The organism is Streptomyces tateyamensis (assembly GCF_003205575.1).
Classification (GTDB): Bacteria; Actinomycetota; Actinomycetes; order Streptomycetales; family Streptomycetaceae; genus Kitasatospora; species Kitasatospora tateyamensis.
In genome coordinates, this window is sequence record NZ_PYBW01000036.1 from 1 (window position 1) to 56,262 (window position 56,262).

The window sequence follows — 56,262 nt, forward strand, 5'->3', positions numbered from 1 at the left end:
TGAGGCCCCCGGCCTTCTGTCTGCTTACTCTCTGGCGAGCGTCCCTCTGTCCGTGGCAATCCACTCTGTGGCGGCTGCCCGACCGCCCGAGGGCGGCCACTGGACGCGAACGCCTCCGGGGCGCACATCCAGGATGAGGCCGAGCAGATACCGGCCGGAGCTGTCCCGGGTGGTCGAGTTCCACTGCCGACCGACCCAGGTGGAGGGCGGCTGCTCGGCGTAGCGGTCATGGGTGAAGCTGTTCATGGTGATCTCCTGCGACTGCGGTGGCGGCATCGGGGCTGTGCTGTCGGGGCGAGCGGCATCCCGTCACGGAGGGCGAGGCGGCAACGGTCGTCCGCCGAGGCCCGTCGGCCGTCGAGCTGGGGGGCTGGTCTCCCGGTGTCGGGTCATAGCGCTTCCCCGTTCCATCCGCGGCTGTCGCGCACCAGGCCGGTCGAGGCCCAGAGCCGGACGTCGGACGGCCGGTAGCACCGCATCCCACGGAAGTCCTCGGTGTACCTAGGGCCGACGCCGGCGGCACCCAGTTCCCGCAGGTCCGAGGTCGTGATAGCGAGGTAGGAGGCCGCCTCGTCCACTGACCACCAGGGGCGGCGGGTCACGCTGCTCAGCCGCTTCATCGCCCGCTCCCCGCGTCGGAGGATCGGGTTTCCAGCCACTGCTGCACATCGCGCGGGTCGTACCGCCGGTGCCTGCCCACCTTGTAGGAGCGCGGGCCGGTCCCCTTCCAGTTCATCTGGTAGATCGACTGCGTCGGCACGCCCAGGAACTTCGCGAGCTCCTGCAAGGTCCACAACCTGTCCGTACTCATGAGTACTCACATTCATCGCGTTCGTCGTTTCGACAACTTATGCTGTCGTTTGAACAACCGAGATGAGCATCGGCCAGACCGGGCCAGCTTGTCAATATGACTTCATTACTTGTCATTTCGACAAGCATTGCGCCAGAGATGGCATTCCGCAGAGGCATGGCGGTCACTGCCTGTCGAATCGGCGCGTGAGCGGGAGCTTGCGGCTGTCGATTGCACAATCGAGAGACGATGGGTAGAGTCGCCGATACGACAAGCAAGGAGGGCAGATGTCCAGCGGCTCAGCTCCACTGACACTGTCGGTGAGCGATGCGGCAGCAGTCCGACTGCGGGAAGCCAGAACTCGACGCGGGTGGACCAGCAAGCAACTGGCCGATGCCTGTGGCGCGGCCGGCGCGGTCAAGCTGACAGCCGCCGTGCTGGCCAACATCGAAACCGGCAGGAGGGACTCGGACGGCGTTCGACGGCGTGAGTTGTCGATCGACGAACTCGTGGTTCTGGCAGTGGTATTGGATATTTCGCCGATCCACCTGCTGGGCCTGCCCGACAGCGCCGAGCCGGGGACGAAGCTTCAGCTGACTCCCGAATTGGCCTTCAGCGACAGTGAGTTGCTACTGGAGTGGTTCCGCGGGCAGACAGCTTTGCCCCAGAGCGACTCCCGGCAGTTCTACTCAGCGGCCCTCCAGCGGATGCCGGCCGACGAAGGCCAGCAGGCCATCGCCGACCTCACCCGCTCGGTGCTCCAGGACAGGGCCGCCGCCTTGTCGGAGTCCTTCAACTCGGAGATGGCAGCGACTCTGGAGAAGATCAACGCTGCGGTTCAATCGGGCGCGAGCCCGGAGGAACTTGCCGCCCTACTCAGGCCGGGCGAGACCGGCCCCAAGTAGGCCCTGCGTCACCCCGGCGTCCGGCACGGCCGCGACGCCAGTTCAGCGAACCCGATTGCGAGACCAAGCGGTCCCGCACCCGCACGGGCAGAGAAGAGGACACGAAATGGCATGCACGATTCAACGATTGGCAGAAGATCATGCTCCCCGCTCGAACCGAGGACCGCGCTAAGCACGCGGATTACCAGCTGGCCGTCACGCGCGCTCGTGCAGTTGGCCGCACACCGCCGGCCCGCTACCGCGTCCGCTGGCGCGACGAGACAGGCTCTCTCCGAAGCTTGAGCCTGCCCACCCGGCTCCTCGTGCAGGCCACGCAAGACGACATCACCCACAACTGGGTGCCGTTGTCGCTCAACCGCCTCATTGACCCCTGGTCCACAATCCCGGTGATGCCCCCCCGGCTCGGACCGCCGCAGCTCCCCAGCCGGTTGGCCGCTCGACCTACACGCTGCCGCATCTCGGAACCAGGCTTGCCATCACGATCACGCGAGCGAATGTCGAGGGTCCGGTGTCACTGCGCGCCCCTGCGGCCCGATGTGTGCTGCAACGGCAAAGGCCCCCCGTCGTATCGACAGGAGGGCATCTGGCCAGGCAGTTTGCCGTTCCCCCTGGCCTGAACCAGGTGATGGGAGCCGCCTTACAAAGCCAGGCCGACTACCTCTGGAGGTTGACCGGCCCAGCCCTCAGTACCGCTGTGCGCCCGGCAGGATTCGAACCTGCGACCCTTCGCTTAGGAGGCGAACGCTCTATCCCCTGAGCTACGGGCGCTTGCACCTTCGCCCTGCGAGACAGGCGCGAAGCATGGACGCGTCCGCATGCGGTCGCCCTCGGGCCATGCTACCGGTTGCGGCGGCAGCCTTGGACGAGAGTTACCGAGGTGGGCGCCAATCACCCCGGATGCCCGCTGGCGCAGCAGTGCCAAGCAGTACAGAGGTGCGGTGTCTGATGATGCATCCGCCGCACTGAGCACATAACCACCCCCCTTGCCAGGACGGGGCAGCACGCTGCTCCCCCGCCGCACCTGGCAAGAGGGTCATCCAATTCTCTGTCATGTACATATCAAAGCAAGGTGCAGCCCATGGCCCGCGTATGGATCGAAGACCGCAACGACCAGCCCGACTACAGAGAGGCGCTGGAGAAGGCCAAGAAGAACAAGCAGCAGGGTCCGGGGCGCTACCGCGTCCGCTGGTATGACCAAGGCAACAACGAACGCCAGAAGACCTTCCGCAAGAAGGGCATGGCCGACGACTACCGAGACGAGATCGCCAAGCGACTTGGCGATGGCAGCTACCGCGACCCCGCTGCCGGCCGCGCGACCGTCGCCGCAGTGGCAGAGGACTGGTACACCGCTCAGATCAACTGGGCGCGCTCCACCCGTGCGCGCTACCGGGGGGTCCTGGACAAGCACGTCCTCCCGCGATGGGGTACAACTCCTGTCTCCCGCATACAGTTTGACGACATCGCTCAGTGGATGTCTCAGCTGCTCAAGGAGTCCACGGAGGCGGAGAAGCCGCTCAGCCCGGCTGCCTTGAAGAAGATCCACCTCGTACTGAAGAGCGTCCTCGGGTACGCGGTCCGGTCGAACAGGATCGCCTTCAACCCTGCGATCGGCGTGCCGCTGCCGAAGCACCAGCCGAAAGAGCACGTGTACCTGGACAACCTTCAGGTGGAGGCTCTGGCCAATGCTGCTGGCGAATACCGGCTGCTGGTCCTCTTCCTCGCATACACGGGCGTGCGCTGGGGCGAAGCGACGGCGATCCGCATCAAGCGGGTTGACCTGGCCGCGAGACGAGTCCGAATCTCGGAAGCCTGGGCATACGACCATGAGCTCTACCTGAGCACAACCAAGACCCACGCAAGCCGTACGGTGCCCATTCCGGCATTCCTCGCCAAGGAGCTGACAGCCCTCGTGGAGGGGCGAGATGGCGAGGAGCTTCTGTTCACCGCTCCACGCGGCGGCACCGTGATGGTCAGGAACTTCGTCCGCCGCAACTTCAACAAGGCGATCACCACAGCCGGCCTGGACGGCATGGGGATCACTCCGCACAAGCTCCGGCACACCGCGGCTTCCCTCGCCATCGCCAGCGGCGCCAACCCGAAGATCGTGCAGACGATGCTCGGCCACAAGACCGCCACGATGACGTTGGACGTCTACGGGCACCTTTGGCCGGACAGCCTGGACGAGGTTGCCGACCGCATGGACGAGCAGAGGAGGACCCTTCTCGCCCAGGCGCGGAAGCGCGCCGAAGAGGCTGCCGCGGAGGCGGCAAGGCTGGCGGCCGAACTCGCCGAACTCGAACAGGCGGCCTGATCTCTCTCGTTGTCATCCGGGCGAAATCCGGGCGCTGAGCGCTCTGGTGGTGGTAACTGCGCGTTACGTGGCCTCTGACCTGCACGTTCTCTGGCCGGGGAGGCTCCTGGGGCCGCATGACACAGGCTTTAGGAGAGCTGTGCTCTATCCCCTGAGCTACTGGGGCCGACACGACGGGTGACAGCCTAGCCGATGCCGTCGCTGCGCTGCCTGCACCCGAAGCGCGCTGCCCCGAAGCGGTGCCGGGGCCGCGCTAGAGCTTCGCCACTGCCTTGGCCGCGGCCTGCTTCATGCGGTCCCAGGGGAGGTCGCCGGCGGTCTCGGCGCCCACGTAGAGGATGCAGACGGTGCTGCCCTTCGTCTGGACGGCGAACTCGCCCTCGGCGCGGGAGCCGGCCGGGAGTTTGCTGTTGCGGTCGGGGCCGGAGGCGTTGTTGGTGATGGACCACTGGCCCGGGCCGCGGGAGACGACGCTGGCGGCCGGCAGGACGTTGTCCTGGGCGCACTGGCCGATCCAGGTGTCGAGGCGGGCGGCGGCCTCGTTGGCGGCGGCGGGGGTGGCGAAGTCGGCGAGCAGCTCGGCGGCGTAGTAGAAGACGAACTTGCCGCCGGGGTGGGTGGCCTGGCGGTAGGTCCGGTAGGCCTGTGAGCGGGCGCCCAGGTCGTCCAGCGGCCGGCGCAGGCAGGGCAGGTCGGAGGCGAGCCCGTAGCCGCTGTAGCTGGCGTCCTCCTGCCAGCTGTCGGTGCCGTCGACCAGCAGCGGCAGGTCGCCCGCCGACAGCAGGCGCGGGTCCTGTTCGGACGGGGCGTCAGGAGCCACCGGGGCCGGCTGCAGCGGTGTGCGGCCCGCCCCGATCACCGCCGTGGCCGCGGCGCCGGACCGGGTCGGCCCGCGGCGTCCCAGGTCCGCGGTGCTCGCCACCGTCGCCACCACCGCGGCGCCGCCGAGCACCGCGCTGACGCCGCGACGTATCCACCTGTGCACCAGGACCCCTTCCACCCGCGTGCCTGGACGCCTGGACGGTATCCGGCCGCGCTCCGCGATGACCAGGCCAACGGCTGTCATCGGCTGGTCAGGCAGCGATCGTAATCGGGCAGGAGGGCACGGCGCACAGTCGCGGTCGGCGGCCGGTCGGGGGCCGGTGGGCAGCAGGTGGACACCTGGTGGACGTTCGGCGGCGGTGCGGTACCGGCCCGGTCGGGTCGAACCGGCCGGGCAGCGGGTTGACGGGGTGTTCGGATCCGGTGTCCGGCGAACGGAGGCCGGATCAGGTCGTTCCCGGGGAGCCTGCTCCCGGCCCTCCGAACGATCCGGTACCCTGCCCCGACGCCGGGCCGGGTTACCGGACAGCCGCTTCGGGTCGCTACCATCGGCAGAGTCACCGGACACCGCGATTCTGCAGTGGCCGCGGTTCGAAACCCCCGAAAGGCTCGTACGTGACTGCGCCCCAGGAGCACTCCTTCGCCGACCTCGGCAAGGTGCTGGTCATCATCCCGACCTACAACGAGGCCGAGAACGTCGAACGGATCGTCTCCCGGGTCCGGGCTGCCGTTCCCGAGGTGCACGTCCTGGTCGCGGACGACAACAGCCCGGACGGCACCGGCGAGATGGCCGACAAGATCGCCGAGCAGGACGGCAACGTCCACGTCATGCACCGCAAGGGCAAGGAAGGCCTCGGGGCCGCCTACCTGGCCGGTTTCCGCTGGGGCATCGACAACGGCTACGACGTGCTGGTCGAGATGGACGCCGACGGCTCGCACCAGCCGGAGGAGCTGCACCGCCTGCTGACCGCGCTGCGCGGCGCCGACCTGGTGCTGGGCTCGCGCTGGGTGCCGGGCGGCAAGGTGGTCAACTGGCCCAAGTCCCGCCTCTTCCTCTCCCGCGGCGGCTCGACCTACTCGCGCCTGATGCTGGGCGTGCCGATCCGGGACGTCACCGGCGGCTACCGGGCCTTCCGCAAGGAGACCCTGCTGGGCCTGGGCATGGACGAGGTGGCCTCGGCCGGCTACTGCTTCCAGGTCGACCTGGCGTTCCGCTCGGTCCGGGCCGGCTTCAAGGTCGCCGAGGTCCCGATCACCTTCGTGGAGCGCGAGCACGGCGCTTCCAAGATGAGCCGCAACATCGTCTTCGAGGCGCTCTGGCGGGTCACCGTCTGGGGCGTCCAGGCCCGCCTGGGCAAGAAGAAGTAGCAGCCAGGACAGCAGTGCGGCGGCCGGTCCCCGGGTGGGGGCCGGCCGCTTCGTCGTTGCCCGGGCCGGGGCCCGGTCGGCGGCGCCCCGGGTGCGCGGCTCCGCGGCCCGGGTGAGCATGTGAGCACCGGTGGGCGGCAGAGGGAGTCGGCGTGGGGCGGTGGTCCAGGGCCCGCGAGCGCGGCCAGGAGCTGCGCGAGCGGGCCGAGCAGCTGCCGGGTCAGGTGCCGCTGCTGGCCCGGGCGCTGGCCCAGCTGCTGCGGGTGAACGTGCTGGACAACGCGACCCGGCTGGCCGCCCAGGCGTTCCTGACCGCACTGCCCGCGCTGCTGGTGCTCTCGGTGGTGGCGCCCGCCGCGGTGCGCGAGGGCATGGTCCGCAGCCTGCACCACCAGCTGGGGCTGAGCGGCGAGGCGCAGCAGCAGGTGCAGCAGCTGCTGGCCAGTCACCAGGGCGAGGAGGCGAACTCCTTCGGGGTGGTCGGCGCGCTGGTCACGCTGCTCTCGGCGACCGCGCTGGCCAGGGCACTGCAACGGGTCTGCGAGCGGGCCTGGGAGCTGCCCAAGGGGAAGGCCACGGTGGCGGCCTGGCGCTGGCTGGTCTGGCTGGGGGTCTGGCTCGGCTACCTGGTGCTGGCCGGGACGATCCGCGGCGGCTTCGGCCTCGGCTGGTGGCTGGGAGTGCCGCTGACCTTCCTGGTGAGCACGCTGCTCTGGTGGTGGACCCAGCACCTGCTGCTCGGCGGCCGGCTGGCCTGGGCGCCGCTGCTGCCGGGCGCGCTGCTTGCGGGGGTGGCGATGACCGGACTCGGCACGGCCGGCCAGGTCTACCTGCCGCGGGCGGTGGCCCGCAGCATCGCCCAGTTCGGGCCGCTGGGCGTGGTCTTCACGCTGCTCTCCTGGCTGATCGCCGGTTTCGCGGTGCTCACCTTCGCGCTGGTGCTCGGCCGGGTGGTGGCCGAGGAGCCGACGGTGGCCCGACTGCTCGGGCCGCCGCCGGCCGGGCCCACGAAGCCGGGGCTCAGCCCAGACGGGTGAGCCTGGACAGGATGGACGGCGGGGCCAGGTCGCGCTGCACGGTGACCGGTACCTCCACCTGGTTCGGGCCGCTGCCCGCCACCAGGGTGCCGACCTGGGTGCCGGCCGCGGCGCTGTGCCCGATCGGGCCGGCCTGCTGCAGGCTCAGCTGCACCCTGGTGCCGGCGATGCCCGGGACCGTCAGGTCCTTCGCCGCCACCAGCGGGACCTGGCCGCCCAGGCCGTCGTCCAGGTGGCCGACCACCTCGCCCTGCTTGGCCAGGGTCTGGCCGGCCACCGCGCCCTGCGCGGCCGTGATGACCCGCAGGCTGACGCTCTGGGCGGCCCGCAGCAGGTCGTCCCCGCCACCGGGCTGCTGGCCCAGGGTGACGCCGAGCAGCAGTTGCTGGGCGCCGCCGACGTCCTTGACGGCGGCCCACATCAGGCAGCTGCCCGCCGGCGAGCTGGAGCCGGTCTTGGTGCCGATCACGCCGTGGTTGCCGGAGAGCAGGTAGTTGGTGTTGGAGATCTTCGTGCCGGCGATCAGCGCGGAGGGCTCGGCCACGATCTGCCGGAAGATCTCGTCCTGCATCACCTGCTCGGCCAGCTTGAGCTGGTCCTTGGCGGTGCTCTTGGTGCCGGCGTTGTAGCCGGCCGGGTCGGCGTAGCTGGTGTGGGTCATGCCGAAGGCGGCGGCCTGCTCGTTCATCCGCTTGACGAAGGCGTCCTCCGAGCCGGAGTCCCAGCGCGCCAGCAGCCGGGCGATGTTGTTGGCGCTGGGCAGCATCAGCATCTCCAGCGCCTCGTACTCGCTGATCTGCTGGCCCTCCACCACCTTGGCGGTGGACTGGTCGGCGTCGCCGGACTCCTGGGCGGCGGCCTTGTCCACCGTGAGGGTGGGGCCGGACTCGCCCTTGCGCAGCGGGTGGGCCTTGAGGATCAGGTAGGCGTTCATCACCTTGGTGACCGAGGCGATCGGCACCGGGGTCTCCGGACCGGAGCTGCCCATGCTGCCCAGGCCCACCGCCTCCACCGCGGCCTGGCCCTTGGCGGGCAGCGGCAGGACGGCCGGCTGGCCGCCGAAGGTGAAGGAGTCGGCGGCGGTCAGCCTGACCCGCGGCCCGGGCAGCGGGCGCAGCAGCTGGGCCGCGACCAGCACGCCGACCAGCAGGGCGAGCAGCAGGCTCCAGGTCAGCGCCCGCTTGGCGGCGCGGCGGACCTTGGACGGCGGCCGGGCGCTGAGCTGGGCCAGCGCCTCGATGGCCTCGTGGGTGTTCTCCGGGAACAGCACCGGGGGCGGCTCGGGGGCCGGCGGCGTGGCGGGCGGGCCGGCGGGGGCGGCCGGGGCGAGGGCGCCGACCAGCACCGGCTCGCGGGCGAACTCGGGCGTCCGGTCCAGCGAGGGCGTCCGGTCCAGCGAGGGCTCACGCTCGAGCGAGGGCCCGAGGTCGAACGAGGGCACGGGGGCCGCCGCCGGCGCCGGCTCGGATTCCGGTTCCGGTTCCGGCTCCGGCTCCGGCTCCGGCTCCGGGAGCGCGGCGGGCTCCGCCGCCACCGCGGACCGCGGCGCGACCGGGTCGACCGGCGCCCGCTCGGCTGACGCCGGCTCAACCTCCGCAGCCGCCGCAGCCGGTGACGCCGCCTCGGCCGGCGGCCCGTCACCCGTCTCGCTGTCCGACACCCTGTCGTCCCGGATCGCGAGACGCGGATCCACGACCGGCGACTCCTCCGCTCCCGCCGCCGACTCCGGCTCCCCCTCGGGATCCGGCATCCGCAGGAAGGTGGTCAGGTTGTCCGCACTCTGGACACGCAGCTGGACGGTGGACCCGCCCTTCGCCCCGTCGCCCGCCGCCGCCCCGGACTCCTCCGGACCCTGCTTCTGCTCCGGGGCCTCGCCCACGTCTCCCGACCTCCTCGTTCGTCTTCGCTCGTTCGTCATCGCTCGTACACCGCCGCCCGGTTGTCACGAGCGGGCCGGCGGCCCAGGGCCGCCGGTCGGGCACCCGTTACAGTCTCCGCCACGACGCCCGGATCCCGGTCCGCCACACCCCGTCCGACCGGCGGTTATTCCCCGCATCCGCCCCGTCGGGAGCACAGACGTACCGCCGCCGACGCACGGTTCCCCGCAATTGGCGGGACGGACAGGAGTTCCCGCCTCAAGGTCACGATTCGGAGGCGTACTCGACAAGTCCGTGTGAGAGGCGTCACGCTGTCTTTCATCCACGCGGGGAGGCTTGGATGGGCAAGAGCCGTAGAACAATTCCCGAGGAACTTTTGCTGCTCGCCTTGGACCCGACCACGGGTACCACCGCGCAGCCGCAGACCCTCGACCTCGGACTCGCCGGGGCACAGCTCGTCGAGCTGTCCCTGGCCGGACGGATCGTCCCGGACGGGGACCGGATCGCCGTGGTGCTGCCACGGCCGACCGGCGACCCCACCCTGGACCACGCGCTGGAACTGCTGCGCCGTCGCGGCAGCCCGGTGCGTGCGGCGCACTGGATCGGCGGGCCCCGACTGGGGCTGCGGCAGACCTACCTGGCGCACCTGGAACGGTGCGGCATGGTGGCGGCCGTCGCCGGTCAGGTGTGCGGGGTCCTGCCGACAACGCGGTACCAGGCGTCGGACGACTGTACGAACGCGGCCATCAAGCAGCGTCTCGACACGGCCATCCGCACCGGTGTGCCGCCGGACCCCAGAACGGCCGCACTGGCCGCACTGGCGCACGCCGTCGGCCTGGGCAAGCACTTGTACCCCGGAAACGAGGGCCGGTCCTCAAGGTCGCGACTGCGCGACCTGATCCGCTACGACCCGCTCGGCGGGATGGTCGCGCACGCCGTCATGGACGTGCAGAACGGCCTGCCGGCCCAGCAGAACCGCACCGCCGGGCGCGCCCCGGCCCCCCGGCACGGCGGCGAACCGGCACTGCGCGGTCGCCCCCAGGCCGAGGCACCCAGTCGGGTCGGCGTCCACTGACCCGGCGCCGGTCCGGCCCCGGCCGGACCGGCTGGTCCGCAGCACTGCCCACGGGGCGGTCGCTCCGCAGTACGGAGCGACCGCCCCGCCGCACTACCGGCGTGCACTACCACGTCCGCCCCCGTTCGCGCTGGAATATGCCGGAGTTGACCTGTCGTCGGCACATTCCCGGGCGGGCGGACCGGCCCAGCTGGCATGCTGCTGGGAGCCGGGAGCCTGGGGAGCCGGTCCTGCACGACCGACCCTGCCCGAGGTTCCCACCACCGAGGTACGCCGGAGGTCAGCCGTGTCCGCCAGCATCAATCCCACCGTCCGCCGCCGCCGGTTGGGCGCGGAGCTGCGCCACCTCCGCGAGCAGCGCGGCATGACCGCCGAGGACGTCGCGGAGCGCCTGATGGTCTCCCAGTCGAAGATCAGCCGACTGGAGAACGGCCGCCGCAGCATCAGCCCGCGGGACGTGCGCGACCTGTGCGACCTCTACGAGGTGACCGACCCGCGGATGCGCGAGAGCCTGATGGAGATGGCCCGCGAGTCCAAGCTGCGCGGCTGGTGGAACGAGTTCGGCGACATCCCGTACAGCGTCTACATCGGCCTGGAGGCGGCGGCCTTCTCGATCCGCAGCTACGAGTCCTCCTTCGTGCCGGGCCTGCTGCAGACCCGCGAGTACGCCGAGGCGGTGCTGAACGGCACCCAGCCGGACACCGGGCAGGACGCGATCCGCAACCGGGTCGAGGTCCGGATGAAGCGGCAGGGCCGGCTCACCGGCGAGGACCAGCTGTCCAGCTTCTGGTCCGTGATAGACGAGGCGGTGCTCTCCCGCGAGGTGGGCGGCCCGCAGGTGATGGGGGCTCAGCTGCGCCGGCTGCTCGAGGTGAGCGAGCAGGCCAACGTCAACATCCAGGTGATCCCGTTCCAGTACGGTGCCCACCCCGGCATGACCGGGACATTCTCCCTGCTGGAGTTCCCGGAGTCAGCCGATTCCACGGTCGTCTACTTCGAAGGAGTGACGAGCGACCTCTACCTGGAGAAGGAGAACGACGTCCGCCGCTATACCGGTCTCTACGACCACCTGCGTGCGGCGGCCTTCGGAGTCGCCGAGTCCCGGTCGCTGATCACCACTTATGCGGAGGCGTACGAGAATGCGAACCAAGGCCCTGAGCGCTGAAGCCGGTTGGCGCAAGAGCAGTCACAGTGGGCCGAACGGCAACTGTGTCGAGGTCGCCCGGCCCGGCTCCTCGGTCGTGGCCGTGCGGGACTCCAAGGACCCGGCGGGTCCGCGGCTGGCCTTCTCCCCCGCGGCCTGGCTGGCCTTCGCCGCCGCCGCGGGCGGCGGAGGTCTGGGCAGCACCGGCTGACCGGCCCCACCCGTCTGGTGCCCAGGGCCTACCCGACCGGGTAGCGCTCGCGCCAGGCGGGCCCGGCGGCCGGGCCGTGCAGCTCGGCGCCGTGGCTCAGCTCCAGCACCAGGTCGTCGGCCAGCTGCAGGATGGTGCCGCGCCCCTCCAGTTCGGCCAGCCACTCGGCGGGCAGCGCCGTCTCCCCGTGCAGCGCGCCCAGCAGACTGCCGCAGACCGTCCCGGTGGAGTCGCTGTCCCCGGAGTGGTTGACCGCCAGCAGCAGCCCCGCCCGGACGTCCTCGGCCACCAGCGCGCAGTAGACCCCGATCGCCAGCGCCTCCTCGGCCACCCAACCCTCGCCCAGGCCGGCCACCCGCTCCGGTGACGGCTCGCCGGCCCGCACCGCGGCCAGCGCCGCCCGCAATGCCGCCGCCGTCTCCTCGTGCCCGTCCCGGTCGGCCAGCAGCGCGAGCGCCAGCTCCACCCCCTCTTCGACGGTGCCGCCGCGCACCACGGTGTGCACGATCACCGCGAAGGCACCGGCCGCCAGGTAGCCGGTGGGGTGACCGTGGGTCAGCACCGAGCACTCGACCGCCAGCTGCAGCACCAGGGCGGGCTCCCAGCCGAGCAGCAGCCCGAACGGGGCGGCCCGCATCACCGTGCCGCAGCCCTTGGAGTGCGGGTTCTTCGGGGCCGCCAGGGTGCCCAGCCGGTCGGCGTCCGGCCCGGACAGTCCGGACAGGCAGGCCGAGCCGGGCGCCCGCTGGGCGTACAGCCACTCCTCGCGGCCCAGCCAGCCGAGGTCCTTGCGGCGCTCGTCCGGCCCCCAGTCGCGCTGGGTGGCGGCCCAGCGCAGGTAGGCGTGGTGCACGTCGGTGGGCGGGTGCCAGCCGCCGTCCGCCTGGCGGACGTGGGCGCGGATCAGGCCGTCCACGGTGAACAGGGTCAGCTGGGTGTCGTCGGTGACGGTGCCGCGCCGACCGTAGGCCGGGACGTAGCCGGTGACCCCGTCCGGGCCGTGGTCGGTGCGGATCTTCTCCAGCGGGTCGAACTCGATCCCCGCGCCCAGTGCGTCGCCGATCGCCCCGCCGAGCAGCGCGCCGCGCACCCGACTGCGGTAGTCCTGCTGCTGGGCACGCGACCAGAGGGGTATCACCGCAGGCGGCCTTTCGGAAGAACGACGGACGAGGTTCGGCGGCACTGTAGTTCGACCCGCTCGCGATGGCGACCGGTTCGGTCGAACACGGCCGAATCTTCAACAGACTGTTGCCTCCCGGCCCGGTCGGCCGGGCTTAATCGGGTGCCCCGGCCGCCGGGGTTCTCCTACCATCGCGGAAACTCCGTTCCCCTCGGAAGGACACCCCGTGACCTCGGTACCCGCTCTGCACAGCCTCGTGGAAGACGCGATCTCGGCCGCCGCCGCCCGCGTCCTGCCGCGAGGAGCTGCCGGGCGCGACCCCCTGGTCCGGCCCAGCGAGCACGCCGACTTCCAGTCCAACCTGGCGCTGGCGCTGGCCAAGCAGGCCGGCCTGGCGCCCCGCGAGCTGGCCGCCCGGCTGCTGGCCGAGCTGGCCGACGGCCCGCTGGAGGCCGAACTGTCCGGGCCCGGGTTCCTCAACCTGACCGTGGGCCGGCAGGCGCTCTGGCAGCAGTTGGCCGCCCGCCTGGCCGACGACCGGCTCGGCGTCGGCACCCCGCTGGCCGGCACCCGGACCGTGGTCGACTACTCCGGCCCCAACATCGCCAAGGAGATGCACGTCGGCCACCTGCGGTCCACCGTGATCGGCGACGCGCTGGCCCGGGTGCTCGGCCACCTGGGCTCCGAGGTGGCCCGGCAGAACCACCTCGGCGACTGGGGCACCCAGTTCGGCATGCTCATCCAGTACCTGGAGGAGCACCCGCAGCCGGCCGGCATCGGGCTGGCCGAGCTGGACGAGCTCTACCGGGCCGGCCGGCAGGCCTTCGACGCCGACCCCGCCTTCCGGGAGCGGGCCCAGCGGCGGCTGGTCGCCCTGCAGTCCGGCGACCCGGCCACCCTCGCGGTGTGGCGGGAGCTGGTCGCGGCCTCCACCGAGGGGTTCCAGCGGCTCTACGACCGGCTTGGCGTGCTGCTCACCCCCGCGGACGTGGACGCCGAGTCCCGGTTCAACGACCAGCTGGACGGCGTGGTCGAGGAGCTGCGGGCGGCCGGGCTCGCGGTGGAGAGCGAGGGCGCGGTCTGCGTCTTCGTCGACGGCGTCGAAGCGCCACTGATCGTGCGGAAGAAGGACGGCGGCTACGGTTACCCGGCCACCGACCTGGCCACCCTGCGGCACCGGGTCGAGGTGCTGGCAGCCGACCGGATCCTGTACGTGGTGGACGCCCGGCAGGCGCTGCACTTCCGGCAGGTCTTCGCGGTGGGCCGGCTGGCGGGCTGGCTGCCGGACTCGGTCCAGGCGGTGCACGTCCCCTTCGGGATGGTGCTGGGGACGGACGGCAAGCCGTTCAAGACCCGGTCCGGCGGCACGGTCCGGCTGGCCGACCTGCTGGACGCCGCGATCGAGGGCGCCCGCACCGCGGTGGCCGAGCGGGAGACGGTGGACGAGGCGGTGGTCCGGGCGGCCGGGATCGGGTCGGTGAAGTACGCGGACCTGTCGAACGCGCGGACCAAGAACTACGTCTTCGACATCGACCAGATGACCTCGCTGGCCGGGAACACCGCGGTCTACCTGCAGTACGCGCACGCCCGGGTGCGCTCGATCCTGGCCCGGGCCGGCGCGGCGGAGCCGACCGTCGACCCGGCCGCGCCGATGGCCCCCGCCGAGCGCGCCCTGCTGCTCCACCTGGACGGCTTCGGCGCGGTCCTGGACGAGGTGGCCGACACCCTGGAGCCGCACCGGCTGACGGGGTACCTGTTCGCACTCGCCAAGGCGCTGACCGAGTTCTACGCCCAGTGCCCGGTGCTGAAGGCCGGGACCCCGGCGGTGCGGGCCAACCGGCTCGCCCTGTGCACCCTCACCGCCCGCACCCTGGTCCGGGGCCTGGGCCTGCTGGGCATCGAGGCGCCGGAGCGGATGTAGCGCAGGCACCGGGCGTGGCCCTGGGCCGGCGGGTTCCGCCGGCCCAGGGCCACACCGCTGTCACGGCGTCAGGCGGTTCGGGCCGCGGAACAGGAAGACCGCCTCGCGGATCGAGCCCAGGCCCAGCAGCACCATCAGCATCCGGGCCAGGCCCATCCCGAAGCCGCCGTGCGGGGGGCACCCGTACTGGAACGAGCGCAGGTAGTCCGCCAGCGGCTCGAGGGCCAGGCCCTTCTCCGCCGCCTGTGCCGCCAGCACCTCGTGCCGGTGCTCGCGCTGGGCGCCCGTGGTGACCTCCAGGCCCTTCCACAGCAGGTCGAAACTGAGCGTCAGGTCCGGCTGTCCCGCCGGGCGCGCGTGGTAGAACGGCCGGATGCTCGACGGGTAGTGGGTGACGAAGACGAACTCGTGCCCCGTCCGCTCGGCCAGCAGGGCGCAGAGCAGCCGCTCGCCCTCCGGGTCCAGGTCCGCCTTCTCGCCGCCCCGGTCCCAGCCGTGCGCGCGCAGCAGCTCCTGCGCCTCGGCCATGGTGATCCGCGGGAACGGCAGCTGGGGCACCACCACCTCGACGCCGAACTCGGCCCGGATCGCCGCACCGTGACGCTCGGCCACCAGAGCCAGGGCGTGCGCGATCATCGCCTCCTCGAAGGCCTGCACCTCCTCGGCGTCCCTGGTCCAGGCGAGTTCGACGTCGACGCCGGTGAACTCGGTCGCGTGCCGGGCGGTGAAGGAGGGCTCGGCCCGGAAGACCGGCCCGATCTCGAAGACCCGGTCGATGCCGGCCGCGATCGCCATCTGCTTGTAGAACTGCGGTGACTGCGCCAGGTACGCCTCGCCGCCGAAGTAGCCGAGCTTGAACACCTCGGCGCCGGACTCGGAGGCCGTCCCCATCAGCTTGGGCGTGTGCATCTCGGTGGCGCCCTGCGCGTGGGCGTACTCGCGCATCCCCGCCTCCAGGGTGGTCTGGACGGCGAAGAGCAGCTGGGCGGCGGGGCGGCGCCGGATGTCCAGGAACCGCCAGTCCAGCCGGTGCTCGATCCCTGACTGCTCGTCGACCGGCAGCGGCCCGGCGGCCCGCGCCAGCACCTCCACCGACTGCGGCACCAGCTCCAGGCCGCCCAGCTTGACCACGGGGTTGGCCACCACCGTCCCGGTCACCCGGACCGCCGTCTCGGTGCTCAGCCCGTCCAGCACCGCCTCCAGCTCACCGCCGTCCCGCCGGTACGTCAGCTGCACGGTGCCCGTGTGGTCCCGGACCAGGACGAACTGCATGGTGCTCTGCAGGCGGGAAGTCTGCACCCAGCCGCAGACCGTGACGGCCTGTCCGACGGCGGGAGGCAGCTCGCCGACCAGGGTGCGCTCAGTAGGGTGGATCATCGCAGTCCTCCACGGACCTCGGAATGATCCCTTGGAAGTGCGGGCGAGAAGGGTGACTCGCGGTACCACCGCACCTTCGCCGGCGCCTCGCGGGCCGGCCTCTTTCCGTGCAGACGCTCGGGAGTGTCTTCACCCGGGGCGCGAGACCGCCTTCCCAGCTGCCGGCGGCTCTCTGGACTCGCGTGCTCCCACGGCTACTCGTCTCCGTCGTCGCGTCGAGCACCGAGGTTAGGCCGTACCCGTAGGACGTGCAACGCGATTACAGCACCTCGTCGAGCTCGCGCAGCAGCTTGGCCTTGGCCCGGGCACCCACCATCGACTTCACCGGCTCGCCGCCGCGGAAGACGATCAGGGTGGGCATCGACAGCACCCCGTACCTGGCCTGGACCTGCGGGTTGCGGTCCACGTCCAGGGTGACCACCTTGATCCGGTGCGCCTGCTCGGCCGCCACCGACTCCAGCACCGGCGCGATCATCCGGCAGGGCGGGCACCAGTCGGCGGTGAAGTCCACCAGCACCGGCAGGTCACTGCCCAGCACCTCGTCGGCGAAGGTGTCGTCGGTCACTGCGGCAAGGTTGTCAGCCATGGTCCTCGTCCTCCCAGTCGGTGGTCAGCTCGCAGCGCGGGGAGGCGGGTGCGGCGGCCAACAGCTCGGCCTGGGCCAACTGCTGGGTCAGCTGCTCGCGCACCTCGCCGAGCCGGGCCAGGCAGTCGTCCAGTTCGGCCAGCTTGCGCCGGTACACCTCCAGCGAGGCCGGGCAGGCGTCCCCGGCCGAGTGGCCGGCCTGCAGGCACTCGACGAACGGGCGGGTGTCCTCCAGCTCGAAGCCGAAGTCCTGCAGCAGCCGGATCTGCCGGACGAGCCGCAAGTCCCGCTCGTCGTAGGCGCGGTAGCCGTTGCCGGTGCGCCCGGCGGTCAGCAGGCCGCGCGACTCGTAGTACCTCAGGGTGCGGGTGGTGGTGCCCGCCCGCTCGGCCAGCTCGCCGATCCGCATGCCCTCGACCTCCCGTGCTCGCGTGGGTACGACGGTAGACCTTGCCGCCGACGTCAAGGCCAGTGCGTTCGCGGGTCGGGGGTCAGCCGCGGAAGAGGTTGTGCCCCACGTCGGACGGGACCACGTCCTGCACCGGCTGGCTGTCCGGCCCCGGCACGTGCTCGCCCGGGATCGGCTCGTCACCGACCCGGTGCAGCAGCACCACCCCGTCCTTGGTCCAGATCTGCTGGTAGCCGTGGGTGAGCAGCAGCTGGATGCGGGCCGCCTGCTCGGTGTCGGTGGCGAACGGGAAGGACCGGTGGTTCGCGCGGATCAGCACGTAGTCCATCCCGCGCGGGGTCCGGTCGACCAGCACCACCTTGGTGCGCGAGGTGAGCCGCGGCACCGCCTGGTTGTCCGCCTCCACCGTGGCGCCGGTCGGGATCAGCCGGGTCGCCTGGACCAGCGCCGCCCCGCTGGTGCCCGCCTGCCACCAGGTCGGCACCACCAGCTGGAACAGCCCGAGCGGGACCGCCGCGGCCACCGTGAACGCCACCGTGGCCAGGCCGAGCCGCTGCGCCAGGCGGCGGCTGCCCTCCTGGCGGTACAGCCGGCCGAGCACCTCGATCGAGGCGGTGAGCAGGACCGGCCACAGGAAGGCGTCGTAGTGCCGGGCGATCGACCAGTGGTTGGGGTTGGTGGAGAGCAGCCGCTCGGCCAGCAGCGGCACCGCGCAGAGCGTGGTGAGCGAGCGCAGCGGGAGCAGGAAGAGGGTGCCGAAGAGCCAGAGCACCAGCAGCGGCTTGAGCGGGGCGTTGAACGCGCCGGTCAGCAGCAGCCACGGGTGGGTGAGCACATGGGTGGCGGCGCCGCCCATGTTCGGGCCGAGCTCCTGGTAGTTCCAGTAGTAGCCGGGCTGCCCGCCCATGGCCGGGATCAGCCAGGAGACCGCGGCCATGCTCAGCGTCGGGCCGAGGAGCAGGAAGACGAGGCCGGTGCGGTGGCCGGCCCGGTCGGCGGTGCGGCGGGCGCGCAGCAGCAGCACCAGGCCGTAGGCGCCGACCAGCAGCCCCAGGTCCTCCTTGGTGCAGCAGAGCAGCAGGGCCGCCACCGCCGCCGTGCCGTAGCGCCGGGCCAGGCCGCGCTCCAGCATCAGCAGCGTCAGCGGGACCGCGAAGGCCCCCTCGTGGAAGCCGCCGCGGGCCGAGGCGGTGAGCGGCCAGCCGAGCGCGAAGACCAGCGAGGCCAGGTCGGCTGCCCGCAGCCGGACGGCGGCCGGGGCCGCGGCGAAGGCGTGCGCGGTGATCCGGCGGACCACCGGAACCCCGGCGGCGAACAGCAGCGCCTGGGCGAGCAGCAGCGCGCGCGGGTCGTTCCAGATCCAGTAGACCGGGGCGGCCAGCGCCAGCACCGGCGAGAAGTGGTCGCCGAGCAGCGAGAAGCCGGGCGGGAACTCGTGGTGGTAGCTCTTCACGATCGAGACCGGCAGCTGGAAGTGCGCGTAGCCGCGCATCCCCTGGTCGAAGATCCCCAGGTCGAAGCCGCCGAGCTGGACCGAGGTCCAGCCCTGCAGCCCGATCGCGAAGCACAGGGTGAAGCAGAGCAGGCTGAACAGCACCGCCCGGGTGCGGCTGGACAGCACCGGCACCCTGCGGTCGCGGCTGGTGTCGGCCGTGGCGGGCCCGGTCGTCGGGGCCTGGGTCTGCGTGCTCAACTCGGTCTCGGTCTCAGTCTCAGTCTCACCTGGTGGTCAACGTGTCGTCGTAGAAGCCGCGCTCGGCGCTCTCCAGTGCGGCCGGGGTGGTCCGCTCCGCCTCGGTCCGACGGGCCGTCAGGACCTTGCGGCCGACCACGGCGATGACCAGCGCGCCGAGGATCGGGTAGACCGAGGAGGCAGCCTGCCAGTTCCACGGGATGCCCAGGCCCGCGCTCTGCGGCACCAGCCACATCGTGTAGGAGAGGAAGGAGAGCAGGGTCACCGTCAGCAGTACCCGCCAGCTGCGGCCGCGCTCTCCCTTGGGCCGGCTCCACTCCCGGTCCGCCTCGGCGGCCAGCAGGATCAGCAGCGGGACGCACCAGACCCAGTGGTGGGTCCAGCTGATCGGGGAGACCAGGAGCGCGGTGAGGGCGGTGCAGACGGCGCCCCAGGCATCCGCCCGGCGCATCATCCGGGCCGAGCGCCCGGCGAACACGGCCACGCCCATGCCGCCGACCAGCGCCAGGCCGCAGGCGGCGGTGGCCAGCAGTCCCGGGTCGTGCTGGCTGAGCAGGCGGGCGGTGGCGCCGCGCAGCGACTGGTTGTCCACCAGCTCGGTCAGGCCGACCCGGCTGGAGTCCCAGAGGTACTTGGCCCAGAAGCCGTAGGAGGCGCTGGGCAGCGCGACGGCCCCGATCAGGAAGGTGGCCGCGAAGGAGGCGGCCGAGACCATCGCGGCCCGGATCCGGCCGGTGAGCAGGAAGTAGACGGCGAACAGCCCCGGGGTCAGCTTCATGCCGGCCGCGATCCCGATCGCGATGCCCTTGGAGCGGCTGCGGTCGGGGCGGGTCAGGTCGATCAGCACCAGGCAGGCGATGGCCAGGTTGACCTGGCCGTACTGGATGGTGGTGAAGACCGGCTCCAGCCACGGGCCGAACCCGGCCGCCAGCAGCGCGCCCGGCAGCCGGTGCTGGCGGCGCGGCCAGCCGACCAGCTTGAAGGAGAGCCAGGCCAGCAGGCCGAGCAGGCCGATGTTGAAGAAGGTGACGATGATCCGCAGCGAGGTCACGTCGAACCAGGTGCTCGGCACGAAGAGCATCGCGGCGAACGGCGGGTAGGTGGCGGGCAGGTCCCAGCCCGGCAGCCGCATCCCGTAGAGGTCCTGGTGGGCTGCGACGGCGGCGCCCTCGGCCCGGTAGACCAGCATGTCCACCATCGAGAACGTCTGGAAGTGGCGCAGTACCGCGAAAATGGCGAGCGAGAGGAGCGCAGCCAGTCCGGCCACCGCGGTTGGGGTACGAAGAGCCGCCCGGAGTTTGGAATCCTGCCGGTCGCTCGTCGCCATCCCGCTACGTGCCTCTCTTGTAAGTCCAGGAATCGGGCAGGCCCGAACCGCGTGCCCCCGAGCACGCATCGAGCCACGCTAACCGCAGGCTCGGCCGCCCCCTATGACCCTCATCACTCGCAGCGTCACGAGGCTGTCACACCTGAGGCGGGCCAACTCGCGGAATCACTGATTCCGCCCCAGGTAATCGAACTCCCAGTCGACGCACAGTGGGTGCTCACACCGGGTTCATCGGATTCTCATCCGATCGGCACGAGCCTCGTTTCGATCTGACGGACCGTATGCGAAGTGGAGTATTCGATTCCCGTAAGTCGTACCTGGACAGATTAGCGCATATCGGACGGTGGTCCGGTCAAGAGAGGAGGCGACTGGACAGGCTGGGGTCGGACTTGACAGCCGCGAGGAACGCGGCGAGGGAGGCGGCGGGGAAGGTGAGGGACGGGCCGTGGGGGTCCTTGGAGTCACGGACGGCGGGGAGCTGCCGAGCCACCTCTACGCAGGCGCCGCCATCGTTCTGCGAGTAGCTGGACTTGCGCCACTGCACCGTGCTCATCCGTACAGCTCCTGTCTGATGTTCCGGAGAATCTCGATCGAGGCACTCGCCGAAGGAGCCTCGACTTGAAGCAGAGTGTACGCGCGCAACCACCGCTCAACCTTGGCGTGATCGCGCTCCAACAGCCCCATGTGGTAGCCCTCGGTGTAGCCGAGGAGGCTTCCGTCCCGCATCGTCAGCACGGTCACGGGAGAGAACAGCGAATTGCGCGTACCAAGCTCCAGTGACGCTACTTGCAGGCAGATATTCGGCAGTTGAGCGATGTCGATCAGGTAGTCGAGCTGCGCGGCCATGTCCTGGTCGGAGCCGATCCGCCGACGCAGCGAGACCTCGTCGATCACTGCCCAGACGTACGGCGGATCGTCAGCGGTGAGCAGTTCAGCCCTCTTCATCCGCTCGGCCAACCGCTCATCGGCAGTGTCGGCGGCTTCGGCGAAGACATCCGTCCCCGTGTTCAGCAGAGCACTCGCATAGGCACGCGTCTGGAGCAGACCAGGGATGAGACCCGGCTGGAAGAGGCGGATCTGCACCGCCTCGGCCTCCTGCTCCATGTACTCAAGGAAGCCGGCCTGAAAGACCGAACCCAACTCCCTGGTCAGATACCTCACCAGGAACCCGACTGCGCCCCCGGTGTCCAATGCACCGTCACAGAGGTCGGCCATCTCCTCCGACGGCTTCCTCGCCCCGCTCTCCACCTTGCTGATCAGGCTGCCACCGAAGGAGATCTCCGCTCCCACCTGGTCCTGCGTCTTTCCTCGCTTCTCCCGGTAGAACCGCAGCACCGCGCCGATAACCTGAAGCGGGCTCACCACCGGCTCCAGTTCCCGCTCTTGCTCCTTGCCAGTCAACTCGACCCCCAACTTGCCCGGACACGGGCCGGTTCTGTCCAGCCCCATCTACTAGCGAGGGTAACTCTGTGCCCACATCCTGGAAGCAGAACGTGACTACTCGTTAGGAACTCCGATGCCCTCACGCCTCTCCCGCGCTGCCATGCGCCAACGCCAGGAAGCCGCCGACGCCCTGGAGGACTTCCAGGTGGCCCTCACCCTGGCCGGCGTCACGCTCCCGTCCGCCGGGCTCGACCCGCACGAGGGCCAGTTCACCGGCCAGGTGCTCATCGACCTGGGCCGGGTCTCCCCCGCCACCCTGGAGAAGCTCACGGACCTCCTCCGCGCGGCCCTCACGATCCGCGCGCAGTCCGCCCGTTGACTCAGCTGTACCGCCTGCGCCGCACCTGGGCCCGCCTCACCCGCCGGCCCCGGTGCCCCCTCGGCTGGCCCAACTGTCCCCTCTGCACCACGAATCCGAGGCTCTCCCCATGAGCAACCGCAAGAGCGCCCTCACCATCCGGGTGTACCGCATCAACCCGGCCACCGGCCACCGCACCCACCTGCACCGCGAAACCGTCCGCCTCGGCGAGCCCTACACGCGCCCCATCACCAACGACTGGCCTGCCTGCGCCTGCCCGCGCTGCCTGGCGGCCCGGGCGGCCCCGTGAACCGCCGCCCGCCCGCAGCATCGCCGACCCCGAGTAGTTCGGACAGGTGCACCAGATGTACATCTGCTACATTAACTCCATGAGTGAGCCGGTTATCGCCTCCATGGCCGAGGTTCGGAGCCACCTGGCGGACGTTCTCGACCGAGCCCGACGGGACGAGACTCCGACGATCATCACCCGACGCGGCAAGGAAGAAGCCGTGGTGATCGACATCGACGAGTACCGCCGCCTGAGCAGCCTGGCCGAGGAGGCCGAGGACGCCTGGTTGAACCGCCTGGCCGACGAGGCGGAGACCGAGGGTCTGGAGGGTTCCGTCTCCCTGGAGGAGATGGCCGCCATCCTCCGCGCGCATCACGCTTGATCCCGATGGGTCACGTCACGCGGTTCACTCCGCATGCCCAGCGGGACATGCTCAAGGTTCCCCGGCCTGACGCGCTTCGCATCCTCCACCGCCTCGCCGAGTTGCCGAAGGGCCTGGACGAGGGGAACACCGCCAGCTTCGACATCAAGGCCCTTCAGGGGCACAACGCACGCTGGCGGTTGAGGGTCGGCGACTACCGGATCGTGTACACCGTCGAGGACGGCAGGCTGATCGTGTGGGTCCTGACCGTCGGGAACAGGCGCGACGTCTACCGCAACCTCTAACCCCGGCCTCGACCTACCCTGGACCCGGAAGTCAGCCCGTGGACTTCCGGATCCAGGCGCTTGGGCGCCCGCGCGAGCCGGCAGCCGTCAGTCCGCCAGCGCGAACCCCGCCCCCGCCGGCCGGACCCGGACCGTGCCGGTGCCGCCGAAGTGCGCCGGGATCACCAGCTCGCCCAGTTCGGCCGCCCGCGCCAACACCTGACGGCGGGTCACCGCCGCCCGCGCCGGGTCCAGGCAGAGGCAACTGCTGCAGGACGGGGCCAGCACCTGGACCGGACTGTGCATCAGGTCCCCCACCAGGACGGCGCGTTCGCCGCCCGAGGCGATCCGCAGCACGGAGGAGCCCGGGGTGTGGCCCGGGGCCGACTCCAGCGTCAGGTGCTCGTCCAGGCGCAGTTCGCCGTCCCACAGCACGGCCTGCCCGGCCCGGTGGATCGGCGCGACGCTGTCCTGGTAGATCAGCCGGTCGATCTCGCGCAGCCCGTTCGCGTAGCCGTTCGCGGGCCCGAAGTGGAAGTCGTCGGCGGCGGGGAAGTAGTAGCGGGCGTGGGGGAAGGTCGGGACCCACTCCCCGTCCACGCCGGAGGTGTTCCAGCCCACGTGGTCGACGTGCAGGTGGGTGTTGACCACCGCGTCCACCTCCTCCACCCCGATCCCCGCCTCGGCCAGCAGGCCGGGGAAGCCGCCCTGCCAGTGGTGGAAGGGCGAGTCGGGCCGCTCCCGCCCGCTGCCCACCCCGGGGTCGACCACCACCGTGCGCCCGCCGCCGCGCACGATCCAGGTCTGCAGGGCCATGGCCGCCCGGTCGGTCTCCGGTTCCCAGTGGTCCGGGACCAGCCAGTCGGCGTTCTGGCGCCACAGCTCGGGCGGCGCGTCGGGCACCAGCTCCGGGGCCGGCAAGAAGGCGCCGCGCCACTCGACGAGCCGGACGATCTCAAGGTCTCCCAGCGTGATCCGCTGCACGTTCGCACTGTTCATGGTGTCGACCCTAGGAGCCAGGGATGACTGCCTCAATGCGTGGAGGGCTCAGACTGATACGCAATAAGCTCACCAGTGAGCGCTCCAGGTACCCTGGCCCGATGGATGTGGTGAGCGACGCGATCTCGACCGTGCGGATCGGCCGGGCCTCCTCCCACCGCGTGCAGGTCAGCGGGCGGTGGTCGACCCGGCTGGCCCCGTACGACGGGGCGGGGTTCCACGTGGTGCTGCGCGGCAGCTGCGTGCTGGTGCCGGACGGTGGTGGCGAGCCGCTGCCGCTCGGCCCGGGGGACGCGGTGCTGCTGCCGCACGGCGCCGGGCACGTGCTCGCGGACGGTGCGGCCGGGGCGGACGCCGCGGCCAGGGCGGTGCCGTTCGAGGAGTGGTCCGGCGAGCCGCACGGCGACGGCCGGGACGAGGTCCAGCTGCTGTGCGGCAAGTACCGCCTCGACCGCAGCCGGGCGCACCCGCTGCTGGCCGAGCTGCCGCAGGTCGTGCACCTGCCCCAGCGGATCGGCGGGCCGCCCGAACTGCGCAGCGCCATCGACCTGTTGGGCCGCGAGCTGGACGGCCCGCGGCCCGGCGGCTGCATCGCGGTGCCCAGCCTGCTGGACCTGCTGCTGGTCTACATGGTCCGCGCCTGGCTGGCCGCGGGCACCGCCGGCGCCTGGCCCGCGGTGCTCGGCGACGGGGTGACCGCCGCCGCCCTGCGCGCCCTGCACACCGACCCCGCGGCTGCCTGGACCAACGAGCGGCTGGCCGCCGAGGTGGGCGTCTCCCGCCCCACCCTGGCCCGCCGGTTCACCGCCCTGGTCGGCCGCCCGCCGATGGGCTACCTCACCTGGTGGCGCCTGACCCGGGCCGCCGCGCTGCTGCGCGGGACGGACACCCCGCTGGCGGGCATCGCCGAACAGGTCGGCTACGGCACGCCGTACGCGCTCTCGCACGCCTTCAGCCGCGAGTTCGGCACCACGCCCGGCCGCTACCGGGCGGCCGGATGACGAGGCGTCAGTCCAGCACCGGCAGCAGCTGCGGCAGGTGCCCGTCCGAGGCGAGGGCGGCCGCCCGCCGCTCGGGCGGGACCTCGCCGTAGGTGGTGGTGCGCTGGCGGGCCGGGCGCCCGGCCGCGGCGGCGATCGCCTCCAGGTCGCGGACCGACTTGTAGCTGCCGTAGGCGGAGCCGGCCATCCGGGAGATGGTCTCCTCCATCAGGGTGCCGCCCAGGTCGTTGGCGCCGCTGCGGAGCATCTCGGCGGCGCCCGCCGCCCCCAGCTTGACCCAGCTGGTCTGGATGTTGGGGATGTGCGGGTGCAGCAGCAGGCGGGCCATCGCGACCACCGCGCGGTTGTCGCGGTGGGTCGGGCCAGGGCGGGCGATGCCCGCGAGGTACACCGGCGCGTTGGTGTGGATGAACGGCAGCGTGACGAACTCGGTGAAGCCGCCGGTGCGCTGCTGGATCCCGGCCAGCAGCCGCAGGTGCCCGAGCCAGTGCGCGGGGGTGTCCACGTGGCCGTACATCATGGTGGCGGAGGAGCGGATGCCCAGCTCGTGGGCGGTGCTGACGACCTCGACCCAGGTGGCGGCCGGGAGCTTGCCCTTGGTGAGCACCCAGCGCACCTCGTCGTCCAGGATCTCCGCCGCCGTGCCCGGGATGGTGTCCAGGCCCGCCTGCTGAGCCGCCGTCAGCCAGTCGCGGATCGACAGGCCGGTCCGGGCGGCCCCGTTGACCACCTCCATCGGCGAGAACGCGTGCACGTGCATCCCCGGCACCCGCTCCTTCACCGCCCGCGCGATGTCGAAGTAGGCCGTCCCCGGCAGGTCCGGGTGGATCCCGCCCTGCATGCAGACCTCGGTCGCGCCGACCTGCCAGGCCTGCTCGGCCCGGTCGGCCACCTGGTCGAGCGAGAGCGTGTAGGCGTCGGCGTCGGTGCGCCGCTGGGCGAAGGCGCAGAACCGGCAGCCGGTGTAGCAGACGTTGGTGAAGTTGATGTTCCGGGTCACGCAGTAGGTGACGGTCTCCCCCACCGCGTCGCGGCGCACCGCGTCCGCGACGGCGCACAGCGCGTCCAGCGCCTCGCCCTCGGCGGCGAACAGCGCGAGCGCCTGGTCGTCCGTCAGGCGGGTGGGGTCGTCGGCCGCGACCGCGAGCGCCGCCCGGACGTCCCCCGGCAGCCGGGCCGGCGGGATGGCGGCGACCTGCTCGCGCAGCGCCGTCCAGTCGCCGTAGACCTCCTCGAAGTCGCCGCGGCGGTCGCCGGTGCGGCCCTCGGTGTCGATGGTGCGGTGCAGGTCGGTGCGGCCGGTGGCGGCGGGCAGTTGCTCCGGCTCCTGCCAGGGCCGCCCCGCCGGCAGCGCCCCGGCCGCCGCCAGCCCGGTCACCGGGTCGGCCAGCGCCTCGACGTGCGGGCGCACCCGCGGGTCCAGCCAGGGCTCGCCGCGCTGCAGGTACTCCGGATACACCGTCAGCCGCTCGCGCAGCTCGAAGCCCTCGGCGGCGGTGCGCCGGGCCAGCTCCTCGATCTGCGGCCAGGGGCGCTCCGGGTTGACGTGGTCCGGGGTGAGCGGCGAGACCCCGCCCCAGTCGTCGATCCCGGCCCCGATGATCAGCCGGTACTCGGCGTCGACCAGGTTCGGCGGGGCCTGGATCCGGGCGCCGGGCCCGAGCACCACCCGGGCCACCGCGATCGCGGCCGCCAGCTCCTCCAGCTCGGCGTCCGGCATCGCCCGCATCGCGGTGTCCGGCTTGGCCCGGAAGTTCTGCACGATGACTTCCTGGACGCCCTGGTAGCGGCGGGCCACCGAGCGGATCGCGAAGAAGGCGTCGGCCCGCTCCGCGTAGTCCTCGCCGATCCCGATCAGCACCCCGGTGGTGAACGGGACCGCACTGCGCCCGGCGTCCTCCAGCACCCGCAGCCGCACCGCCGGCTCCTTGTCCGGGGAGCCGTGGTGCGGGCCGCCGGGCTCGGACCAGAGCCGGGTGGCGGTGGTCTCCAGCATCATCCCCATGCTCGGGGCGACCGGCTTCAGCCGCTGGAGGTCGGTCCAGCCCAGCACCCCGGGGTTGAGGTGCGGCAGCAGTCCGGTCTCCTCCAGCACCCGCACGGCCATCGCCCGCAGGTAGGCCAGGGTGTCGTCGTAGCCGTGCGCGTCCAGCCACTCGCGGGCCTCGGGCCAGCGGTCCTCCGGACGGTCCCCGAGGGTGAACAGCGCCTCCTTGCAGCCCAGCGCCGCACCCTGGCGGGCGATCTCCAGCACTTCGTCGGGCGACAGGTAGAGCCCGTGGCCGTCCCGGCGCAGCTTGCCGGGCACGGTGGCGAAGGTGCAGTAGTGGCAGCGGTCCCGGCACAGCCGGGTGAGCGGGACGAAGACCTTCTTGGAGTAGGTGATCACGCCCGGCCGGCCGGCCGCGGCCAGCCCCTGGTCGCGCAGCCGGGCGGCCACGGCGCACAGCTGCGCGAGGTCCTCGCCCCGGGCCTGGAGCAGCACCGCGGCCTCGGTCCGGTCCACCGCCACCCCGTCCCGGGCCCGCCTGAGCGCCCGGCGCATCGAGGACTCGGTGGGGGGCGTGCTGGGCATGTGGTCCATGGACCGACCCTACGCCAGCGGGACTACCCAGGACGGGCCGAACCCTGAGGGGACCTCAGGGTTGACTGCTCCCCGGGATGTATGCGTGCTTGGCCCTGGCGGGCGATGCCACGGGACGGCCCCCGGGGCTCTAATGGGTGTCACGAAGCGTTGTGCTGACGGGATGTCGTGGAAGCGGTGGGTCGTGGAAGCGGGATGTCGTCCAGACGGGATAACGGCGGGACCCGGATCGTACGAGGCCACCGCCCGACGGAGGGGTTGAACCGATGACGCAGTTCGCAGGATTCGACGGGCCGCAGGGCGAGCCGCAGCACGACCCGAGCGGTGCCCAGCAGGCCGAGCCGGCCGGCCGGCCGTACCGGGCCCAGCGGCGCACCGCGCTGCGGGTACTGGTGCCGGCCGCGGTCGTCGCGGTGGCCGCGGCCGGTGTCGCCGTGGTGCCCGCGCTGGCCAGCGAGGGCAATCCGACGCTGCCTCAGCAGACGGCGGAGCAGCTGGTCACCAAGGTGCTGTCGGACCGGACCCAGGCACTCAGCGGCACCGTCCAGGTCTCCACCGACCTGGGCATCCCGAGCGAGGCGCTGGCGATGCTCGGGCACGGCGGGCTGGGCCAGGCGGTGACCGGCCAGGCGGCCGCGGCCGGCGGGGCCGGCCAGGCCCGCCAGGGGGCGGATGCGGCGCAGGCCGATCCGCAGGCCAAGCTGACCGAGCTGCTGGCCGGTCAGCACACCCTGCGGGTGTCCGTGGACGGGCCCGACAAGCAGCGGATCGCGCTGCTCGACAACCTGTCCGAGTACGACCTGATCCACAACGGCGACCAGGGCTGGGCCTACGACAGCACCGGCAACCAGGTGCTGCACCTGGCGGGCAAGCCCGGGGCGCCGCAGCACCGGGACGGCGCACCGGGTCTGCCGGGCCTGCCGGGCACCCCCGGGGCGCAGGACCTGACCACCCCGCAGCAGGCCGCCCAGCGCTTCCTGGCCGACAGCGCCAAGAGCTCGGACGTGTCGGTGTCGGGCACCGGCTCGGTGGCCGGCCGCAGCGTCTACCAGCTCCAGGTCAGGCCCAAGCAGTCCGGCTCGACGATCGCCGCGGTGCAGATCTCGGTGGACTCGGCCACCGGCACCCCGCTGGCCGTCAAGGTGACCACCACCTCCGGCGCCACCGCGCTGGACGTGCACTTCGCCACCGTCTCGTTCGCCAAGCCGGACGCCGCCACCTTCGACTTCACCCCGCCGAAGGGTGCCAAGGTGACGGAGCAGCAGGACGCGGCCGGGCAGGCGAAGCGGGCCGAGCCCGCGCGGCCCGAGCAGCCCGGGGCGGGCAGCCGGAAGGTGATCGGCGAGGACTGGAACACCGTGGTCTCCTTCGCCCTGCCCAAGGACGGGGCCGCGGGTGCGGCCAAGCCGGCCCCCGGCCGGCCGGCGGGCCTGCCGGACGCGCTGGGCATGGTCAAGTCGCTCGGCAAGCCGGTGGCCGGCGGCACCCTGATCAGCACCAAGGTGCTCAACGTGCTGATCACCGACGACGGCCGGGTCTACGCCGGCGCGGTCACCCCGACCGTGCTGCAGAACGCCGCGGGAGTGAAGTAAGCAGTGACCCAGTCCCCGACACTGGAGACCACCGAGGGGGGCCGCACCGCCGAGGCGGGCGCGGCCCCCGCGGGCGGTGCTCCGGTCATCCGCACCCAGGGCCTGACCAAGCGCTTCGGCGGCGGCCAACTGGCCGTCGACGGGCTCGATCTGACGGTGCCGCGCGGCAGCGTCTTCGGCTTCCTCGGGCCGAACGGCTCGGGCAAGACCACCACCATCCGGATGCTGATGGGCCTGATCGCGCCCACCTCCGGGGTGGCCACCGTGCTCGGCGAGTCGATGCCACAGGCGACCTCGCTGGTGCTGCCGCGGGTCGGCGCACTGATCGAGGGCCCGGCGCTGTACGGGTACCTGTCCGGGCGGGACAACCTCGCCCGGTTCGACGCGGCCGACCCCACCGCCGACCCGCGCACCCGCAAGGCGCGGGTCGGCGCGGCGCTGGAGCGGGTCGGGCTGAGCGCCGCCGCGGGCAAGAAGGCGCGGGCCTACTCGCTGGGCATGAAGCAGCGGCTCGGCCTGGCCGCCGCGCTGCTGCAGCCGCGCGAGCTGCTGGTGCTGGACGAGCCGACCAACGGCCTGGACCCGCAGGGCATGCGGGAGATCCGGGCGCTGGTGCGCGAGGTGGCGGCCGAGGGGACCACGGTCTTCCTCTCCTCCCACCTGCTCGACGAGATCGAGCAGGTCTGCACCCACGCCGCGGTGATGTCCAAGGGCCGGCTGCTGGTGCAGGGCACGGTGGCCGAACTGGCCGCCCGGGCCCAGGGCCGGCTGGTGGTGCGCACCCCGGCGGTGGCGAAGGCGGCCGAGGTGCTGCGCGAGCACGGGGTGACGGACGTGCGGCCGGCCGAGGGCCGGGTGGACGGCGCGCTGGAGGCGGCGGGCGACGAACTGCTGCCCGGCCTGTGCGCGGCGCTGGTGGCCGCCGGGGTGCCGGTGCACGGCTTCGGCGTCGAGCGGGGCACGTTGGAGGACGCCTTCGTGGCGCTGACCGGGGAGGGTTTCGATGTCGCAGGTTGAGGCCGTAGGGCCGAGCCGGCCCCAGACCGTGGCGGCCGGGCCGCGCCGGGGCACCCCGGCCGGGTTCCTGGCGCTCTTCCTGAGCGAGCTCGGGCTGACCTTCCGTCGGATGCGGACCATCGCGCTGCTCGGGGTGCTGGCCCTGGTGCCGATCCTGATCGGCGTGGTGGTGAAGATCGAGACCGGCGACACCAACGGACGCGGCGGCGGCCCGGCCTTCATCGCCCAGGTCACCCAGAACGGGGTGTTCCTGGCCTTCACCGCCCTCGTGGTCTCCCTGCCGGTCTTCCTGCCGATGACGGTGGGCGTGGTGGCCGGCGACTCGGTGGCCGGCGAGGCCACCTCGGGCACCCTGCGTTACCTGCTGGTGGCCCCGGCCGGGCGGACCAGGCTGCTGGCGGCCAAGTTCGCCGCCGCGATGGCCTTCTGCGTGGCGGCGACGCTGGCGGTGGCGCTCTCCGCGCTGCTGATCGGCTCGATCCTGTTCCCGCTGGGCCAGGTCACGCTGCTCTCCGGAGACACCATCTCGCTCGGCTCGGCGCTGCTGCGGGTGGTGCTGATCTGCGCGGTGGTGGCGCTCTCGCTGGCCGGGCTGGTGGCGATCGGGCTGTTCGTCTCCACCCTGACCGGCAGTGGGATCGCGGCGATGGCCACCACGGTCGGCCTGGTGATCATCGTTCAGGTGCTGGACAGCTTCCCGCAGTTGCACGCGGTGCAGCCCTGGCTCTTCACCCACCACTGGCTCAGCTTCGCGGACCTGCTGCGGAAGCCGATGTACTGGGACCAGGTCTGGCAGAACCTGGGCCTGCAGGCGCTGTACGTGGCGGTCTTCGGCAGCGCGGCCTGGGCCCGGTTCACCAGCCGGGACATCACCGCCTAGACAGCGGGGCGTTACCCGGCCCCGGGGCCGGTCCTAGTCCGCGGGGACCGGGGCCGGCTCCGGGCGTACCGGAGTGCGGGTGCGGGCGGCGCGGTCGGTGCGCAGGCGGTGCAGGGCGTCCCAGGTCAGCAGGACCAGCGCGGCCCAGACCAGGGCGAAGCCGGCCCAGCGGGCGGGGGCCATGGTCTCGTGGAAGTAGACGATGCCGAGCATGAACTGGAAGGTGGGGGCCAGGTACTGCAGCAGCCCCATGGTGGACAGCGGCAGCCGCACCGCCGCCGCGCCGAAGCAGAGCAGCGGGACCGCCGTGATCGGCCCGGTCAGCGCGAGCAGCGCCCCGTGTCCGGCCCCGTGCGAGGTGAGGGTCGCGTGGCCGCTCACCGACAGGTACACCAGGTAGGCCAGCGCGAACGGGAACAGGAACCCCGCCTCCAGGGCGAAGCTCTCCAGGCCGCCCAGTGCCACCTTCTTCTTCAGCAGCCCGTACAGCCCGAAGCTCAGGGCCAGGGTGAGCGCGATCCACGGCAGCCGCCCGTAGCCGACGGTGAGCACCGCCACCGCCGCCGCCCCGATGCCGACCGCCACCCACTGCAACCGGCGCAGCCGCTCGCGCAGCAGCAGCACGCCGAAGCCGATGGTGACCAGCGGGTTGATGAAGTACCCGAGGCTGGTCTCCACCACGTGCCCGGAGTTCACTCCCCAGATGTAGACGCCCCAGTTGACCGCGATCACGGCGGCCGCCAGCGCGCTCAGCGCGAGCCGGCGCGGCTGGCGCAGCAGCGGGCGCAGCCAGGCCCAGTGCCGGCGGGCGGCGAGGATCCCGACCGCGGCCACCAGCGACCAGGCCATCCGGTTGGCCAGGATCTCGCCGGCCGGGCTCGGTTCGAGCAGCGGCCAGTAGAGCGGGAACAGCCCCCAGATGCCGTAGGCGGCGACCCCGAACCACAGGCCCGTCCCGGCCTCGCTGCCGGCGGGTATCCGGACTCTCTGCGGCATGACGGTCCTCTTCCTCCACCCGGCGCTCGGTCGTGCCGACCGTAGCGGGCCCGGCCGAGCCTTGTCATCTCCGTTCTCACTGGTTGGTCATGACAGGGCAGGGCGGCGGTCAGGAGCCGCCCGGCCCCCACGGCTCGGCCAGGGTGAGGCCGGCCAGCTTCCCCGGGTTCAGCTGGGCCCGCAGGCCGGTGATCAGCCCGTCCGCGATGTCGAAGTTGAGCGAGCCGACCACGCCGCCGTCGGGGGCACGGACCAGCAGCGCCTGCTCGCCGTTGATCCAGGCGTAGTCGATGGCGACCCCGGCCAGCTCCGGCTTGGCCAGCACCCCGAGCAGCCAGCGGGCCACGTGGTCCGGCCCGTGCAGCGGGCGCCGGGCGGCCCGGACCACGCCGCCACCGTCCGACCAGCTGGTCACCTCGGGGGCCAGCAGCTCCTTCACCGCCCCGGCGTCCCCGGTGGCGCAGGCGGCCAGGAACCGGTCGGTGACCCGGCGGCGCTCCTCGGTGTCGGTGTCGAAGCGCGGCCGACGGGCCGCCACGTGCGCCTTGGCCCGGTGCGCGGTCTGCCGCACCGCCGCCTCGGTCCGGTCCAGCGCCTCGGCGATCTCGGCGGTGGAGTAGCCGAAGACCTCGCGCAGCACGAAGACCGCCCGCTCCAGCGGGCTGAGCGTCTCCAGCACCACCAGCATGGCCAGCGAGACGGACTCGGCCAGCTCCGCCTGCTCGGCCACGTCCGGGGTGGTGAGCAGCGGCTCCGGCAGCCACGGCCCGACGTAGGACTCGCGCCGCACCTGGGCGGAGGTGAGCCGGTTGAGGGCCAGGTTGGTGACCGTGCGGACCAGGTAGGCCTTCGGGTTCCGCACCCCGGCGTGGTCGACGGCGGCCCACTTGAGCCAGGCGTCCTGCAGGATGTCCTCGGTGTCGGCGACGCTGCCGAGCATCCGGTACGCGGTGCCGAACAGCAGCCGCCGGTGCTCCACGCCCGGGTCCGGCGCCGTCTCCACGATCATGGACGCCACAGTACGCCGCCCGGCCCGGCCGGAGCGGGCGAGCCCCGGACTCCCGAGCGGGAGTCCGGGGCTCGCCGGACCGGGACCTGACGAAAGCTCAGGCCACCGTCCAGGTGTCCGGGCCGGCCAGCAGGCCCGCCAGGTCGCCGGCCCCCTTCTGGGCCACCGCCTGCTCCAACTGCTCGGCCAGCTGGGTGTCGTAGACCGGCCGCTCGACGTCGCGGAAGACGCCGACCGGGGTGTGGTGCAACGCGTCGTTGCCCGCCAGCCGGGAGAGCGCGAAGGCCGTCACCGGGCTGGCCGCGTGCGCGTCGTGCACCAGCACCTGGGCCCGGTTGGCCTCGGTCACCTCGCGCACCTCCAGCTCGCCGGTGGCCGGGTCGCGGAAGACGCCGCGGTCGGCGAAGGCGATCGGCTCGCCGTGCTCCAGCCGGATCACCGCCTGGTCCGCGGTACCCGGGTCCTTGAGCACCTGGAAGGCGCCGTCGTTGAAGATCGGGCAGTTCTGGTAGATCTCCACCAGCGCGGTGCCCTCGTGCTGGGCGGCCGCCCGCAGCACCGACATCAGGCCGGGGCGGTCCGAGTCGACCGCCCGGGCCACGAAGGTGGCCTCGGCGCCCAGGGCCAGCGAGACCGGGTTGAACGGCGCGTCCAGCGAGCCCATCGGAGTGGACTTGGTGATCTTGCCCTGCTCCGAGGTCGGCGAGTACTGACCCTTCGTCAGCCCGTAGATCCGGTTGTTGAAGAGCAGGATCTTCAGGTTGACGTTGCGGCGCAGCGCGTGGATCAGGTGGTTGCCGCCGATCGAGAGCGCGTCGCCGTCACCGGTGACCACCCAGACGCTCAGATCGCGCCGGGTGGCGGCCAGCCCGGTGGCGATCGCCGGGGCCCGGCCGTGGATCGAGTGCATGCCGTAGGTGTTCATGTAGTACGGGAAGCGCGAGGAGCAGCCGATCCCGGAGACGAAGACGGTGTTCTCCCGCTTGATCCCCAGCTCCGGCATGAACGCCTGCACCGTGCCCAGGATCACGTAGTCCCCGCAGCCCGGGCACCAGCGCACCTCCTGGTCGCTCTTGAACTCCTTGGCGGTCTGCAGCGCCTCGGCCTTGGGGACCAGCTGCAGGCTACGGAACTCACCCATCAGTCCTCACTCCCGTCCAGGGTGCCGATCGCCGCCCACAGCACGTCCGCCAACTGGGCCGCCTTGAACGGCAGTCCGCGCACCTGGTTGTAGGACTGCGCATCCACCAGGTACTTCGCCCGCAGCAGCAGGGCGAGCTGGCCGAGGTTCATCTCGGGCACGATGACCTTCTCGTAACTTCCCAGCACCTGGCCCAGGTTGGCCGGGAACGGGTTGAGGTGGCGCAGGTGCGCCTGGGCGATCTGCGCCCCGTCCGCGCGCAGCCGGCGCACCGCGGCGGCGATCGGCCCGTAGGTCGAGCCCCAGCCGATCACCAGTACCCGGGCCGCCCCGTCCGGGTCGTCCACCTCGATCGGCGGCACCTCGATGCCGTCCACCTTGGCCTGCCGGGTGCGCACCATCAGGTCGTGGTTGGCCGGGTCGTAGGAGATGTTGCCGGTGCCGTCCTGCTTCTCGATGCCGCCGATCCGGTGCTCCAGCCCCGGCGTGCCCGGCAACGCCCAGGGGCGGGCCAGCGTGTGCGGGTCGCGCTTGTAGGGCCAGAACGCGCCCTCCTCGGTGTTCGGGCCGGTCGCGAAGTCAGGCTCGATCACCGGGAGTTCGTCGACCTCGGGGATCCGCCACGGCTCCGAGCCGTTGGCCAGGTAGCCGTCCGAGAGCAGGAAGACCGGGGTGCGGTAGGTGACCGCGATCCGGGCCGCCTCCAGCGCCGCGGTGAAGCACTCGGCCGGTGTGGCCGGGGCCACGATCGGCACCGGCGCCTCGCCGTTGCGCCCGAACATCGCCTGCAGCAGGTCGGCCTGCTCGGTCTTGGTCGGCAGACCGGTGGACGGGCCGCCGCGCTGGATGTCGATCACCAGCAGCGGCAGCTCCAGCGAGACCGCCAGCCCGATGGTCTCCGACTTCAGCGCCACGCCCGGACCGGAGGTGGTGGTCACGCCCAGCGACCCGCCGAAGGCCGCGCCCAGCGCCGCGCCGATGCCGGCGATCTCGTCCTCGGCCTGGAAGGTGCGCACGCCGAAGTTCTTGTGCTTGGACAGCTCGTGCAGGATGTCCGAGGCCGGGGTGATCGGGTACGAGCCGAGGAAGACCGGCAGGCCGGAGCGCTGGCCGGCCGCGATCAGGCCGTAGGAGAGCGCCAGGTTTCCGGAGATGTTGCGGTACCGCCCGGGCGCCAGCTTGGCCGGCGGCACCTCGTAGGAGACCGCGAAGTCCTCGGTGGTCTCGCCGAAGTTCCAGCCCGCCCGGAAGGCCAGGATGTTCGCCTCGGCGATGTCCGGCTTCTTGGCGAACTTGGTGCGCAGGAAGGACTCGGTGCCCTTGGTCGGCCGGTGGTACAGCCAGGAGAGCAGGCCCAGCGCGAACATGTTCTTCGCCCGCTCGGCGTCCTTGCGCAGCAGGCCGCTCTCCTTGAGCGCCTCCAGGGTCAGCGTGGTCAGCGGCACCTTGTGCAGGTGGAACGCGCTGAGCGAGCCGTCCTCCAGCGGGTCCGCCGCGTAGCCGACCTTGGCCAGCGCGCGCTTGGTGAACTCGTCGGTGTTGACGATGATCTCCGCACCGCGCGGCAGGTCGGCCAGGTTGGCCTTGAGCGCGGCCGGGTTCATCGCCACCAGCACGTTCGGCGCATCGCCCGGGGTCAGGATGTCGTGGTCGGCGAAGTGCAGCTGGAAGCTGGACACACCCGGCAGGGTGCCTTGGGGGGCCCGGATCTCGGCCGGGAAGTTCGGCAGGGTGGAGAGGTCGTTGCCGAAGGACGCCGTCTCCGAGGTGAAGCGGTCACCGGTGAGCTGCATGCCGTCACCCGAGTCGCCCGCGAACCGGATGATCACCCGGTCCAGCCGCCGGATCGGCTTGGCCCGGCGCGGCGCACCCGGGACCGGCCGCTCGCCCGGGCTCCCGCTCACTTCTGCCTGATCGACCTCGCTGGTCACTGCCGCGGACCTCCCTCAGGACCACCAGCCGTGGGCGTGAGCCGTGTGCTCCGTCCGTCTGGTGCACCGATCGCATCCTATGCGGGTTGGGAATCCCTTGGGCCTCAGCTAAAGCAAGAAGTCGCGGGCCGCTATTCCGGCGTTCGGCCAAGCGGGTGTCAGGAGTTGAGGTAGGTCAGCACGGCCAGCACCCGGCGGTGGTCCTCCTGGCTCTGGCCCAGGCCCAGCTTGGCGAAGATGTTCGAGACGTGCTTCTCCACCGCGCCGTCGGAGACCACCAGCTGCTTGGCGACTGCTGCATTGGTGCGCCCTTCGGCCATCAGGGCGAGCACCTCGCGCTCGCGCGGGGTCAGCCCGCTGAGCACGTCGCCGCGTCGGCTGCGGCTGAGCAGCTGCTGCACCACCTCCGGGTCCAGCGCGGTGCCGCCGGCCGCCACCCGGGTGACCGCGTCGGTGAACTCGCGCACCTCGGCCACCCGGTCCTTGAGCAGGTAGCCGATCCCCCGGGTGGAGCCGGCCAGCAGCTCGGCGGCGTACTGCTGCTCGACGTACTGCGAGAGCACCAGCACCCCGAGGTCCGGGTAGAGCCCGCGCAGCGCCACGCAGGCGCGCACTCCCTCGTCGGTGTGGGTCGGCGGCATCCGCACGTCGGCCACCACCACGTCCGGCAGCCGGCCGGCCGCGGCCAGGTCGTGCACCGCCTTGAGCAGCGACTCGCCGTCGCCGACCCCGGCCACCACCTCCAGGCCCCGGTCGGTCAGCAGCCGGGTCAGGCCCTCCCTGAGCAGGACGTTGTCCTCGGCGATGACGACGCGCAGCATGAGACGGCCTTCCCCCAGCAGTGAACGGTCCGTCACATGGTACGGATCGCGACCGCGTCGCACAGGCCCTGCAGGGCGGCCTTGGCCGGGCAGTCCGGCAGCGGGGCGAGCAGCGCGCGGGCCTCCTCGGCGTAGCGCAGCGTCTCCCGGCGGGCCCGCTCCAGCGCGGGGTGACGGCGCAGCAGGCGCAGCGCCTCGGCGTGCAGCTGATCGTCCGCCAGGTCCTGGCCGAGCAGCTCGCGCAGCCGCAGGTCCTCGGGGTCGTCCGGGTCCGCGGGCATCGCGCGCAGCAGCAGCACCGGCAGCGTGGGCACGCCCTCGCGCAGGTCGGTGCCGGGGGTCTTGCCGGACTCGTGCGAGTCGCTGGCGATGTCCAGCACGTCGTCGGCCAGCTGGAAGGCCAGGCCCATCTTCTCGCCGTACTCGGTGAGGATGTCCACCGCCCAGGGCTCGGCGCCGGCCATCAGCGCGCCGAACCGGCAGGAGACGGCGACCAGCGCGCCGGTCTTGCCGGCCAGCACGTCCAGGTAGTGGGTCAGCGGGTCGCCGGCGCCGGGGCCGGCCGTCTCCAGGATCTGGCCGGTGACCAGCCGCTCGAAGGCGTCGGCCTGGATCCGCACCGCCTCCGGGCCGAGGTCGGCCAGCACCTGGGAGGCGCGGGAGAAGAGGAAGTCGCCGGTGAGGATGGCCACCGAGTTGTCCCAGCGGGTGTTGGCGGTGGCCACCCCGCGGCGCACCGGGGCCTCGTCCATCACGTCGTCGTGGTACAGGGTGGCCAGGTGGGTCAGCTCGACCACCACGGCGGCCGGCACCACGCCGGTCGCGGTCGGGTCGCCGAACTGCGCGGCCAGCATCACCAGCAGCGGGCGGAACCGCTTGCCGCCGGCCTCCAGCAGGTGGCTCGCGGTGATGGTGATGAACGGGATCTCGCTCTTGACGGCCTCGGCGAGCGCCGCCTCGACGGCGTCCATGCCGGTCTGAACGTCACGGGTCAGGTCGCGGTCGTGCACGCTCAGCCCAAAGGGTCCCACGACGGTCACGAAGACCACTCCTGTCGCCGGTCGATCATGCGGTCCGGTCCCTGTTGCGGCCGCCCATCCCCAGCAGCGTATCGGGTCACGAGTGGATCACTGTACGGGCGTGCGGGTACGAGTGCGCCGGGTCCGCAGGGGTGGCCTGCGGACCCGGCTGGTCGTGCGCGGTCAGTGCCCGCTGAACATCGCCGCCTTGCTCGCCAGGTCGAGGAAGTACTGCGGCAGGACGCCCAGCCCCACGGTGGCGATCACGCCCAGCGAGATCGCGGTGGAGGTGAAGGCGCTGGGGATGGCCACCGCCGGGCCGTTCGGCTGAGGGTCGGAGAAGAACATCAGCACGATCACCCGGATGTAGAAGAACGCGGCCACCGCCGAGCTCAGCACACCGATGATCACCAGCGGGGTCGCGCCGCCCGCCGCCGCGGCCTGGAACACCGCGAACTTGCCGGTGAACCCGGCGGTCAGCGGGATCCCGGCGAAGGAGAGCAGGAAGAGCGCGAAGACCGCGGCCAGCAGCGGCGAGCGCCGCCCCAGGCCCGCCCAGCTGGACAGGTGGGTGGCCTCGCCCTTGGAGTCGCGCACCAGGGTGACCACCGCGAAGGCGCCCAGCGTGACGAAGGTGTACGCGAGCAGGTAGAAGAGCACCGCGCCCACCCCCTGCCGGTTGCTGGCGATCACCCCGGTCAGGATGAAGCCGGCGTGCGCGATCGAGGAGTAGGCCAGCAGCCGCTTCACGTCCTGCTGGGTCACCGCCAGGATCGCGCCGACCACCATGGTGAGGATCGCCACCGCCCACATCACCGGCCGCCAGTCCCAGCGCAGGCCGGGGAAGGCCACGTAGAACAGCCGCAGCAGGGCGCCGAAGGCGGCGACCTTGGTGGCCGCGGCCATGAAGCCGGTGACCGGGGTCGGGGCGCCCTGGTACACGTCCGGGGTCCAGGAGTGGAACGGGACCGCGCCGACCTTGAAGAACAGGCCGACCGCGACCATCGCCAGACCCACCAGCAGCAGCACGTCGTTCTGGGTGCTGCTGGCCAGCGCCGGGGTGGCGGGGGCGGTGCCGGCGATCACGTCGTGGATGTCCGGCAGCCGGAAGCTGCCCGCGTACCCGTACAGCAGTGCGCTGCCGAACAGGAAGAACGCGGAGGCGAAGGAGCCGAGCAGGAAGTACTTGACCGCCGCCTCCTGGGAGAGCAGCCGGCGCCGCCGGGCCAGCGCGCAGAGCAGGTACAGCGGCAGCGAGAAGACCTCCAGCGCCACGAACATGGTCAGCAGGTCGTTGGCGGCCGGGAAGAGCAGCATGCCGCCGATCGCGAACAGGGTCAGCGGGTAGACCTCGGTGGAGGCGAAGCCCGCCTTGGCGGCCTGCTTCTCCTGCTCGCCGCCGGGGGCGGCGGCGCCCTGGGCGGTGAAGGCGTCCAGCGGCACGCCGTCCACCCGCGGGTCCAGCCGCCGCTCGGCGTAGAGCAGCACGGCCAGCACGCCGGCCAGCAGGATCACGCCCTGCAGGAAGAGCGCGGGGCCGTCCAGCGCCACCGAGCCCATCGCGATCAGGCCGCTCTTGGTGGTGCCGTAGCCGTCGTTGGCCAGCACCAGCACCGCGACGAAGGCCGCCGCCAGGCCCGCCAGCGCCAGCGTCACCTGGGTGCCCCAGCGCAGCCGGCGGGGCAGGAAGGCCTCGGCCAGGATGCCGAGCACGGCGGCGCCGAAGACGATCAGCATCGGCGACAGCTGGCCGTACTCGATCTGCGGCGCCGGGATGCTCGCGGTGCCGCCACCGGCGGCGGCCATCCACAGGCTGTGGACATCGCTCACTTGGTCTCACCTCCGGCAGGGACGGCCACCGGGTGGGCGGGGGCCGGGTCGGTCTTGTGGACCTGGGAGAGGGTGTCGGCCACGGCCGGGTTCACCAGGTCGGTGAGCGGCTTGGGGTAGACGCCGAACACCAGGGTCAGCGCGATCAGCGGCACGGCCACCAGCAGCTCGCGCGCCTTCAGGTCGGCCATCCCGGCCACCTGCGGCTTGACCGGCCCGGTCATGGTGCGCTGGTAGAGCACCAGCACGTAGAGCGCGGCCAGCACGATGCCCAGGGTGGCGACGATGCCCAGCGCCGGGTACCGGGTGAAGGTCCCCACCAGCACCAGGAACTCGCTGACGAACGGGGCCAGCCCCGGCAGCGAGAGGGTGGCCAGGCCGCCGACCAGGAAGGTGCCGGCCAGCACCGGGGCCACCTTCTGCACCCCGCCGAAGTCGGCGATCAGCCGGGAGCCGCGCCGGGAGATCAGGAAGCCGGCGACCAGCATCAGCAGGGCGGTGGAGATGCCGTGGTTGACCATGTAGAGGGTGGCGCCGCTCTGGCCCTGACTGGTCATCGCGAAGATGCCCAGGATGATGAAGCCGAAGTGCGAGATGGAGGCGTAGGCCACCAGCCGCTTGATGTCCTTCTGACCCACCGCCAGCAGCGCGCCGTACACGATCCCGATCACCGAGAGCACCAGGATCGCCGGGGCGAAGAACCGCGAGGCGTCCGGGAACAGGCCCAGGCAGAACCGCAGCATCGCGAAGGTGCCGACCTTGTCGACCACCGCGGTGATCAGCACCGCGGTGCCGGCCGTGGCCTCGCCCATCGCGTTCGGAAGCCAGGTGTGCAGCGGCCAGAGCGGGGCCTTCACCGCGAAGGCGAAGAAGAAGCCGAGGAAGAGCGCCCGCTCGGCGTTGGTGTTGATCACCAGCTTGCCGTCGGCGATCGCACCGGTCAGGGTCTGCAGGTCGAAGGTGCCGAAGCCCTGGCCCTGCGCGACCACGTACAGCCCGATCACCGCGGCCAGCATGACCAGGCCGCCGAGCAGGTTGTAGAGCAGGAACTTGACCGCCGCGTAGGAGCGCTGACGGTCCGACTCCGGTCCGCCGGCCCGGTCGCCGAAGCCGCCGATCAGGAAGTACAGCGGGATCAGCATGGCTTCGAAGAAGACGTAGAACAGGAAGACGTCGGTGGCCAGGAAGGAGACGATCACCATCGCCTCGACGGCCAGGATCAGCGCGAAGAAGGCCTGGGTGCGGCGCTTGCTCTCGAAGGTCTGGCCCTCGGGGGCGGGCGCCCCCGTGACGGAGTCGCCGGTGCCCGGCGTCGGGTCGTGCCAGGAGGCCAGCATCACCAGCGGCACCAGCACCGCGGTGAGCAGCAGCAGCACCGCGCCGATGCCGTCCACGCCGAGCGAGAAGCTGATCCCGAAGGAGCGGATCCAGGCGTGCTGCTCGGTCAGCTGGTAGCGCGGGCCGCCGGTCTTGAACTGCGCGGCGACCAGGCCGGCCAGCGCCAGGGTGGCGGCCGAGACGGTCAGCGCCACCGCCTTGGTGGCGCGCCGCCGGGACTCGCTCGACCCGGCCGGAAGTGCGGCGGTCAGGACCGCCCCGGCGGCCGGGACGGCGCAGGTGGCGGTGAGCAGGGCACTCATGCCGCCACCCCCTGACGGTCCATCGGAGTACTCATGCCGACCTCATCAGGAGAGTGGTGGCGACCAGCACCAGCGTGCCGCCGAACATGGAGAGGGCGTAGGAGCGGACGTAGCCGTTCTGGACCCGCCGCAGCCGGCTGGAGACGCCCCCGATGGTGGCGGCCAGCCCGTTGACGAAGCCGTCCAGGCCCTTGATGTCGAAGTAGACCAGCGCCGCCGCCAGCGCGGAGCCGGGGCGGACCAGCACCGCGTGGTTGAAGTCGTCCTGCAGCAGGTCGCGGCGGGCCGCCCGGGTGAGCGGCGAGCCGATCGGCGGGACGACCGGCACCTCGCCGCGCCCGTACATCAGGTAGGAGACGCCGACGCCGGCCAGCATGCAGGCGATGGTCAGCCCGGTGACCACGCCGGAGGGCAGCGGCGAGTGGCCCTCGCTGTGCCCGGTGACCGGCTCCAGCCAGCGCAGGAAGGAGCTGTTCAGGGTGAACAGGCCGCCGGCGAAGACCGAGCCGAAGGCCAGCAGGATCATCGGCACCGTCATCGAGGCGGGCGACTCGTGCGGGTGCGGCATGCGCTCCTCGCCCGCGGCGGAGCCGCTCGTGTCCGCCGTCGGCCGCCAGCGCTTCTGGCCGAAGAAGGTCAGCAGCATCACCCGGGTCATGTAGAACGCGGTGACCGCGGCGCCGACCAGGGTGACCAGGCCGAGGATCCAGCCCTCGGTGCCGCCCTTGGCGAAGGCGGCCTCGATGATCTTGTCCTTGGAGAAGTACCCGGACAGGAACGGGAAGCCGATGATCGCCAGGTAGCCGAGCGCGAAGGTGACGAAGGTGATCGGCATGTACTTGCGCAGGCCGCCGTAGTGACGCATGTTCACCTCGTCGTCCATGCCGTGCATGACCGACCCGGCGCCGAGGAAGAGCCCGGCCTTGAAGAAGCCGTGGGTGACCAGGTGCATGATCGCGAAGACGTAGCCGATCGGACCCAGGCCCGCGGCCAGCACCATGTAGCCGATCTGCGACATGGTCGAGCCGGCCAGCGCCTTCTTGATGTCGTCCTTGGCGCAACCGACGACCGCACCGAAGATCAGCGTGACCGCGCCCACGCAGACCACCGCGGTCTGCGCGTCCGGGGCCAGGTCGAAGACCGCGTGCGAGCGGGTGATCAGGTAGACGCCGGCGGTCACCATGGTGGCCGCGTGGATCAGCGCGGAGACCGGGGTCGGGCCCTCCATCGCGTCGCCGAGCCAGCTCTGCAGCGGCACCTGGGCCGACTTGCCGCAGGCCGCGAGCAGCAGCATCAGGCCGATCGCGGTCAGCTTGCCCTGACTGGCCTGGGGCGCGTTCTCGAACACCCCCGCGAAGGAGAAGTCCCCGAACTGGGTGAACATCAGCATGATCGCGATCGACAGGCCGACGTCGCCGACCCGGTTGACCAGGAAGGCCTTCTTGGCCGCGGTGGCCGCGCTCGGCTTGTGCTGCCAGAACCCGATCAGCAGGTACGAGGCGAGGCCCACGCCCTCCCAACCGACGTACAGCAGCAGGTAGTTGTCCGCCAGCACCAGGATCAGCATGGCGGCCAGGAACAGGTTGAGGTAGCCGAAGAACCGGCGGCGGCGCTCGTCGTGCGCCATGTAGCCCACCGAGTAGAGGTGGATCAGGGTGCCGACACCGGTGATCAGCAGCACGAAGGTGATCGACAGCTGGTCCAGTTGGAAGGCGGCGTCGGCCCGGAAGCCGGCCACCGGGATCCAGCTGAACAGCTTGACGTGCACGGCCCGGTCGTCGGCCGGGCGGCCCAGCATGTCGAAGAAGAGGACCAGTCCGAAGGCGAAGGAGAGCGCTGCGGCGAGCGTGCCCAGCCAGTGGCCGAAGCGGTCGAGCACCCGCCCGCCGAGCAGCAGCAGGGCAGCTCCGGCCAACGGCGCTGCGACGAGCAGCGGGATGAGTGAGTTCACGTGGGGCCCCTACAGCTTCATCAGGTTGCTGTCGTCGACCGAAGCCGAGTGCCTGGTCCGGAAGATGCTCACGATGATGGCCAGGCCCACCACCACCTCGGCCGCGGCGACCACCATGGTGAAGAAGGCCAGGATCTGGCCGTCCAGGTTGCCGTGCAGCCGGGAGAAGGTGACCAGTGCCAGGTTCGAGGCGTTCAGCATCAGCTCCACGCACATGAAGAGCACGATGGCGTTGCGCCGCACCAGCACGCCGGCCGCCCCGATGGTGAAGAGCAGGGCTGCCAGGTAGAGGTAGTTGACCGGGTTCACTGCTCCTCCTCCGGGTTCTGACGGTGCGTCGGCTCACCGGGCACGGTCTCCAGCGCACCCCGCTGTTTCGGGGCCGCCGGGCGCCCGGAGGCGGGCCGGCCCAGCCACTCGGCGCTGCTGTCCTCCAGCTCGGCCATCCGGCGCAGCATGTCCTGGCTGACGTCGCGGATCTGGCCGCGCTCGCGCAGCGTGCTCATCACCGAGTCCTCGGCGACGGTGCCGTCCGGCAGCAGTGCGGCGATGTCCACCGCGTTGTGCCGGGCGTAGACGCCGGGTGCCGGCAGCGGCGGGACCTGCACGTTGTCCCTGACCCGCTGGGCGGCCAGCTCGCGCTGGGTGCGCGGGGCGGTCACGTGCTCGCGGTGGGTCAGCACCATGGCGCCGATCGCCGCGGTGATCAGCAGTGCGCCGGTGACCTCGAAGGCCCAGACGTACTTGGTGAAGATCAGCCGGGCCAGGCCCTGCACGTTGCCCTCGGCGTTGGCCTCGGCCAGGCCGCTGAAGTGGCCGAGCCGGGCGTGGGCGATGCCGGCGATCAGCAGCACCCCGAAGCCCAGGCCGGTCAGCACCGCGGCCACCCGCTGGCCCTTCAGCTGCTCCTTGACCGAGTCGGCCGCCGAGACGCCGACCAGCATCACCACGAAGAGGAAGAGCATCATGATCGCGCCGGTGTAGACCACGATCTGCACCACGCCCAGGAAGACCGCGCCCTGGGCCAGGTAGCAGACCGCCAGCGACAGCATGGTGGCGGCCAGGCAGAGCGCGCTGTGCACGGCCCTGCGGCAGAGCAGCATGCCCAGCGCGCCGCCGACCGCGAGCACCGCGAGCACCCAGAACTGGACCGCCTCGCCGGTGGAGGTCATGAGGTCACCTCGCGATCGTGCTGGGGCTGGGTGACCGTGCCGGGTGCGGCCTGGGTGACCTCGCCGCGGTAGTAGTCGCCCTCATCGGTGCCGGGGGGCATCGCGTGCGGCGGCGCCACCATGCCCTCGGTGAGGCCGGCCAGCAGCTGCTCCTTGGTGAAGATCAGGTCCTTGCGCGAGGAGTCGGCCAGCTCGTACTCGTTGGTCATGGTGAGCGCGCGGGTCGGACAGGCCTCGATGCACAGGCCGCACAGGATGCAGCGGGCGTAGTTGATCTGGTAGACCGCGCCGTACCGCTCGCCCGGGGAGTAGCGCTCCTCGTCGGTGTTGTCGGCGCCTTCCACGTAGATCGCGTCCGCCGGGCAGGCCCAGGCGCACAGCTCGCAGCCGACGCACTTCTCCAGCCCGTCCGGGTGCCGGTTGAGCTGGTGGCGGCCGTGGAAGCGGGGCGCGGTGGGCTTCTTCTGCTCCGGGTACTGCTCGGTCAGCCGCTTCTTGAACATGGCCTTGAAGGTCACGGCGAAGCCCGCGGCGGGTCCCAGCAGCGACGGCTTGTCGTCGGAGGTGGGCATCCGGTTCAGCTCCCTTCGGACTGGTTGGCGCCGTTCAGCGCATCCTGCAGGTCATCGGCCGGCGGCTGGACCTGCGGCACCCGGCTGCGACGCCGGGGCACCGGGGGCAGTTGCTGGCCGGGCAGCGGCGGGACCGGGTAACCGCCCGCCATCGGGTCGAACTCGGCGGCGGCAGGCGCCGCCTGGTCCTTCTGCTCCTGCTGGCGGCCCTCCTTGTCGCGCAGCGTGTCCCACAGCAGCGAGAGCAGCAGCAGCGCGCAGACCGGCGCGCCCACGTAGAGCACCACGTCGCCGAAGCCGTAGCCCTGGTTGCGCAGCGCCCGGACACTGGAGACCATCACCAGCCAGACCAGCGAGACCGGGATCAGCACCTTCCAGCCCAGCTTCATGAACTGGTCGTAGCGCAGCCGGGGCAGCGTGCCGCGCAGCCAGATGAAGAAGAAGAGCAGCAGCTGGATCTTGACGGTGAACCAGAGCAGCGGCCACCAGCCGTGGTTGGCACCGGCCCAGAAGGCGGAGATCGGCCACGGGGCCCGCCAGCCGCCCAGGAAGAGGGTGGAGGCGACCGCCGAGACGGTGACCATGTTGACGTACTCGGCCAGCATGAACATCGCGAACTTCAGCGAGCTGTACTCGGTGTTGAACCCGCCGACCAGCTCGCCCTCGGCCTCCGGCAGGTCGAACGGGGCCCGGTTGGTCTCGCCCACCATCGCGATGATGTAGACGATGAACGAGACCGGCAGCAGGCAGGCGAACCAGGTCGGCTGCTGCGACTCGACGATCTGCGAGGTGGACATCGAGCCGGAGTAGATGAACACCGCGGCGAACGAGAGGCCCATCGCGATCTCGTAGGAGATCATCTGCGCCGAGGAGCGCAGGCCGCCGAGCAGCGGGTAGGTCGAGCCGGAGGACCAGCCGGCCAGCACGATCCCGTAGATCCCGATCGAGGCGGTGGCCAGGATGTAGAGCAGCGCCACCGGCAGGTCGGTCAGCTGCATCGGGGTGCGGGTGCCGAAGATGGAGATCTCGTTGTCGGCCGGGCCGAACGGGATCACCGCGAAGGCCATGAAGGCCGGGATCGCGGCGACCACCGGCGCCAGGACGAAGACCACCTTGTCGGCCTTGGCGACCACCAGGTCTTCCTTGAGCGCCAGCTTCACGCCGTCGGCCAGCGACTGCAGCATGCCCCAGGGCCCGTGCCGGTTGGGCCCGATCCGCAGCTGCATCCAGGCGACGACCTTGCGCTCCCAGACGATCGAGATCAGCACGGTGACGACCAGGAAGGCGAAGCAGAACACCGCCTTCAGCAGCACCAGCCACCACGGATCGCGACCGAAGAAGCCGAGCGTCTCGTAGGCGGCGGCGATCGGCACGTCAACGACGTTGGCCATCACTCCTCCTCCCCGGCGGGGGCGATGGTCACCAGGTGACCGACCGTGGTGCCGAGTCGGCGGTACACGCTGCTCGGTGGGGGCACCTCCCGGCCGAAGGCCGGGAGGGAATTGAGCGGCAGCCAGACCGTGCGGTCGGGCAGCTCGGGGTGGATCTGCAGCGGCAGCACCAGCGAGCCGGCCGGGCCGGTGACCCGGAGCCGGTCGCCCGCGCCGATCTCGGCGGCGGTGGTGGGCGAGAGCCGGGCCACCGCCGGGTGCCGGGTGCCGGCCAGGTGCTCGTCACCCTGCTGGAGCGTGCCGCGGTCCAGCAGCTGGCGCCAACCGGCCAGCACCGCCTGCCCGGTGGCCGGGCGGGGCAGCGGGGCGGGGTGGCCGGCCGGGGCCGCCGGGCGGTCGCCCTCCCACGGGGTGAAGGCGTTCAGCTCGCGGCGCGCGGCGGTGACGTCGGGCAGCCCGAGCCGGTGGCCGAGCGCCTCGGCCAGCATGTCCAGCACCTTCAGGTCGCTGCTCAGGTGCCGCCCCATCAGCTGATCGGGCTTCATGGCGGCCTCGAAGAGCCGCACCCGGCCCTCCCAGTTCAGGAAGGTGCCGGCCTTCTCGGCCACGGCGGCCACCGGCAGCACCACGTCGGCCTGTTCGGTGACGGCGGACGGGCGCAGCTCCAGCGCGACCACGAAGCCGGCCCGGGCCAGCGCCTCGTCGACCAGCTGCGGGTCCGGCAGGTCGTCCGGGTCGATCCCGCCGAGCACCAGCGCGTCCAGGTCACCGGCGGCCGCGGCGGCCAGGATCTGGCCGGTGTCGCGGCCGAGCCGAGCGGGCAGGTCGGACACGCCCCAGGCGGCCTCGGCCTCGGCCCGGGCGGCCGGCACGGTGACCGGGCGCCCGCCGGGCAGCAGGCCCGGCAGCGCGCCGGCCTCCAGCGCCCCGCGCTCGCCGGCCCGGCGCGGCACCCAGGCCAGCCGGGCGCCGGTGGCGTGCGAGAGCCGCAGCGCGGCGGTGAGCGCGCCGGCCACCTGGGCCAGCCGCTCGCCGACCATGATCACCGCGCCCGGCCGGCGCAGCAGCGCGGCGGCGGCCCCGGCCTCCTCGGTCAGCGGCTCCTCGGCCGCCAGGGCGCCGAGCCACTCGGCCTCGGTGCCCGGGGCGGCCGGCAGCAGCGTGCCGCCGAGCTTGGTCAGACCGCGGGAGCGGTGGTCGGCGATCGCGTGCACCTGGAGGGTGCCCCTGCGGGCCGCCTTGCGCAGCCGCAGGAAGACGATCGGCGACTCCTCCTCGGGCTCGAAGCCCGCGAGCAGCACCACCGGCGCCTGCTCCAGCATCTCGTAGCTGACCGCCGTGCCCCCGAGGTCCACGCCGCGCCCGGCCACCTGGTGGGCCAGGAAGTCGGCCTCCTCGGCGCTGTGCGGGCGGGCCCGGAAGTCCACGTCGTTGGTGCCGAGCACCACCCGGGCGAACTTGGCGTAGGCGTAGGCGTCCTCGACGGTGACCCGGCCGCCGGTGAGCACCGCGGCACGGGCGCCGGCCAGGCCCTCGGCGGCCGCGCGCAGCGCCTGCGGCCAGGAGGTGGGGACCAGCTCGCCGGTGGCCGCGTCGCGCACCAGCGGGCTGGTGAGCCGGTCGCGCTGCTGGGCGTAGCGGAAGGCGAACCGGCCCTTGTCGCAGTTCCACTCCTCGTTGACCGCCGGCTCCTCGCCGGCCAGCCGGCGCAGCACCTTGCCGCGCCGGTGGTCGGTGCGCAGCGAGCACCCCGAGGAGCAGTGCTCGCAGACGCTGGGCGAGGAGACCAGGTCGAACGGGCGGGAGCGGAACCGGTAGGCGGCCGAGGTGAGCGCGCCGACCGGGCAGATCTGGATGGTGTTGCCGGAGAAGTAGGACTCGAAGTCGTCGCCCGCGCCGGTGCCGACCTGCTGCAGCGCGCCGCGCTCGACCAGCTCGATGAACGGGTCGCCGGCGATCTGCTGGGAGAACCGGGTGCAGCGGGCGCAGAGCACGCAGCGCTCGCGGTCCAGCAGCACCTGGGTGGAGATCGGGACCGGCTTCTCGTAGGTCCGCTTCATCCCGTCGAACCGGGACTCACCCTGGCCGTTGGACATCGCCTGGTTCTGCAGCGGGCACTCGCCGCCCTTGTCGCAGACCGGGCAGTCCAGCGGGTGGTTGATCAGCAGCAGCTCCATCACCCCGCGCTGGGCCTTCTCGGCCACCGCGGAGCTGAGCTGGGTGCGGACCACCATGCCCTCGGCCACCGGGATGGTGCAGGAGGCGACCGGCTTGCGCTGGCCCTCGATCTCCACGATGCACTGGCGGCAGGCGCCGGCCGGGTCCAGCAGCGGGTGGTCGCAGAACCGGGGCACCTGGGTGCCGATCTGCTCGGCCGCCCGGATCACCAAGGTGCCCTTGGGGACCTGGACTTCGACGCCGTCGATGGTGAGCGTGACGAGCTCGACGGCTGTGGTGGAAGGCTCTGTGACGGTCACGCGTGCACCTCCCTCTCGGTGGCGGGGCTGGGGGCCGCGGCACGCTGGCCGTCGGCCCAGACGGTGCTGGCGGCCGGGTCGAACGGGCAGCGGCGCTCGGTGAGGTGCTGCTCGTACTCGGCGCGGAAGTGCTGCAGCGAGGAGACGATCGGGCTGGCCGCACCGTCGCCGAGCGCGCAGAAGGACTTGCCGTTGATGTTGTCGGCGATGTCCAGCAGCTTCTCCAGATCGCCCGGCTCGCCCTGGCCGGCCTCGATCCGCTTGAGCAACTGGACCAGCCAGTAGGTGCCTTCGCGGCACGGGGTGCACTTGCCGCAGGACTCGTGGGCGTAGAACTCGGTCCACCGGGTGACCGCGCGGACCACGCAGGTGGTCTCGTCGAAGACCTGGAGCGCCTTGGTGCCCAGCATCGAGCCGGCCGCGCCCACACCCTCGTAGTCGAGCGGCACGTCGAGGTGCTCGTCGGTGAACATCGGGGTGGAACTGCCGCCCGGGGTCCAGAACTTGAGCCGGTGACCGGCGCGGATCCCGCCGCTGACGTCGAGCAGCTGACGCAGCGTCACACCGAGCGGGGCCTCGTACTGGCCGGGGTTGGTGACGTGCCCGGAGAGCGAGTAGAGGGTGAAGCCGGGGGACTTCTCGGTGCCCAGCGAGGTGAACCACTCCTTGCCGCGGACCAGGATCGGCGGCACCGAGGCGATCGACTCGACGTTGTTCACCACGGTCGGGCAGGCGTACAGGCCGGCGATGGCCGGGAACGGCGGGCGCAGCCGGGGTTGGCCGCGCCGGCCCTCCAGCGAGTCCAGCAGCGCCGTCTCCTCGCCGCAGATGTAGGCGCCGGCGCCCGCGTGCACGGTGATGTCCAGGTCGAAGCCGCTGCCCAGGATGTTGCTGCCGAGGTAGCCGGCCCGGTAGGCCTCGGCCACCGCGGCGTGCAGCCGGCGCAGCACCGGGACCACCTCGCCGCGCAGGTAGATGAAGGCGTGGTTGCAGCGGATCGCGTAGGAGGCGATCACCATGCCCTCGATCAGCGCGTGCGGGTTGGCGAAGAGCAGCGGGATGTCCTTGCAGGTCCCGGGCTCGGACTCGTCGGCGTTGACCACCAGGTAGTGCGGCTTGCCGTCGTTCTGCGGGATGAACTGCCACTTCAGCCCGGTGGGGAAGCCGGCGCCGCCGCGGCCGCGCAGGCCCGCGTCCTTGACCAGGGCGATCAGGGCGTCGGGGTCCATCTCCAGCGCCGTCCGCAGGCCCTGGTAGCCGTCGTGCCGGCGGTAGGTCTCCAGGGTCCAGGGCCGGTGGTCGTCCCAGGAGGCGGAGAGCACCGGGCTGAGCAGCTTCTCGGCCGGCTCGGTCGCGGTCATCACGCGTCACTCCCTTCGCCTCGCGGCGACACCACCCGGGCGCCGGGGGTGCCGGGCAGCTGTTCGCCCTTGGCCAGCCGCAGGCCGGCCAGGCTGGGCGCGCCGCCCGCGCCGGACTCGTCGTTGGCGCCCTCGCGCTCGTCGGGGAAGCCCGCCAGGATCCGCGCGCTCTCCTTGAACGAGCACAGCCGAGCGCCCCGGGTGGGCCGGACCTCACGGCCGGCCCGCAGGTCGTCGACCAGCTGCCTGGTGCTGTCCGGGGTCTGGTTGTCGAAGAACTCCCAGTTGACCATCACCACGGGGGCGTAGTCGCAGGCCGCGTTGCACTCGATGTGCTCGATCGAGATCTCGCCGTCCTCGGTGGTCTCGTTGTTGCCGATCCCGAGGTGCTGCTGGAGCTCGGCGAAGATCTGGTCGCCGCCGAGCACCGCGCACAGCGTGTTGGTGCACACGCCCACGTGGTGCTTCCCGGCCGGGCGGCGGCGGTACATGGTGTAGAACGTGGCCACCGCCGTCACCTCGGCCGTGGTGAGGTCCAACTGCTCGGCGCAGAAGCGGATCCCGGTGGTGCTGACGAACCCCTCCTCGGCCTGGACCAGGTGCAGCAGCGGCAGCAGGGCGGACCGGGACTGCGGGTAGCGGGCGATCAACTCCGCGGCGTCGGCCGCGAGTCGCTCGTGCACCTCCGCTGGGTAGGGCTTGGCCGGCATGGCCGGCAGCCCGAGCTCAGTGCTTGTCTCAGAAGGGCTCACCGGTCCACGCCTCCCATCACCGGGTCGATCCCGGCCACCGCGACGATCACGTCGGCCACTTGGCCGCCCTCGCACATCGCCGCCATCGATTGCAGGTTGGTGAACGACGGGTCGCGGAAGTGCACCCGGTACGGGCGGGTCCCGCCGTCGCTCACCACGTGCACGCCGAGTTCGCCCTTGGGCGACTCGACTGCCGTGTACGCCTGGCCGACCGGGACCCGGAAGCCCTCGGTGACCAGCTTGAAGTGGTGGATCAGGGCCTCCATCGAGGTGCCCATGATCTCCCTGATGTGGTCCAGCGAGTTGCCCATCCCGTCCGGGCCGACGGCCAGTTGGGCGGGCCAGGCGATCTTCTTGTCGCCCACCATCACCGGGCCGGGGGCCAGCCGGTCCAGGCACTGCTCGACGATCCGCAGCGACTGGCGCATCTCCTCCAGGCGGATCAGGAACCGCCCGTAGGAGTCCGCGGTGTCGGCCACCGCCACGTCGAACTCGTAGTTCTCGTAGCCGCAGTAGGGATCGGTCTTGCGCAGGTCCTGGGGCAGGCCGGTGGCCCGCAGGATCGGGCCGGTGGCACCGAGGGCCAGGCAGCCGGCCAGGTCCAGGAAGCCGACGTCGACCAGGCGGGCCTTGAAGATCGGGTTGCCGGTGGCCAGCTTGTCGTACTCGTGCATCCGGGAGCGGAACAGCTTGACCGCCTCGCGGATCTGGTCGACCGCGCCCGGGGGCAGGTCCTGGGCCAGGCCGCCGGGCCGCACGTAGGCGTGGTTCATCCGCAGGCCGGTGACCAGCTCGAAGATGTCCAGGATGAGTTCGCGGTCCCGGAAGCCGTAGATCATCAGCGTGGTGGAGCCGATCTCCATGCCGCCGGTGGCCAGTGCCACCAGGTGCGAGGTGATCCGGTTGAGCTCCATCATCATCACCCGGATCACGGTGGCCCGGTCCGGTACCTGCTCGGTGATGCCGAGCAGCTTCTCGACCGCCAGGCAGTAGGCGGTCTCGTTGAACAGCGGGGTCAGGTAGTCCATCCGGGTCACGAAGGTGGTGCCCTGGACCCAGGAGCGGAACTCCATGTTCTTCTCGATGCCGGTGTGCAGGTAGCCGATGCCGCACCGGGCCTCGGTGACCGTCTCGCCGTCGATCTCCAGGATCAGGCGCAGCACGCCGTGGGTGGAGGGGTGCTGCGGGCCCATGTTGACGATGATCCGCTCGTCGTCGGCCTGCGCGACGGCGTCCACCACCTCGCCCCAGTCGCCGCCGGTGACGGTGAAGACCCGGCCCTCGGTCGTCTCGCGGGAGCCCGCCTCCTCGAAGGGGGCCGCGGTTCCAGGATTGTTGGCCATCAGCTGTACGACCTCCGCTGGTCGGGCGCCGGGATCTGGGCGCCCTTGTACTCGACGGGGATGCCTCCGAGCGGGTAGTCCTTGCGCTGCGGGTGGCCCAGCCAGTCGTCCGGCATCATGATCCGGGTGAGCGCCGGGTGGCCCTCGAACACGATCCCGAAGAAGTCGTAGGCCTCCCGCTCGTGCCAGTCGTTGGTCGGGTAGACGCTGACCACCGAGGGGATCCGCGGGTCGGCGTCCGGTGCGGTGACTTCGACCCGGATCAGCCGGTTGTGGGTGATCGAGCGCAGGTGGTAGACCGCGTGCAGCTCCCGCCCGGACTCCTGCGGGTAGTGCACGCCGCTGACGCCCAGGCAGAGCTCGAAGCGCAGCGCCGGGTCGTCGCGCAGCGTGCGCATCACGGCCGGCAGGTGCTCGCGGGCGATCTGGAAGGTGAGCTCGCCACGGTCCACCACGGTCTTCTCGATCACCTGAGCGACCGTCAGCTCCTGCTCCTCCAGGGCGCCTTCGAGCTCGTCCGCGACCTCGTCGAACCAGCCGCCGTACGGGCGTTCGGCCGGCGCGGGCAGCACGATGGCCGCCGCCAGGCCGCCGAAGCCGGAGGTGTCGCCGGTGCCGTGGGCACCGAACATGCCCTGCCGCTTGCCGACCACCTCGATCGGCAGCTCGGTGCGGCCACCAGGGATCTCGCTCATCGCAGCAGCCCCCGCATCTCGCTGGTCGGGGTGGCGTCCAGGGCCAGCTCCTCGGCCAGCTCCTGGGCCCGGAGCTTGTTCACGCCGAGCGGCTCGGCCTGGATCTTCTCGTGCAGTTTGATGATCGCGTCCAGCAGCATCTCCGGGCGCGGCGGGCACCCCGGCAGGTAGATGTCGACCGGGACGATGTGGTCCACGCCCTGGACGATCGCGTAGTTGTTGAACATGCCGCCGGAGGAGGCGCAGACGCCCATCGAGATGACCCACTTGGGATTGGCCATCTGGTCGTAGACCTGGCGCAGCACCGGCGCCATCTTCTGGCTCACCCGGCCGGCCACGATCATCAGGTCGGACTGCCGGGGCGAGGCGCGGAACACCTCCATGCCGAACCGGGCCAGGTCGTACCGGCCGGCGCCGGTGGTCATCATCTCGATGGCGCAGCAGGCCAGCCCGAACGTGGCCGGGAAGAGCGAGGACTTTCTCACCCACCCCGCGGCGCTCTCCACCGTGGTGAGCAGAAAACCGCTCGGCAGCTTCTCCTCGATTCCCATCTACCCATCCCTCTCAGTGGCCTCAAATCCCGCTGATCACTGCGGTGTTGCCCGGCCTGCTCAGTCCCACTCCAGGCCGCCGCGACGCCAGACGTAGGCGTAGGCGACGAAGACGGTGGCGATGAACAGGAGCATCTCGACCAGCCCGAAGATCCCCAGGGCGTCGAAGCTGACCGCCCACGGGTAGAGGAAGACGATCTCGATGTCGAAGACGATGAAGAGCATCGCCGTCAGGTAGTACTTGATCGGGAACCGACCGCCGCCCTCCGGCTGCGGGGTCGGCTCGATGCCGCACTCGTAGGCTTCCAACTTGGCCCGGTTGTAGCGCTTGGGGCCGGTCAGCGAGGCCATCGTGACGGAGCCGACCGCGAACGCCGCCGCGATGGCACCGAGTACGAGGATCGGCGCGTAGGCATTCATCTGCCCGCTCCCTCCGTCCAGTCGTCCTTGACTGCAGATCGGAACCGCCGGGTCACTGTGGGGTGATCCGGGTGCTCCGGTTCCCGTGATCCACCTCATGTGAGGCAGTTCACAAGGCCCGGAACGAGCGCATCCTATGCCCGTCCGCTTGTGATCTGCGACACGCAGTTCAGGACGATCTTTGTGATCTACACCACCTCGCAGACCGGTAGCCATGGCGACAAGTCCCGAGATATGAACACATAGAACCGAGATGGTCGCAAACAGTCACAATCCTTGGGGAAAGGACTGGTCAGAGCCATCGGCCTATATCAACTATCCAGCGATCATCGCAAATTTCGGAGGATCATTTCGCCGTGCTAGGAACCCTCACTCGACCGGGTGGCCACCGCCGGGCGCCTGCTTGACCTTTCGTTCACAAGCTCACGAACGGCGGGGTCGTCGGCTGCGCGGGGCACGGTGGACCGGCCGCCCGGGTGGCCGTCGGCGCTGGGAGGGCAAGCAGCGGGGGGCCGGCGACGACCCCGCGAGGGGCGGGTGCTTGTGAAGGGGTTCGCATGGGCGGATCCCGGCTCGGATTCGCCCGTGCGACCAACGGCGCTACGCCTCGGCGGACTCCGGCGCGGAGGCGGGCACGGTCTGCGCAACCGGGGCCGCGGCGGGGACGGCCCCGGCCGAGCGGAAGGCGACGGCCGAGTACACGCCGCCCAGGACCGCCAGCAGCGCACCGCCGCTGAGGATCGAGTCGATGCCGCCGACGTGCAGCCCGGCCACGCTGCCGTGGCTGAACCGCCAGGCCGCCGCCATCGGCCCGGCCAGCGCCATGCCGGTGACGCCCGCCACCTGCTGGACCGGGTTGAAGGCCGAGAAGACCCGGCCGAGGTACTCCTTGGCCACCGACTCCATCACCAGCGGGGCGATCGCCATGTTGACCGCGATCAGCGCCGGTCCGAGCAGCGCGATCAGCACCAGGGCGGACCAGAAGGTGGTCATCCGGGCGTAGGCCAGCAGCAGCAGGCCGAGCAGGGCCAGCCCCAGTGGGAAGGTGACCCGGTGCCCGTACCTGGTGGCCAGCGGGGTGACCAGCACGGCGCCGCCCAGCATGCCGAGCCCGAGCGCCATGTCGAGGATGCCGAAGTAGCTCTTGTCCGCGTGCAGGTTGTCGGTGACGAAGAAGAGGTTGACCGTGTTGAGCGCCCCGACACCCACCGAGATCAGCGCGATCGCGATCAGCAGCGCCCGCACCACCCGGTTGCCGGCCGCCATCCGCATGCCCTCCCGCAGTTCGGCCAGCACCCCGGCGGGCACGGCCGGTTCGGCCTCGGCCGGGGCCGGGCGCACGCTCAGCGCGCGGACCAGCAGGAAGGAACCGACGTAGGAGAGCGCGTTGATCAGCAGCGCCCACTGGGTGCCCGCGGTGAAGAGCAGCGGGGCGGCCAGCGGCGGGCCGACGATGCCGGCCACCGCCTGGGTGGTCTGGCCGATCCCGGCGGCCCTGGTCCGCTGTCCCTCGGGCACCACCTCGCCGGTGACGGCGAACCGGGCCGGATTGAAGAACTGGGAGAGAGCGGTGTTGAGGAAGACCGCGAGGTAGACCACGGCCACCAGGACGCCGCCCGGCACGGTGTGGGCCGGCAGGAAGGCGAGCAGGGCGACCGCGCCGATCAGCACGGCGCGAGCCGCGTCGGCTCCCATCATGGTCCGCCGGTGGTCCCCCCAGCGGTCCACGTAGACCCCGGCGATCGGAGCCACCAGCAGCGCGGCCAGCGCCACGGTGACCAGCAGGCCCGAGACGGCGAGTGGTGCGGCGCTGCCGTGCACCAGTTCGGTGCCGACCCAGAGGGTCAGCGTGGTGTCGAAGACGAAATCCCCGGTCAGCGAGATGGCCTGACCACTCCACAGAAGTGTGAAGTCCCTGTTGATGATGCGCACGGGCGCACATCCTGACACGAACGTTCGAACACTGACAAGAGTTCGACGAATGATCGGTCGGGAAGCTGGGCATGCACGGTGTGCACATGACACACTGCCAGCGCCCACCAGACCGAAAGGCCGTCAGATGTCCCGGACCCGCCTCACCGTCGCGGCGGCTGCCGCCACGCTCGCGCTCTGCGCGACCAGCGCCGCCTCCGCCGCCACCGTCTCCCCCGACGCCCGGCCGGTGCAGGCCACCACCGCGAGCTGCGGCTACACGCCCGCCGTGCCCGCCGACAACTTCAAGGGCATCCCGGTCTTCGATCCGGCCAAGGCCGCGCAGCCGTACCACGCCACGCTGCGCACCAGCCAGGGCGCGATCACCTTCCAGGCGCTCACCGACGCGGCGCCGTGCACCACGTTCTCGTTCCGCTTCCTCAGCGAGCACCACTACTTCGACCGCAGCCACTGCCACCGGTTGACCACCCAGCGGCTGTGGGTCCTGCAGTGCGGCGACCCCACGGGGACCGGCAGCGGCGGCCCCGGCTACTCGTT

At 71.6% G+C, this 56,262-nt stretch carries 52 protein-coding genes and 1 tRNA gene (1 of these 53 only partly in view); 17 read left to right on the forward strand and 36 right to left on the reverse strand.

The features are described 5' to 3' along the window. Positions 1-24: 24 nt before the first annotated feature. Positions 25-246, reverse strand: coding sequence for a hypothetical protein (locus C7C46_RS11405; protein ID WP_110668439.1), 222 nt, complete (start codon positions 244-246; stop codon positions 25-27). Positions 247-616: 370 nt separating this feature from the next. Beyond that, positions 617-811, reverse strand: a complete 195-nt coding sequence (locus C7C46_RS11415; RefSeq protein WP_110668442.1) for a helix-turn-helix transcriptional regulator — start codon at positions 809-811, stop codon at positions 617-619. Positions 812-1,077: 266 nt separating this feature from the next. Between C7C46_RS11415 and C7C46_RS11420 the strand changes: the two genes are divergently transcribed. Then, positions 1,078-1,695 (forward strand): helix-turn-helix domain-containing protein, encoded by a 618-nt coding sequence (locus tag C7C46_RS11420; RefSeq protein ID WP_110668444.1) that lies wholly within the window; start codon positions 1,078-1,080, stop codon positions 1,693-1,695. Positions 1,696-2,390: 695 nt separating this feature from the next. Here C7C46_RS11420 and C7C46_RS11425 read toward each other — a convergent pair. Continuing rightward, positions 2,391-2,463: transfer RNA gene (locus C7C46_RS11425), tRNA-Arg, on the reverse strand. A gap of 310 nt (positions 2,464-2,773) precedes the next feature. On the opposite strand from C7C46_RS11425, the gene C7C46_RS11430 reads away from it, so the two are divergent. Next, positions 2,774-4,006 (forward strand): tyrosine-type recombinase/integrase, encoded by a 1,233-nt coding sequence (locus tag C7C46_RS11430; RefSeq protein ID WP_110668446.1) that lies wholly within the window; start codon positions 2,774-2,776, stop codon positions 4,004-4,006. Positions 4,007-4,259: 253 nt separating this feature from the next. Here C7C46_RS11430 and C7C46_RS11435 read toward each other — a convergent pair whose 3' ends face one another. Beyond that, a complete protein-coding gene (locus C7C46_RS11435; RefSeq protein ID WP_146259055.1) occupies positions 4,260-4,991 on the reverse strand; it encodes a hypothetical protein in 732 nt (243 codons plus the stop codon). Positions 4,992-5,443: 452 nt separating this feature from the next. Here C7C46_RS11435 and C7C46_RS11440 point away from each other — a divergent pair, with 452 nt between their 5' ends. Continuing rightward, a complete protein-coding gene (locus C7C46_RS11440; protein WP_110668450.1) occupies positions 5,444-6,196 on the forward strand; it encodes a polyprenol monophosphomannose synthase in 753 nt (250 codons plus the stop codon). 152 nt (positions 6,197-6,348) lie between these two features. Further along, positions 6,349-7,233, forward strand: a complete 885-nt coding sequence (locus C7C46_RS11445) for a YhjD/YihY/BrkB family envelope integrity protein (protein WP_110668452.1) — start codon at positions 6,349-6,351, stop codon at positions 7,231-7,233. On the opposite strand, the gene C7C46_RS11450 is transcribed toward C7C46_RS11445, so the two are convergent. Then, positions 7,217-9,112 (reverse strand): D-alanyl-D-alanine carboxypeptidase family protein, encoded by a 1,896-nt coding sequence (locus C7C46_RS11450; protein ID WP_110668453.1) that lies wholly within the window; start codon positions 9,110-9,112, stop codon positions 7,217-7,219. The two genes, C7C46_RS11445 and C7C46_RS11450, sit on opposite strands and share 17 nt — an antisense overlap. Before the next feature lie 338 nt (positions 9,113-9,450). Here C7C46_RS11450 and C7C46_RS11455 point away from each other — a divergent pair, with 338 nt between their 5' ends. The 3 genes from C7C46_RS11455 to C7C46_RS11465 all read left to right on the forward strand — a co-directional run bounded on the left by C7C46_RS11455 (position 9,451) and on the right by C7C46_RS11465 (position 11,540). Further along, on the forward strand, positions 9,451-10,185 hold the full coding sequence (locus C7C46_RS11455; protein ID WP_110668455.1) for a GOLPH3/VPS74 family protein: 735 nt from the start codon (positions 9,451-9,453) through the stop codon (positions 10,183-10,185). Between the two features lie 286 nt (positions 10,186-10,471). Next, positions 10,472-11,350 (forward strand): helix-turn-helix domain-containing protein, encoded by an 879-nt coding sequence (locus tag C7C46_RS11460; protein WP_110668456.1) that lies wholly within the window; start codon positions 10,472-10,474, stop codon positions 11,348-11,350. Beyond that, positions 11,325-11,540: a DUF397 domain-containing protein gene (locus C7C46_RS11465; protein ID WP_110668535.1), complete on the forward strand. Its 216-nt coding sequence runs from the start codon at positions 11,325-11,327 to the stop codon at positions 11,538-11,540. Before C7C46_RS11460 ends, C7C46_RS11465 begins: the two co-directional genes overlap by 26 nt. Positions 11,541-11,568: 28 nt before the next feature. On the opposite strand, the gene C7C46_RS11470 is transcribed toward C7C46_RS11465, so the two are convergent. After that, positions 11,569-12,678: an ADP-ribosylglycohydrolase family protein gene (locus C7C46_RS11470; RefSeq protein ID WP_110668458.1), complete on the reverse strand. Its 1,110-nt coding sequence runs from the start codon at positions 12,676-12,678 to the stop codon at positions 11,569-11,571. 208 nt (positions 12,679-12,886) lie between these two features. Here C7C46_RS11470 and argS point away from each other — a divergent pair, with 208 nt between their 5' ends. After that, positions 12,887-14,581: an arginine--tRNA ligase gene (gene argS / locus C7C46_RS11475; RefSeq protein ID WP_110668460.1), complete on the forward strand. Its 1,695-nt coding sequence runs from the start codon at positions 12,887-12,889 to the stop codon at positions 14,579-14,581. 60 nt (positions 14,582-14,641) lie between these two features. Here argS and aspS read toward each other — a convergent pair whose 3' ends face one another. The 7 genes from aspS to C7C46_RS11510 form a co-directional block, all read right to left on the reverse strand. Further along, positions 14,642-15,958, reverse strand: a complete 1,317-nt coding sequence (aspS, locus tag C7C46_RS11480) for an aspartate--tRNA(Asn) ligase (RefSeq protein ID WP_110668461.1) — start codon at positions 15,956-15,958, stop codon at positions 14,642-14,644. 259 nt (positions 15,959-16,217) lie between these two features. Further along, positions 16,218-16,544 (reverse strand): thioredoxin, encoded by a 327-nt coding sequence (gene trxA, locus C7C46_RS11485; protein ID WP_110668463.1) that lies wholly within the window; start codon positions 16,542-16,544, stop codon positions 16,218-16,220. Beyond that, a complete protein-coding gene (locus tag C7C46_RS11490; protein ID WP_110668466.1) occupies positions 16,537-16,953 on the reverse strand; it encodes a MerR family transcriptional regulator in 417 nt (138 codons plus the stop codon). Before C7C46_RS11490 ends, trxA begins: the two co-directional genes overlap by 8 nt. 82 nt (positions 16,954-17,035) lie before the next feature. Further along, positions 17,036-18,646: a DUF2079 domain-containing protein gene (locus C7C46_RS11495; RefSeq protein WP_110668468.1), complete on the reverse strand. Its 1,611-nt coding sequence runs from the start codon at positions 18,644-18,646 to the stop codon at positions 17,036-17,038. A gap of 25 nt (positions 18,647-18,671) precedes the next feature. Further along, a complete protein-coding gene (locus C7C46_RS11500; protein ID WP_245984354.1) occupies positions 18,672-19,913 on the reverse strand; it encodes a glycosyltransferase 87 family protein in 1,242 nt (413 codons plus the stop codon). A 412-nt stretch (positions 19,914-20,325) separates the two neighbouring features. Continuing rightward, the gene (locus C7C46_RS11505; RefSeq protein WP_110668472.1) at positions 20,326-20,526 is read right to left on the reverse strand and encodes a DUF397 domain-containing protein; all 201 of its coding nucleotides are present in this window, start codon (positions 20,524-20,526) and stop codon (positions 20,326-20,328) included. Next, positions 20,523-21,422 (reverse strand): helix-turn-helix domain-containing protein, encoded by a 900-nt coding sequence (locus tag C7C46_RS11510; RefSeq protein WP_110668474.1) that lies wholly within the window; start codon positions 21,420-21,422, stop codon positions 20,523-20,525. Before C7C46_RS11510 ends, C7C46_RS11505 begins: the two co-directional genes overlap by 4 nt. 67 nt (positions 21,423-21,489) lie before the next feature. On the opposite strand from C7C46_RS11510, the gene C7C46_RS11515 reads away from it, so the two are divergent. The 4 genes from C7C46_RS11515 to C7C46_RS11530 all read left to right on the forward strand — a co-directional run bounded on the left by C7C46_RS11515 (position 21,490) and on the right by C7C46_RS11530 (position 22,669). Beyond that, a complete protein-coding gene (locus tag C7C46_RS11515) occupies positions 21,490-21,735 on the forward strand; it encodes a hypothetical protein (protein ID WP_146259056.1) in 246 nt (81 codons plus the stop codon). A gap of 109 nt (positions 21,736-21,844) precedes the next feature. Further along, a complete protein-coding gene (locus C7C46_RS11520) occupies positions 21,845-22,024 on the forward strand; it encodes a hypothetical protein (protein WP_110668477.1) in 180 nt (59 codons plus the stop codon). Between the two features lie 79 nt (positions 22,025-22,103). After that, positions 22,104-22,385 (forward strand): type II toxin-antitoxin system Phd/YefM family antitoxin, encoded by a 282-nt coding sequence (locus tag C7C46_RS11525; RefSeq protein WP_245984355.1) that lies wholly within the window; start codon positions 22,104-22,106, stop codon positions 22,383-22,385. A gap of 5 nt (positions 22,386-22,390) precedes the next feature. Further along, on the forward strand, positions 22,391-22,669 hold the full coding sequence (locus tag C7C46_RS11530) for a type II toxin-antitoxin system RelE family toxin (protein ID WP_110668539.1): 279 nt from the start codon (positions 22,391-22,393) through the stop codon (positions 22,667-22,669). A gap of 87 nt (positions 22,670-22,756) precedes the next feature. Here C7C46_RS11530 and C7C46_RS11535 read toward each other — a convergent pair whose 3' ends face one another. After that, on the reverse strand, positions 22,757-23,647 hold the full coding sequence (locus tag C7C46_RS11535; protein ID WP_110668479.1) for an MBL fold metallo-hydrolase: 891 nt from the start codon (positions 23,645-23,647) through the stop codon (positions 22,757-22,759). Between the two features lie 101 nt (positions 23,648-23,748). On the opposite strand from C7C46_RS11535, the gene C7C46_RS11540 reads away from it, so the two are divergent. Continuing rightward, positions 23,749-24,648, forward strand: coding sequence for an AraC family transcriptional regulator (locus C7C46_RS11540; protein ID WP_110668480.1), 900 nt, complete (start codon positions 23,749-23,751; stop codon positions 24,646-24,648). Positions 24,649-24,655: 7 nt separating this feature from the next. Here the strand turns inward: C7C46_RS11540 and C7C46_RS11545 are convergent, their stop codons facing one another. Beyond that, positions 24,656-27,232, reverse strand: a complete 2,577-nt coding sequence (locus tag C7C46_RS11545; protein ID WP_281278537.1) for a bifunctional FO biosynthesis protein CofGH — start codon at positions 27,230-27,232, stop codon at positions 24,656-24,658. A gap of 266 nt (positions 27,233-27,498) precedes the next feature. Here C7C46_RS11545 and C7C46_RS11550 point away from each other — a divergent pair, with 266 nt between their 5' ends. The 3 genes from C7C46_RS11550 to C7C46_RS11560 are packed head-to-tail and all read left to right on the forward strand — an operon-like array spanning position 27,499 to position 30,721. Continuing rightward, positions 27,499-28,824 (forward strand): LolA family protein, encoded by a 1,326-nt coding sequence (locus tag C7C46_RS11550; RefSeq protein WP_181442300.1) that lies wholly within the window; start codon positions 27,499-27,501, stop codon positions 28,822-28,824. Between the two features lie 21 nt (positions 28,825-28,845). Then, complete coding sequence (locus C7C46_RS11555; protein WP_110668542.1) at positions 28,846-29,841, forward strand: ABC transporter ATP-binding protein; 996 nt, start codon at positions 28,846-28,848, stop codon at positions 29,839-29,841. Then, a complete protein-coding gene (locus tag C7C46_RS11560; protein ID WP_110668482.1) occupies positions 29,828-30,721 on the forward strand; it encodes an ABC transporter permease in 894 nt (297 codons plus the stop codon). Before C7C46_RS11555 ends, C7C46_RS11560 begins: the two co-directional genes overlap by 14 nt. A gap of 33 nt (positions 30,722-30,754) precedes the next feature. Here C7C46_RS11560 and rarD read toward each other — a convergent pair whose 3' ends face one another. The 21 genes from rarD to C7C46_RS11665 all read right to left on the reverse strand — a co-directional run bounded on the left by rarD (position 30,755) and on the right by C7C46_RS11665 (position 55,833). Beyond that, on the reverse strand, positions 30,755-31,717 hold the full coding sequence (gene rarD, locus C7C46_RS11565; RefSeq protein ID WP_110668484.1) for an EamA family transporter RarD: 963 nt from the start codon (positions 31,715-31,717) through the stop codon (positions 30,755-30,757). A 109-nt stretch (positions 31,718-31,826) separates the two neighbouring features. Next, positions 31,827-32,726: an RNA polymerase sigma-70 factor gene (locus C7C46_RS11570; RefSeq protein WP_110668486.1), complete on the reverse strand. Its 900-nt coding sequence runs from the start codon at positions 32,724-32,726 to the stop codon at positions 31,827-31,829. 97 nt (positions 32,727-32,823) lie between these two features. Beyond that, positions 32,824-33,867, reverse strand: a complete 1,044-nt coding sequence (locus C7C46_RS11575) for a 2-oxoacid:ferredoxin oxidoreductase subunit beta (protein WP_110668488.1) — start codon at positions 33,865-33,867, stop codon at positions 32,824-32,826. Next, positions 33,867-35,771, reverse strand: a complete 1,905-nt coding sequence (locus C7C46_RS11580) for a 2-oxoacid:acceptor oxidoreductase subunit alpha (protein WP_245984358.1) — start codon at positions 35,769-35,771, stop codon at positions 33,867-33,869. Before C7C46_RS11580 ends, C7C46_RS11575 begins: the two co-directional genes overlap by 1 nt. A gap of 185 nt (positions 35,772-35,956) precedes the next feature. Beyond that, positions 35,957-36,616: a response regulator transcription factor gene (locus C7C46_RS11585; protein ID WP_110668544.1), complete on the reverse strand. Its 660-nt coding sequence runs from the start codon at positions 36,614-36,616 to the stop codon at positions 35,957-35,959. Between the two features lie 35 nt (positions 36,617-36,651). Beyond that, a complete protein-coding gene (locus C7C46_RS11590; protein WP_110668492.1) occupies positions 36,652-37,659 on the reverse strand; it encodes a polyprenyl synthetase family protein in 1,008 nt (335 codons plus the stop codon). A gap of 162 nt (positions 37,660-37,821) precedes the next feature. Beyond that, the gene (nuoN, locus tag C7C46_RS11595) at positions 37,822-39,444 is read right to left on the reverse strand and encodes an NADH-quinone oxidoreductase subunit NuoN (RefSeq protein ID WP_110668545.1); all 1,623 of its coding nucleotides are present in this window, start codon (positions 39,442-39,444) and stop codon (positions 37,822-37,824) included. Positions 39,445-39,464: 20 nt separating this feature from the next. Further along, positions 39,465-41,108, reverse strand: a complete 1,644-nt coding sequence (locus tag C7C46_RS11600; RefSeq protein ID WP_110668494.1) for an NADH-quinone oxidoreductase subunit M — start codon at positions 41,106-41,108, stop codon at positions 39,465-39,467. A 31-nt stretch (positions 41,109-41,139) separates the two neighbouring features. Continuing rightward, complete coding sequence (gene nuoL / locus C7C46_RS11605; RefSeq protein WP_110668496.1) at positions 41,140-43,059, reverse strand: NADH-quinone oxidoreductase subunit L; 1,920 nt, start codon at positions 43,057-43,059, stop codon at positions 41,140-41,142. 9 nt (positions 43,060-43,068) lie between these two features. Next, the gene (nuoK, locus tag C7C46_RS11610; protein ID WP_110668498.1) at positions 43,069-43,368 is read right to left on the reverse strand and encodes an NADH-quinone oxidoreductase subunit NuoK; all 300 of its coding nucleotides are present in this window, start codon (positions 43,366-43,368) and stop codon (positions 43,069-43,071) included. After that, the gene (locus tag C7C46_RS11615; protein ID WP_110668500.1) at positions 43,365-44,231 is read right to left on the reverse strand and encodes an NADH-quinone oxidoreductase subunit J; all 867 of its coding nucleotides are present in this window, start codon (positions 44,229-44,231) and stop codon (positions 43,365-43,367) included. Before C7C46_RS11615 ends, nuoK begins: the two co-directional genes overlap by 4 nt. Next, on the reverse strand, positions 44,228-44,803 hold the full coding sequence (gene nuoI, locus C7C46_RS11620; protein ID WP_110668501.1) for an NADH-quinone oxidoreductase subunit NuoI: 576 nt from the start codon (positions 44,801-44,803) through the stop codon (positions 44,228-44,230). The genes C7C46_RS11615 and nuoI overlap by 4 nt, the downstream gene beginning before the upstream one ends. A gap of 5 nt (positions 44,804-44,808) precedes the next feature. Further along, on the reverse strand, positions 44,809-46,194 hold the full coding sequence (gene nuoH, locus C7C46_RS11625; RefSeq protein ID WP_110668503.1) for an NADH-quinone oxidoreductase subunit NuoH: 1,386 nt from the start codon (positions 46,192-46,194) through the stop codon (positions 44,809-44,811). Further along, positions 46,194-48,671, reverse strand: coding sequence for an NADH-quinone oxidoreductase subunit G (locus C7C46_RS11630; protein WP_110668504.1), 2,478 nt, complete (start codon positions 48,669-48,671; stop codon positions 46,194-46,196). The genes nuoH and C7C46_RS11630 overlap by 1 nt, the downstream gene beginning before the upstream one ends. Continuing rightward, the gene (gene nuoF / locus C7C46_RS11635; RefSeq protein WP_110668506.1) at positions 48,668-50,032 is read right to left on the reverse strand and encodes an NADH-quinone oxidoreductase subunit NuoF; all 1,365 of its coding nucleotides are present in this window, start codon (positions 50,030-50,032) and stop codon (positions 48,668-48,670) included. The genes C7C46_RS11630 and nuoF overlap by 4 nt, the downstream gene beginning before the upstream one ends. Next, the gene (gene nuoE / locus C7C46_RS11640; protein ID WP_110668507.1) at positions 50,032-50,742 is read right to left on the reverse strand and encodes an NADH-quinone oxidoreductase subunit NuoE; all 711 of its coding nucleotides are present in this window, start codon (positions 50,740-50,742) and stop codon (positions 50,032-50,034) included. The genes nuoF and nuoE overlap by 1 nt, the downstream gene beginning before the upstream one ends. Before the next feature lie 38 nt (positions 50,743-50,780). After that, a complete protein-coding gene (locus C7C46_RS11645) occupies positions 50,781-52,127 on the reverse strand; it encodes an NADH-quinone oxidoreductase subunit D (protein WP_110668509.1) in 1,347 nt (448 codons plus the stop codon). Further along, entirely contained in the window at positions 52,127-52,822 is a 696-nt protein-coding gene (locus C7C46_RS11650) for an NADH-quinone oxidoreductase subunit C (protein ID WP_110668510.1), read from the reverse strand. Before C7C46_RS11650 ends, C7C46_RS11645 begins: the two co-directional genes overlap by 1 nt. After that, positions 52,819-53,373 carry a NuoB/complex I 20 kDa subunit family protein gene (locus tag C7C46_RS11655; RefSeq protein WP_110668512.1) on the reverse strand — a complete coding sequence of 185 codons (555 nt, stop codon included), beginning with the start codon at positions 53,371-53,373 and terminating at the stop codon, positions 52,819-52,821. The genes C7C46_RS11650 and C7C46_RS11655 overlap by 4 nt, the downstream gene beginning before the upstream one ends. Before the next feature lie 60 nt (positions 53,374-53,433). Then, entirely contained in the window at positions 53,434-53,793 is a 360-nt protein-coding gene (locus C7C46_RS11660) for an NADH-quinone oxidoreductase subunit A (RefSeq protein ID WP_110668514.1), read from the reverse strand. 600 nt (positions 53,794-54,393) lie between these two features. Next, entirely contained in the window at positions 54,394-55,833 is a 1,440-nt protein-coding gene (locus tag C7C46_RS11665; RefSeq protein WP_425470051.1) for an MFS transporter, read from the reverse strand. A 19-nt stretch (positions 55,834-55,852) separates the two neighbouring features. On the opposite strand from C7C46_RS11665, the gene C7C46_RS11670 reads away from it, so the two are divergent. Then, positions 55,853-56,262, forward strand: the 5' portion of a protein-coding gene (locus C7C46_RS11670) for a peptidylprolyl isomerase (RefSeq protein WP_110668518.1). The gene runs 265 nt beyond the window's last position; only the first 410 of its 675 coding nucleotides appear in the window; its start codon is at positions 55,853-55,855; its stop codon lies off the right edge, out of view.

Excerpts from the sequence above, each read along its gene's own strand:
- C7C46_RS11545 (WP_281278537.1), bottom strand. The coding sequence starts at position 27,232 with ATGGACCACATGCCCAGCACGCCCCCCACCGAGTCCTCGATGCGCCGG.
- C7C46_RS11405 (WP_110668439.1), bottom strand. The coding sequence starts at position 246 with ATGAACAGCTTCACCCATGACCGCTACGCCGAGCAGCCGCCCTCCACC.
- C7C46_RS11660 (WP_110668514.1), bottom strand. The coding sequence starts at position 53,793 with ATGAATGCCTACGCGCCGATCCTCGTACTCGGTGCCATCGCGGCGGCG.
- C7C46_RS11505 (WP_110668472.1), bottom strand. The coding sequence starts at position 20,526 with ATGAGCACGGTGCAGTGGCGCAAGTCCAGCTACTCGCAGAACGATGGC.
- aspS (WP_110668461.1), bottom strand. The coding sequence starts at position 15,958 with ATGATCCACCCTACTGAGCGCACCCTGGTCGGCGAGCTGCCTCCCGCC.
- C7C46_RS11550 (WP_181442300.1), top strand. The coding sequence starts at position 27,499 with ATGACGCAGTTCGCAGGATTCGACGGGCCGCAGGGCGAGCCGCAGCAC.
- C7C46_RS11415 (WP_110668442.1), bottom strand. The coding sequence starts at position 811 with ATGAGTACGGACAGGTTGTGGACCTTGCAGGAGCTCGCGAAGTTCCTG.
- C7C46_RS11455 (WP_110668455.1), top strand. The coding sequence starts at position 9,451 with ATGGGCAAGAGCCGTAGAACAATTCCCGAGGAACTTTTGCTGCTCGCC.
- C7C46_RS11540 (WP_110668480.1), top strand. The coding sequence starts at position 23,749 with ATGGATGTGGTGAGCGACGCGATCTCGACCGTGCGGATCGGCCGGGCC.
- rarD (WP_110668484.1), bottom strand. The coding sequence starts at position 31,717 with ATGCCGCAGAGAGTCCGGATACCCGCCGGCAGCGAGGCCGGGACGGGC.
- C7C46_RS11525 (WP_245984355.1), top strand. The coding sequence starts at position 22,104 with ATGAGTGAGCCGGTTATCGCCTCCATGGCCGAGGTTCGGAGCCACCTG.
- C7C46_RS11515 (WP_146259056.1), top strand. The coding sequence starts at position 21,490 with ATGCCCTCACGCCTCTCCCGCGCTGCCATGCGCCAACGCCAGGAAGCC.
- nuoE (WP_110668507.1), bottom strand. The coding sequence starts at position 50,742 with ATGCCGGCCAAGCCCTACCCAGCGGAGGTGCACGAGCGACTCGCGGCC.
- C7C46_RS11420 (WP_110668444.1), top strand. The coding sequence starts at position 1,078 with ATGTCCAGCGGCTCAGCTCCACTGACACTGTCGGTGAGCGATGCGGCA.
- C7C46_RS11535 (WP_110668479.1), bottom strand. The coding sequence starts at position 23,647 with ATGAACAGTGCGAACGTGCAGCGGATCACGCTGGGAGACCTTGAGATC.
- C7C46_RS11615 (WP_110668500.1), bottom strand. The coding sequence starts at position 44,231 with ATGACCTCCACCGGCGAGGCGGTCCAGTTCTGGGTGCTCGCGGTGCTC.
- C7C46_RS11655 (WP_110668512.1), bottom strand. The coding sequence starts at position 53,373 with ATGGGAATCGAGGAGAAGCTGCCGAGCGGTTTTCTGCTCACCACGGTG.
- C7C46_RS11430 (WP_110668446.1), top strand. The coding sequence starts at position 2,774 with ATGGCCCGCGTATGGATCGAAGACCGCAACGACCAGCCCGACTACAGA.
- nuoF (WP_110668506.1), bottom strand. The coding sequence starts at position 50,032 with ATGACCGCGACCGAGCCGGCCGAGAAGCTGCTCAGCCCGGTGCTCTCC.
- C7C46_RS11510 (WP_110668474.1), bottom strand. The coding sequence starts at position 21,422 with ATGGGGCTGGACAGAACCGGCCCGTGTCCGGGCAAGTTGGGGGTCGAG.
- C7C46_RS11600 (WP_110668494.1), bottom strand. The coding sequence starts at position 41,108 with ATGAGTGCCCTGCTCACCGCCACCTGCGCCGTCCCGGCCGCCGGGGCG.
- C7C46_RS11650 (WP_110668510.1), bottom strand. The coding sequence starts at position 52,822 with ATGAGCGAGATCCCTGGTGGCCGCACCGAGCTGCCGATCGAGGTGGTC.
- C7C46_RS11520 (WP_110668477.1), top strand. The coding sequence starts at position 21,845 with ATGAGCAACCGCAAGAGCGCCCTCACCATCCGGGTGTACCGCATCAAC.
- trxA (WP_110668463.1), bottom strand. The coding sequence starts at position 16,544 with ATGGCTGACAACCTTGCCGCAGTGACCGACGACACCTTCGCCGACGAG.
- nuoI (WP_110668501.1), bottom strand. The coding sequence starts at position 44,803 with ATGCCCACCTCCGACGACAAGCCGTCGCTGCTGGGACCCGCCGCGGGC.
- C7C46_RS11490 (WP_110668466.1), bottom strand. The coding sequence starts at position 16,953 with ATGCGGATCGGCGAGCTGGCCGAGCGGGCGGGCACCACCACCCGCACC.
- nuoN (WP_110668545.1), bottom strand. The coding sequence starts at position 39,444 with ATGGCCGCCGCCGGTGGCGGCACCGCGAGCATCCCGGCGCCGCAGATC.
- C7C46_RS11570 (WP_110668486.1), bottom strand. The coding sequence starts at position 32,726 with ATGATCGTGGAGACGGCGCCGGACCCGGGCGTGGAGCACCGGCGGCTG.
- C7C46_RS11465 (WP_110668535.1), top strand. The coding sequence starts at position 11,325 with ATGCGAACCAAGGCCCTGAGCGCTGAAGCCGGTTGGCGCAAGAGCAGT.
- C7C46_RS11560 (WP_110668482.1), top strand. The coding sequence starts at position 29,828 with ATGTCGCAGGTTGAGGCCGTAGGGCCGAGCCGGCCCCAGACCGTGGCG.
- nuoH (WP_110668503.1), bottom strand. The coding sequence starts at position 46,194 with ATGGCCAACGTCGTTGACGTGCCGATCGCCGCCGCCTACGAGACGCTC.
- C7C46_RS11530 (WP_110668539.1), top strand. The coding sequence starts at position 22,391 with ATGGGTCACGTCACGCGGTTCACTCCGCATGCCCAGCGGGACATGCTC.
- C7C46_RS11575 (WP_110668488.1), bottom strand. The coding sequence starts at position 33,867 with ATGGGTGAGTTCCGTAGCCTGCAGCTGGTCCCCAAGGCCGAGGCGCTG.
- C7C46_RS11645 (WP_110668509.1), bottom strand. The coding sequence starts at position 52,127 with ATGGCCAACAATCCTGGAACCGCGGCCCCCTTCGAGGAGGCGGGCTCC.